This window comes from Planococcus chinensis, assembly GCF_042681545.1.
GTDB classification, from domain to species: domain Bacteria; phylum Bacillota; class Bacilli; order Bacillales_A; family Planococcaceae; genus Planococcus; species Planococcus chinensis.
This window is the reverse complement of record NZ_JBHUFW010000012.1, coordinates 1-57,384: the sequence shown is the minus strand read 5'-3', so window position 1 is coordinate 57,384 and position 57,384 is coordinate 1. Positions and strand designations below refer to the sequence as shown.

At 50.7% G+C, this 57,384-nt stretch carries 54 protein-coding genes, 7 tRNA genes, 1 rRNA gene and 1 riboswitch (1 of these 63 only partly in view); of the genes, 15 read left to right on the top strand and 47 right to left on the bottom strand.

Annotation, left to right across the window (positions count from 1 at the left end; genetic code table 11):
• On the bottom strand, nt 1-1,212 hold the 5' portion of the coding sequence (locus ACFSDB_RS15710; RefSeq protein ID WP_204892874.1) for a cytochrome P450. It extends 48 nt beyond the left edge of the window; the window shows 1,212 of its 1,260 coding nt (coding positions 1-1,212); its start codon is at nt 1,210-1,212; its stop codon lies beyond the left edge, outside the window.
• A gap of 176 nt (nt 1,213-1,388) precedes the next feature.
• Nucleotides 1,389-1,436, top strand: a riboswitch (PreQ1 riboswitch).
• 95 nt (nt 1,437-1,531) lie between these two features.
• On the opposite strand from ACFSDB_RS15710, the gene queF reads away from it, so the two are divergent.
• Entirely contained in the window at nt 1,532-2,026 is a 495-nt protein-coding gene (queF, locus tag ACFSDB_RS15705) for a preQ(1) synthase (RefSeq protein WP_204892875.1), read from the top strand.
• A gap of 72 nt (nt 2,027-2,098) precedes the next feature.
• Here the strand turns inward: queF and ACFSDB_RS15700 are convergent, their stop codons facing one another.
• The 8 genes from ACFSDB_RS15700 to ACFSDB_RS15665 form a co-directional block, all read right to left on the bottom strand.
• Complete coding sequence (locus ACFSDB_RS15700; protein ID WP_204892876.1) at nt 2,099-2,956, bottom strand: endonuclease/exonuclease/phosphatase family protein; 858 nt, start codon at nt 2,954-2,956, stop codon at nt 2,099-2,101.
• 154 nt (nt 2,957-3,110) lie between these two features.
• The gene (locus tag ACFSDB_RS15695; RefSeq protein WP_204892877.1) at nt 3,111-3,953 is read right to left on the bottom strand and encodes an endonuclease/exonuclease/phosphatase family protein; all 843 of its coding nucleotides are present in this window, start codon (nt 3,951-3,953) and stop codon (nt 3,111-3,113) included.
• Nucleotides 3,954-4,104: 151 nt separating this feature from the next.
• Nucleotides 4,105-4,869 carry a MerR family transcriptional regulator gene (locus tag ACFSDB_RS15690; protein ID WP_204892878.1) on the bottom strand — a complete coding sequence of 255 codons (765 nt, stop codon included), beginning with the start codon at nt 4,867-4,869 and terminating at the stop codon, nt 4,105-4,107.
• Between the two features lie 62 nt (nt 4,870-4,931).
• Complete coding sequence (locus ACFSDB_RS15685; protein WP_204892879.1) at nt 4,932-6,671, bottom strand: ABC transporter ATP-binding protein; 1,740 nt, start codon at nt 6,669-6,671, stop codon at nt 4,932-4,934.
• 18 nt (nt 6,672-6,689) lie between these two features.
• On the bottom strand, nt 6,690-7,259 hold the full coding sequence (locus ACFSDB_RS15680) for a GNAT family N-acetyltransferase (RefSeq protein WP_204892880.1): 570 nt from the start codon (nt 7,257-7,259) through the stop codon (nt 6,690-6,692).
• 24 nt (nt 7,260-7,283) lie between these two features.
• Complete coding sequence (locus tag ACFSDB_RS15675) at nt 7,284-8,444, bottom strand: MFS transporter (RefSeq protein ID WP_204892931.1); 1,161 nt, start codon at nt 8,442-8,444, stop codon at nt 7,284-7,286.
• Between the two features lie 160 nt (nt 8,445-8,604).
• Complete coding sequence (locus ACFSDB_RS15670) at nt 8,605-8,910, bottom strand: DUF3817 domain-containing protein (protein WP_204892881.1); 306 nt, start codon at nt 8,908-8,910, stop codon at nt 8,605-8,607.
• Nucleotides 8,911-9,290: 380 nt separating this feature from the next.
• Entirely contained in the window at nt 9,291-10,484 is a 1,194-nt protein-coding gene (locus ACFSDB_RS15665; protein WP_204892882.1) for a class I SAM-dependent rRNA methyltransferase, read from the bottom strand.
• A gap of 229 nt (nt 10,485-10,713) precedes the next feature.
• Between ACFSDB_RS15665 and ACFSDB_RS15660 the strand changes: the two genes are divergently transcribed.
• A complete protein-coding gene (locus tag ACFSDB_RS15660; protein ID WP_204892883.1) occupies nt 10,714-11,364 on the top strand; it encodes a GntR family transcriptional regulator in 651 nt (216 codons plus the stop codon).
• Nucleotides 11,365-11,463: 99 nt separating this feature from the next.
• Here ACFSDB_RS15660 and brnQ read toward each other — a convergent pair whose 3' ends face one another.
• The 3 genes from brnQ to ACFSDB_RS15645 form a co-directional block, all read right to left on the bottom strand.
• Nucleotides 11,464-12,834: a branched-chain amino acid transport system II carrier protein gene (gene brnQ, locus ACFSDB_RS15655; RefSeq protein WP_204892884.1), complete on the bottom strand. Its 1,371-nt coding sequence runs from the start codon at nt 12,832-12,834 to the stop codon at nt 11,464-11,466.
• Between the two features lie 468 nt (nt 12,835-13,302).
• Nucleotides 13,303-14,217, bottom strand: coding sequence for a DUF2971 domain-containing protein (locus ACFSDB_RS15650; protein ID WP_204892885.1), 915 nt, complete (start codon nt 14,215-14,217; stop codon nt 13,303-13,305).
• 74 nt (nt 14,218-14,291) lie between these two features.
• Nucleotides 14,292-14,990 carry an AIM24 family protein gene (locus ACFSDB_RS15645; RefSeq protein WP_204892886.1) on the bottom strand — a complete coding sequence of 233 codons (699 nt, stop codon included), beginning with the start codon at nt 14,988-14,990 and terminating at the stop codon, nt 14,292-14,294.
• Between the two features lie 258 nt (nt 14,991-15,248).
• Here ACFSDB_RS15645 and ACFSDB_RS15640 point away from each other — a divergent pair, with 258 nt between their 5' ends.
• Both ACFSDB_RS15640 and ACFSDB_RS15635 read left to right on the top strand, forming a co-directional pair.
• Nucleotides 15,249-15,620 carry a CidA/LrgA family protein gene (locus ACFSDB_RS15640; RefSeq protein WP_204892887.1) on the top strand — a complete coding sequence of 124 codons (372 nt, stop codon included), beginning with the start codon at nt 15,249-15,251 and terminating at the stop codon, nt 15,618-15,620.
• Between the two features lie 2 nt (nt 15,621-15,622).
• A complete protein-coding gene (locus tag ACFSDB_RS15635; protein WP_204892888.1) occupies nt 15,623-16,315 on the top strand; it encodes an LrgB family protein in 693 nt (230 codons plus the stop codon).
• 537 nt (nt 16,316-16,852) lie between these two features.
• Here ACFSDB_RS15635 and ACFSDB_RS15630 read toward each other — a convergent pair.
• From ACFSDB_RS15630 to ACFSDB_RS15615, 4 genes are read right to left on the bottom strand one after another with little or no spacing between them, the layout of a single operon-like run.
• A complete protein-coding gene (locus tag ACFSDB_RS15630; RefSeq protein ID WP_204892889.1) occupies nt 16,853-17,239 on the bottom strand; it encodes a VOC family protein in 387 nt (128 codons plus the stop codon).
• A gap of 13 nt (nt 17,240-17,252) precedes the next feature.
• Nucleotides 17,253-18,860: an ABC transporter permease gene (locus tag ACFSDB_RS15625; RefSeq protein ID WP_204892890.1), complete on the bottom strand. Its 1,608-nt coding sequence runs from the start codon at nt 18,858-18,860 to the stop codon at nt 17,253-17,255.
• On the bottom strand, nt 18,860-19,771 hold the full coding sequence (locus ACFSDB_RS15620; RefSeq protein WP_204892891.1) for an ABC transporter ATP-binding protein: 912 nt from the start codon (nt 19,769-19,771) through the stop codon (nt 18,860-18,862). The genes ACFSDB_RS15625 and ACFSDB_RS15620 overlap by 1 nt, the downstream gene beginning before the upstream one ends.
• On the bottom strand, nt 19,768-20,406 hold the full coding sequence (locus ACFSDB_RS15615; protein ID WP_204892892.1) for a TetR/AcrR family transcriptional regulator: 639 nt from the start codon (nt 20,404-20,406) through the stop codon (nt 19,768-19,770). Before ACFSDB_RS15615 ends, ACFSDB_RS15620 begins: the two co-directional genes overlap by 4 nt.
• Before the next feature lie 182 nt (nt 20,407-20,588).
• Here ACFSDB_RS15615 and ACFSDB_RS15610 point away from each other — a divergent pair, with 182 nt between their 5' ends.
• The 9 genes from ACFSDB_RS15610 to ACFSDB_RS15570 all read left to right on the top strand — a co-directional run bounded on the left by ACFSDB_RS15610 (nt 20,589) and on the right by ACFSDB_RS15570 (nt 31,913).
• Complete coding sequence (locus tag ACFSDB_RS15610) at nt 20,589-21,437, top strand: transporter substrate-binding domain-containing protein (RefSeq protein WP_204892893.1); 849 nt, start codon at nt 20,589-20,591, stop codon at nt 21,435-21,437.
• A 185-nt stretch (nt 21,438-21,622) separates the two neighbouring features.
• Nucleotides 21,623-22,321, top strand: a complete 699-nt coding sequence (pxpB, locus tag ACFSDB_RS15605) for a 5-oxoprolinase subunit PxpB (RefSeq protein WP_204892894.1) — start codon at nt 21,623-21,625, stop codon at nt 22,319-22,321.
• A complete protein-coding gene (locus ACFSDB_RS15600; RefSeq protein ID WP_204892895.1) occupies nt 22,305-23,285 on the top strand; it encodes a 5-oxoprolinase subunit C family protein in 981 nt (326 codons plus the stop codon). The genes pxpB and ACFSDB_RS15600 overlap by 17 nt, the downstream gene beginning before the upstream one ends.
• A complete protein-coding gene (locus tag ACFSDB_RS15595) occupies nt 23,282-24,052 on the top strand; it encodes a LamB/YcsF family protein (RefSeq protein WP_204892896.1) in 771 nt (256 codons plus the stop codon). Before ACFSDB_RS15600 ends, ACFSDB_RS15595 begins: the two co-directional genes overlap by 4 nt.
• 26 nt (nt 24,053-24,078) lie before the next feature.
• A complete protein-coding gene (locus ACFSDB_RS15590) occupies nt 24,079-25,266 on the top strand; it encodes an NRAMP family divalent metal transporter (protein ID WP_204892897.1) in 1,188 nt (395 codons plus the stop codon).
• Nucleotides 25,267-25,341: 75 nt separating this feature from the next.
• Nucleotides 25,342-27,168, top strand: a complete 1,827-nt coding sequence (locus tag ACFSDB_RS15585) for a GAF domain-containing sensor histidine kinase (RefSeq protein ID WP_377340555.1) — start codon at nt 25,342-25,344, stop codon at nt 27,166-27,168.
• A complete protein-coding gene (locus ACFSDB_RS15580) occupies nt 27,165-27,800 on the top strand; it encodes a response regulator (RefSeq protein WP_204892898.1) in 636 nt (211 codons plus the stop codon). Before ACFSDB_RS15585 ends, ACFSDB_RS15580 begins: the two co-directional genes overlap by 4 nt.
• Before the next feature lie 151 nt (nt 27,801-27,951).
• Nucleotides 27,952-29,400 (top strand): S8 family serine peptidase, encoded by a 1,449-nt coding sequence (locus ACFSDB_RS15575; protein WP_204892899.1) that lies wholly within the window; start codon nt 27,952-27,954, stop codon nt 29,398-29,400.
• 62 nt (nt 29,401-29,462) lie between these two features.
• Nucleotides 29,463-31,913, top strand: a complete 2,451-nt coding sequence (locus ACFSDB_RS15570) for a S8 family serine peptidase (RefSeq protein WP_204892900.1) — start codon at nt 29,463-29,465, stop codon at nt 31,911-31,913.
• Nucleotides 31,914-32,251: 338 nt separating this feature from the next.
• Here the strand turns inward: ACFSDB_RS15570 and ACFSDB_RS15565 are convergent, their stop codons facing one another.
• The 5 genes from ACFSDB_RS15565 to ACFSDB_RS15545 form a co-directional block, all read right to left on the bottom strand.
• The gene (locus ACFSDB_RS15565) at nt 32,252-32,878 is read right to left on the bottom strand and encodes an NUDIX hydrolase (RefSeq protein ID WP_204892901.1); all 627 of its coding nucleotides are present in this window, start codon (nt 32,876-32,878) and stop codon (nt 32,252-32,254) included.
• A gap of 75 nt (nt 32,879-32,953) precedes the next feature.
• Nucleotides 32,954-33,970: an ABC transporter ATP-binding protein gene (locus ACFSDB_RS15560; RefSeq protein ID WP_204892902.1), complete on the bottom strand. Its 1,017-nt coding sequence runs from the start codon at nt 33,968-33,970 to the stop codon at nt 32,954-32,956.
• 15 nt (nt 33,971-33,985) lie between these two features.
• Nucleotides 33,986-35,044, bottom strand: a complete 1,059-nt coding sequence (gene opp3C, locus ACFSDB_RS15555; protein WP_204892903.1) for an oligopeptide ABC transporter permease — start codon at nt 35,042-35,044, stop codon at nt 33,986-33,988.
• Nucleotides 35,041-35,970, bottom strand: coding sequence for an oligopeptide ABC transporter permease (opp3b, locus tag ACFSDB_RS15550; RefSeq protein WP_204892904.1), 930 nt, complete (start codon nt 35,968-35,970; stop codon nt 35,041-35,043). Before opp3b ends, opp3C begins: the two co-directional genes overlap by 4 nt.
• Before the next feature lie 137 nt (nt 35,971-36,107).
• Nucleotides 36,108-37,754, bottom strand: coding sequence for a peptide ABC transporter substrate-binding protein (locus tag ACFSDB_RS15545; protein WP_204892905.1), 1,647 nt, complete (start codon nt 37,752-37,754; stop codon nt 36,108-36,110).
• A gap of 137 nt (nt 37,755-37,891) precedes the next feature.
• Between ACFSDB_RS15545 and ACFSDB_RS15540 the strand changes: the two genes are divergently transcribed.
• Nucleotides 37,892-38,260 (top strand): DUF3899 domain-containing protein, encoded by a 369-nt coding sequence (locus ACFSDB_RS15540; RefSeq protein ID WP_377340550.1) that lies wholly within the window; start codon nt 37,892-37,894, stop codon nt 38,258-38,260.
• A gap of 32 nt (nt 38,261-38,292) precedes the next feature.
• Here the strand turns inward: ACFSDB_RS15540 and ACFSDB_RS15535 are convergent, their stop codons facing one another.
• From ACFSDB_RS15535 to ACFSDB_RS15450, 18 genes are all read right to left on the bottom strand, one after another.
• A complete protein-coding gene (locus ACFSDB_RS15535) occupies nt 38,293-38,739 on the bottom strand; it encodes a GNAT family N-acetyltransferase (RefSeq protein ID WP_204892906.1) in 447 nt (148 codons plus the stop codon).
• Nucleotides 38,740-38,805: 66 nt separating this feature from the next.
• Nucleotides 38,806-39,951 (bottom strand): GNAT family N-acetyltransferase, encoded by a 1,146-nt coding sequence (locus ACFSDB_RS15530; RefSeq protein ID WP_204892907.1) that lies wholly within the window; start codon nt 39,949-39,951, stop codon nt 38,806-38,808.
• Complete coding sequence (locus ACFSDB_RS15525) at nt 39,948-40,517, bottom strand: histidine phosphatase family protein (RefSeq protein WP_204892908.1); 570 nt, start codon at nt 40,515-40,517, stop codon at nt 39,948-39,950. Before ACFSDB_RS15525 ends, ACFSDB_RS15530 begins: the two co-directional genes overlap by 4 nt.
• 23 nt (nt 40,518-40,540) lie before the next feature.
• Nucleotides 40,541-41,326 carry a hypothetical protein gene (locus ACFSDB_RS15520; protein ID WP_204892909.1) on the bottom strand — a complete coding sequence of 262 codons (786 nt, stop codon included), beginning with the start codon at nt 41,324-41,326 and terminating at the stop codon, nt 40,541-40,543.
• A 78-nt stretch (nt 41,327-41,404) separates the two neighbouring features.
• Nucleotides 41,405-41,833, bottom strand: a complete 429-nt coding sequence (locus ACFSDB_RS15515; RefSeq protein ID WP_204892910.1) for an NUDIX hydrolase — start codon at nt 41,831-41,833, stop codon at nt 41,405-41,407.
• A 55-nt stretch (nt 41,834-41,888) separates the two neighbouring features.
• Nucleotides 41,889-42,026, bottom strand: coding sequence for a hypothetical protein (locus tag ACFSDB_RS15510; RefSeq protein ID WP_204892911.1), 138 nt, complete (start codon nt 42,024-42,026; stop codon nt 41,889-41,891).
• A 185-nt stretch (nt 42,027-42,211) separates the two neighbouring features.
• Complete coding sequence (locus ACFSDB_RS15505) at nt 42,212-43,630, bottom strand: purine-cytosine permease family protein (RefSeq protein ID WP_204892912.1); 1,419 nt, start codon at nt 43,628-43,630, stop codon at nt 42,212-42,214.
• Between the two features lie 401 nt (nt 43,631-44,031).
• On the bottom strand, nt 44,032-44,430 hold the full coding sequence (locus ACFSDB_RS15500) for a RidA family protein (protein WP_204892913.1): 399 nt from the start codon (nt 44,428-44,430) through the stop codon (nt 44,032-44,034).
• A gap of 42 nt (nt 44,431-44,472) precedes the next feature.
• Entirely contained in the window at nt 44,473-45,141 is a 669-nt protein-coding gene (locus ACFSDB_RS15495) for a Type 1 glutamine amidotransferase-like domain-containing protein (RefSeq protein WP_204892914.1), read from the bottom strand.
• Nucleotides 45,142-45,601: 460 nt separating this feature from the next.
• A complete protein-coding gene (gene glmS / locus ACFSDB_RS15490; RefSeq protein WP_204892915.1) occupies nt 45,602-47,404 on the bottom strand; it encodes a glutamine--fructose-6-phosphate transaminase (isomerizing) in 1,803 nt (600 codons plus the stop codon).
• Nucleotides 47,405-48,098: 694 nt separating this feature from the next.
• Nucleotides 48,099-49,448, bottom strand: a complete 1,350-nt coding sequence (gene glmM, locus ACFSDB_RS15485) for a phosphoglucosamine mutase (RefSeq protein WP_204892916.1) — start codon at nt 49,446-49,448, stop codon at nt 48,099-48,101.
• A gap of 85 nt (nt 49,449-49,533) precedes the next feature.
• Nucleotides 49,534-50,538, bottom strand: coding sequence for a CdaR family protein (locus tag ACFSDB_RS15480; RefSeq protein ID WP_204892917.1), 1,005 nt, complete (start codon nt 50,536-50,538; stop codon nt 49,534-49,536).
• Complete coding sequence (gene cdaA / locus ACFSDB_RS15475; RefSeq protein WP_204892934.1) at nt 50,531-51,370, bottom strand: diadenylate cyclase CdaA; 840 nt, start codon at nt 51,368-51,370, stop codon at nt 50,531-50,533. Before cdaA ends, ACFSDB_RS15480 begins: the two co-directional genes overlap by 8 nt.
• Nucleotides 51,371-51,540: 170 nt before the next feature.
• A complete protein-coding gene (locus tag ACFSDB_RS15470) occupies nt 51,541-52,167 on the bottom strand; it encodes an anti-sigma factor family protein (protein ID WP_204892918.1) in 627 nt (208 codons plus the stop codon).
• A gap of 12 nt (nt 52,168-52,179) precedes the next feature.
• Nucleotides 52,180-52,743 (bottom strand): RNA polymerase sigma factor SigW, encoded by a 564-nt coding sequence (sigW, locus tag ACFSDB_RS15465; protein WP_204892919.1) that lies wholly within the window; start codon nt 52,741-52,743, stop codon nt 52,180-52,182.
• Nucleotides 52,744-52,912: 169 nt separating this feature from the next.
• Nucleotides 52,913-53,821, bottom strand: a complete 909-nt coding sequence (rocF, locus tag ACFSDB_RS15460; RefSeq protein WP_204892920.1) for an arginase — start codon at nt 53,819-53,821, stop codon at nt 52,913-52,915.
• A gap of 70 nt (nt 53,822-53,891) precedes the next feature.
• On the bottom strand, nt 53,892-54,449 hold the full coding sequence (locus ACFSDB_RS15455; RefSeq protein ID WP_204892921.1) for a GNAT family N-acetyltransferase: 558 nt from the start codon (nt 54,447-54,449) through the stop codon (nt 53,892-53,894).
• A gap of 15 nt (nt 54,450-54,464) precedes the next feature.
• Entirely contained in the window at nt 54,465-55,346 is an 882-nt protein-coding gene (locus tag ACFSDB_RS15450) for a LysR family transcriptional regulator (protein ID WP_204892922.1), read from the bottom strand.
• Nucleotides 55,347-55,449: 103 nt separating this feature from the next.
• On the opposite strand from ACFSDB_RS15450, the gene ACFSDB_RS15445 reads away from it, so the two are divergent.
• The gene (locus tag ACFSDB_RS15445; protein WP_204892923.1) at nt 55,450-56,529 is read left to right on the top strand and encodes a citrate/2-methylcitrate synthase; all 1,080 of its coding nucleotides are present in this window, start codon (nt 55,450-55,452) and stop codon (nt 56,527-56,529) included.
• A gap of 71 nt (nt 56,530-56,600) precedes the next feature.
• On the opposite strand, the gene ACFSDB_RS15440 is transcribed toward ACFSDB_RS15445, so the two are convergent.
• The 8 genes from ACFSDB_RS15440 to rrf form a co-directional block, all read right to left on the bottom strand.
• Nucleotides 56,601-56,673: transfer RNA gene (locus tag ACFSDB_RS15440), tRNA-Ala, on the bottom strand.
• Between the two features lie 31 nt (nt 56,674-56,704).
• Nucleotides 56,705-56,777, bottom strand: a tRNA-Lys gene (locus ACFSDB_RS15435).
• A 10-nt stretch (nt 56,778-56,787) separates the two neighbouring features.
• Nucleotides 56,788-56,862: transfer RNA gene (locus ACFSDB_RS15430), tRNA-Gln, on the bottom strand.
• Between the two features lie 16 nt (nt 56,863-56,878).
• Nucleotides 56,879-56,962, bottom strand: a tRNA-Tyr gene (locus ACFSDB_RS15425).
• 26 nt (nt 56,963-56,988) lie between these two features.
• Nucleotides 56,989-57,064 (bottom strand) — tRNA-Val (locus tag ACFSDB_RS15420).
• A gap of 5 nt (nt 57,065-57,069) precedes the next feature.
• Nucleotides 57,070-57,144: transfer RNA gene (locus ACFSDB_RS15415), tRNA-Glu, on the bottom strand.
• Nucleotides 57,145-57,193: 49 nt separating this feature from the next.
• Nucleotides 57,194-57,266: transfer RNA gene (locus tag ACFSDB_RS15410), tRNA-Thr, on the bottom strand.
• Nucleotides 57,267-57,302: 36 nt separating this feature from the next.
• Nucleotides 57,303-57,384, bottom strand: a 5S ribosomal RNA gene (rrf, locus tag ACFSDB_RS15405); the annotation flags it as partial.

Here is a 57,384-nt window from a genome sequence, read left to right as displayed (position 1 = left end):
ACTGGGCATGCGCACAAGGCTATGCTGCAAATTTTGCGCAGGGACGTCATAATCCAACCTTCGCACGATGAAATCGAAGCTTGCTTTCATCACTTCGACCGTTACCCATTCGCCTGCACAGCGATGCCCCATTTCATATTCGCCCCCGCCTTGCGGAATGAAGCTGAACGGGCTGCCGCTCCAACCGTAGAACCGCTCCGGCTTGAATACTTCCGGCTCCTCCCAGAGATCTGGGTGGTGGTTCGTTCCGTATAAATCCAAAAGCACGAGCGTGCCTTTCTTGAATTCGTAATCCTTCCAGATGAAATCCTTCCGCACTCTTGCTCCGGTAAAAGGGCCGAACGGATAATAGCGCCGGACTTCCTGCGCGAACCAGGTACTGAAATCCGGAGGGCCGTCTGAAAGCGCCGAACGGGTTTCAGGATGTTCGTGCATGGCTACTGCGCCGAATGTGATGTAGCGCCCGATTGCCACAATCGGACGGATGATATTCAAGATTTCGACCGCCGCCAGCCGGCTCGGCAATTTTTTGCCATCCGGCTGCGTGTACCAGGACATTTCAAAAAGCGCTGTTCCTGGTATGGCCGGCAACAGCCCTCTCCGGACCCCTTTGACCATCTTTTCTATCCATTCCTCCGAATTATCACGGGCAGTACGGCCTTTCCAATAGCGCGGACCCATTCCGCCGAAGGCATCAATCATGGCCCCCATATCCCTTGCCCGCGATTCCACTTCCTCTTTTTTCAGCGGCACGCCTGCAAAGCGGCACGCCACCCGCATCATCAGATGCTCTGCTTCTTTAAAAAATTCCACGGTCTCCTGCTGTTCCCATTCCCGGACAGCTCCCCGCCACTCTTCCGTTACGTAAATGTTCAAGGACTGCAACTGGGCCGGAGACATCAAAGACATGAAAAGGGCTTTCCGGCGCTTATGCTCGCCATCATCCAAGGTCTGGATGGCCTTTTCCCCGAAAAGGCTCCTTTGGATGCGCTTCGGCACCGCTCCTTTTCGGCGGAATTTGCTTTCATCATAAAAAAGGGCAGCCGCTTCTTCACCGGCCATGCAAATCACCTTCTGTCCAAGCAGGCGCATCTGGAAGACAGCCGACCCAAACTTCCGCGACCGGTTGGATATGAACAAATATCCTTCCGTCAACAAAGCTAGTGTATGGTCCGCCCCTTTTTCCAGGGGAATCGGCTTAATTGGTGCCATCTCCGGAACGCCTCCTTTTGCCGGGCTTTTCTTCCTAACTTACCCTTAGGCGAATTCTCTCAAACAAGGAAGGGGATATGGTGCAGGCCGCTATAGCAGCGGAGGAAAGAAGGATTTGACAGCCAATCAAAAGTCTTTTACTATGAGTTAGGTTGAAAGAATTTAATAACCCGGCGACGGGAGAGGTTCATAGCATTTCACCCTCTATAAAAAACTATGGATTGACGAAACTCAGCCAAATCCACATGCGATTCGGCTTTTTCTTTTTCCGTTTTTTATAGGCCTCTCTCAAGTCGGATACTTGAAGGAGGCCTTTTTAATGGCAGGAAGAAACGAAGACACACTGGACCACTTGTCGCTTCTCGGCAATCAAAACACGAAGTATAAATTCGAATACGATCCGGATATTCTGGAAGCGATTGATAATCTTCATACACGCGATTATTTCGTGAAGTTTAATTGCCCGGAATTCACTTCCCTTTGCCCGCAGACGGGACAGCCGGATTTCGCTACAATTTACTTGAGCTTTATTCCCGACAAGAAATTGGTGGAAAGCAAGTCGCTGAAATTATACCTATTCAGCTTCCGCAACCACGGCGATTTCCACGAAGACGTAGTCAACATCATCATGAACGATTTGATCAAATTGCTTGAACCGCGCTACATCGAAGTTTGGGGCAAATTCACACCGCGCGGCGGCTTGTCGATCGACCCTTACACCAATTACGGGAAACCTGGCACGAAATTCGAAGAAATGGCGTCGTACCGGATGATGAACCACGATATGAATCCGGAAACAATCACGAACCGCTGAAACCCAAAAGCCGGCCGCATGAATTTGCGGCCGGCTTTTGGGTTTCAGGTACCGAATAGAATAAGTGCTTCTTCATGTTACAGCTGTAGGAACAACTCCGAACTCTGTCTTAAAGGACTGCCCTTTGTTGTCTGCCGTTTTTTTCAAAACCAGTTCCGCAACGATCGGCAGGTGGTCGGATGCGTCCGTCTTAATCACAGATGCTCTTTCTGCTTGGACTTCCTGGTTGGCAAACACGTAATCGATCCGTGTCATCGGCTTTACATCCTCTTTTTCTGAAGCCGTTTGGACCGGTGTCGGGTATGTGCAGACATCCCCTTTCCCCAAATCCGAAAAGACATCATGGAACCGGCTGCTTAATCGCTGGATGTGCCGGTTTTCAGGCACCGCATTGAAATCGCCCGCGAGAATCTGAGGAAATCTGCTTTTTTCCGAAATCTCCAAAATCTGCTGAACATTCACTTGAAGCTCTTCTTCTTCCAATGACAAATGCGTACAGAAGAAATGAACAATAGCCCCTTTTACCTGAATTACGGCTTCCAGCATCCCCCGCTGTTCACCCGCCGCTCCAGGTCCGTCGATATTCACCATCAGATGGTTTTCCGTGTGCTGAATCGGATACTTGCTTAAAATAGCATTGCCGTATTGGCGTCTTGGCATGGCCGGGTCCAACGGGTCCAAATCCAGATTCGGGCCGAATGCGGCATTCATGCCCAAGCGTTTTTCAAACCAGCTGACCTGATCACAGAATGAGCTGCGGGCCGTAAAGCATCGGTCGACTTCCTGTAAACCGACGATATCCGGCTGTGCTTGTTCGATGACACGCGCTGTTTTTTCAAGATCGACTTTATTGTCCATCCCGAGGCCGTGGGCTACATTGAATGACATGACTTTAAGGGGCACCGTGGGCGGTATGCTGCTGTCTTCCATTTGAACCTCTCCTTCATGACTGGCAATAATCCGAGGCTTGAGGGTCTTTGATGCATTGATTGTAGCAAAAAAGCATCAAAAACGCTTCTGTTTATCCTTTTTTTCGCAAAAAAATAAAAGCAGCCAAAATGGGCTTTGGGCTGCTGGGCAAAGGCTATATTTTTTGGAGTGCTGATGGAGCTTTCGGCAAAACCGGCGTTTTTGCCGTCTCGAGGATAAAGTCTGCGCTGATCGGCAAATGGTCGGACACGGCTGTTTCGATGGCTGCCGCCCCAACCGCCTGGAGTTGATCGTCGGAGAAAATATAATCGATCCGGGTTGCAGGCTTGTAGCTTTCGCCAGTTATCGGGTTGCTGTAGCGCGTCGGGTACGTATAAGCATCCCCTTTTTTCACTTTCAGAAAAGCATCGGTCAAAGAGCGGTTCAGCCGCCCTATCCCTTCATGATCCGGCGGTGCATTGAAATCCCCCAGCAGGACATGCGGCAATTGGCATTGCTTCGTCAAGCTGAGCAGTTCATCGATGCTCACTTTCAATTCTTCTTCTTTTAAGGCCAAATGCGTATTGAACACATGGATGAGGTTGCCTTTCATTTCCACTACGACTTCGAGAACACCGCGCTGTTCGTTATTGCCGAAATCGGAGGGAACCGGCGTCAGCGGGTGGTTTTCCACATATTTAATCGGATATTTACTTAAGATGGCATTGCCGTACTGCCGCCTCGGATGGCCGGTCCGTACCGGGTCCATATCAAGGTTCGCGCCGAACGCCGTGTACATGCCAAGGCGGCCTCCGAGCCACGCCACTTGGTCCACAAAAGAACTGCGTGACGAAAAATAGCGGTCCACTTCCTGAAGGGCGATGATATCAGCATCTGCTCCCTCGATCACCAGGGCCGTCTTTTCCAGATTCACGCGCCCGTCCATTCCTAAACCGTGAGCAATGTTAAATGACATGATTTTAACAGGAACATTCGCTTCAACCTGTTTCTCACTCATACAATTCTCTCCTTTTGGCTCTTTCTAAGCACCGGCAAACAACTTGTTGCCTTGAGTATAGCAAGCCAAGGTTTCGCCAGAGTTACCCCCGTGTAAAACATTGTTAAGAATATGTAAAAAGCAGCCCTGCTTTGAAGCAAGGCTGCTTTTTTTAATGGGAATGGCCGGTATAGACGTTGATGGCATCCCGCAGGAAGCGTGCTGCTCCCGGCTGCACTTTGTCGTAGTAAGCCGAAAAGCGCGGATCGTCGGTATACATTTGCGCAAGGCCGGCGTGCGCTTCTTTGCTGTAAGACGGCCAAGTAAACATCAGCCATTGTTTGTGCAGCTCTACCGCTTTTTGGGCCATCGGGCCGGCGGGGTCTCTGGTCTGGATGGCTGCCGCCAATGCTTCGAGCACTTCCGTTTCCAGACGGGTGAACCGTCCGTATGTTTCCTCGCTCATGCCCATCATTTTCGCATTCGATTCGTTGACGGTATCATCGCCGTATTTCTCGCGGATTTCCTTGCCATACTGCTGTTCATTTTCTTCGATCAGCGCTTTCTTGAAGCCTTCGAATTTTTCATGGTCCTTCATCTGGCTCATCCCTTCCGCTGCGGAAATGGTCTTTTCCACATTAGTGATCAGGAGGTCCAGCTGGCGGCGCTTTTCAAGAAGCTCCTGCCGGTGGCTTTTCAAAGCGGCTGGACCATCAAAAGCAGGATTATTGACGATTTTCTTGATTTCTTCCAATCCCAGACCCAGCTCGCGGTAAAAGAGGATTTGCTGCAGCTTGTCCACTTCCTGCCGCCCATAAAACCGGTAGCCTGCCGAGCTCTTCCTGGCCGGTTCCAAAAGTCCGATTTCGTCGTAGTACCGCAGCGTCCGGGTACTGACGCTCGCCGTCTGCGCTAATTGCTGAACCGTGTATTCCATCGCTTCACCTCCCGATAAGTCCACTTTATACCTTTACGCTGCGTCAAGGTCAAGCCCAAATATCAGGTTAATTGCTGTTGGGCAAATTCCCGGTAAAGCCCGTGGGAACGGCTGAGCTCTGCATGCGTCCCCATACCGGTGATCTGGCCATTTTCAATGAATACAATCTTATCGGCATCGACGATGGTCGATAGCCGGTGGGCAATGACAAACGTGGTGCGCCCTTCCATCAGGCGGCTTAACGCCCTTTGGACAATCCCTTCCGATTGGCTGTCGAGGCTTGCTGTGGCCTCATCCATCATCAGGATTTTCGGATCCCGCAAAAAGGCACGTGCAATGGCAATCCGCTGGCGTTGGCCGCCGGACAGTTTGACGCCGCGCTCCCCTACTTGCGTATCCAGCCCTTCCGGGAAATTCCGGATGAATTCCTCGGCATATGCCATGCCGGCTACCCGCCACAGCTCGCCGTCAGGCACTGTTTCCGCATTCGGCAGACCGTAGGTCAGATTTGCCCGAATGGTGCCGCCCATCATGGCACTTTCCTGTGACACATAGCCGATTTGGCCGCGCCAGGAATTCAGCGTCAGCTGGCTGATCGGGATATCCCCGATTGTAATGTTCCCGGAATCCGGTTCGTAAAACCGTTCGATCAAGCCGAAAACAGTCGTCTTGCCGCCTCCGCTCGGGCCTGCAAAGGCAATCATCTCGCCCGGATGCGCTTCAAACGAAATGCCGTCTATTACCGGAGCTTCTTTTTCATATGCGAAGCTCACGTTAGAGACGCGGAGCGGCAGCCCCCTTATATCCATCTCGATGCCGTGCTGGCCTTCCTCAAGCGGCAGTGCCAGGATTTCGATGATCCGCTCAGTCGCCCCTTTCGCTTTCTGAAGCTCTGTAAAGAACAGCGCAAACGTCGTCATCGGCATGATGATCTGGAACAAATACAAAAGAAACGCCACCAGGGAGCCGGTCGTCATCGTCCCTTCTGCTACACGGATGCCTCCATAGCCGATGATCATCACAATGACGGCCATGACGACGGTGTACATAAGCGGGGCGATCCACGCGTAAATTTTGGCTTCTTTCAGGCCGATGCGGAAGAGTTTTTGAATGCCGGCCAAACCGCTTGCTTCCTCCTCTTCTTCAGCCGTCGAAGCTTTCATCAACCGGATTTCGCTCAGGGTCTGCTGGACCTGTCCGGTGAAAACGGCGGTTTCATCCTGCAGGCTGCGTGAAATTTTTGCCATCTTCCGGCCAAGCGGAATCATGACCGCAATGGTGACCGGCACGGCCAGCAGCATGATCCCTGTCATTTTCCAATCGAGTACCAGGAGAATGATGACTGCGCCAATGATGGAAATGATGCCTGTGACAAATTGCGGGAAACGGTCGGTGATCAAGTTCCGGACGATTCCGGTATCGTTGACCACCCGGCTGACGGTCTCGCCGCTTGCCTGCCTTTCAAAGTAAGAAACGCGCAGCCGGATCAGGTGGATCCACATCCGCTCCCGTAACCCCGCAACAATCTTTTGTCCCACCATGCTCAACAGATAAATCGATACCCCATTGATCACGGCTTGAAGGATAAAAGCTAACACCAAACCGGCAACAAGCGCAGGAGACACGGCTTCAATCGAGAACCCGTCGACTAAGCTTTTGGTCAATAGGGGTACCGCAAGGCCGACCAATGTTGTAACGATACTTGATGCCAATCCGATGGCCAGTGCCCATTTCGGGATCTCCAGCGAAAGGATCAAGGAAAGGAACGGTTTCAAAGCCTTTATTTCTCGTTGGTTTTTCATCAATAAAAACTCCTGTTCTTAGCCGTTTTCAGGCAACTTGGCATAAATGCATGTATCTGTCAGGCGCTTGCCATCAACCGACCATTCATCGTTGCGCAGGACCCCTTCCAGCTGGAAGCCCAAATTTTCCGGTATCGCCCGGCTTTTCGTATTTGCCGCATCGCAGCGGATTTCCAGGCGGCAGCATCCAAAGCCATCCATTGCCAAATCAGCCAATGCGCTCACCGCTTCTGCCATATATCCTAAGCCGCTCTGCCGGGTATCGATCCAATAGCCGATTTCCATTTTCGGCATATCCCATTCAATGCCATGGAAGCCGGTCGAACCGATGAAGCCACCTGTTTCTTTATTGAAAATAAGGTAGCGCAGCACTTCTTTCTTTAAGAAATGAACATGCGCTTCCAGTGTATTGATTTCCGTTTCTTCAAGGGAAGGCAAGTGCCGGGCGAATGGAAGCCATGGCTGCAAGTCGTCGAAGGACGCCCGGATTGCAGCATTCACCTTTTTGCCATCCCCTGGCCGCGGCATGCGCAGCAGAAGACGCTCTGTTTCAATTTCTTCCGGTACTTCCGGTAACATTAACGCCATATGCCATCTTCCTTTTCCATTAGTTTAAGCAGCGGTGATTTTCCGGTCTTTCGGCAAGCCGAGCCCGACCAGCCCGATCAACGGCAGGAACGACACCACCACCATTGTTTCAAATACGCCGATGCGGTCCATCAAGATTCCGATGACCACACCGCCGATTGCACCCATGCCAAATGCCAGTCCGACGGTCAGCCCGGACATCGTGCCAATTTTGCTCGGCACCAGTTCCTGCGCGTAGACGACGGTCACGGAGAAGCTCAGCATGATGAAAAAGCCGATCAGCACCAGCAGGATGATGACCGCAAGCAACGGTACGTAGGGGAGGATCACCGCAAGCGGAATCGGCACCAAAAGCGACAGCACGATAACATTTTTCCGCCCGATCTTATCCGCCAGAGGGCCGCCAAAAAAGGTTCCCGCCGCTCCGACCGCGAGGAACAGGAAAATATAAAGCTGCCCTTTCTGGATGGACAAACCATATGCGTCCATCAAATGAAAAATATAAAAGCTCGTCATGTTCGTCACGTAGAACGAACGCGCGAAAATGATGATCAGCAGCAGCGCGAGCGCCACCCCGACTTGCTTCCGGGTAAGTTCTGGAAGCGAGGACAGAAATGCTTTCTTGCCTTTGTTCGCCCGTTCGCGCACCAGCTGCGCCTGATACCAGATTGAAATGCGCGACAGAATGAATATGCCAAGCGCTGCCACAAACAAGAACAGTGCCGCGCCCCGCTGGCCGAGAGGCACCAAGATAAATGCGCTGATCAATGGCGCGAGCGCCTGGCCGGAATTGCCGCCGACCTGGTAGATGGACTGGGAAAGCCCTCGGCGATGCCCTGCCGCCATATAAGAGACGCGGGACCCTTCCGGATGGAAGACCGCTGAGCCGAGCCCAAGGAACATCACCGACACGAGGATCATCCAATACTCCGGCGCAAAAGCGAGCCCGGCCATGCCGAGAAACGAACTGGTCATGCCGAGCGGCAAAGCAAACGGCATCGGTTTTTTATCACTGATAAAACCGACCACTGGCTGCAGCACCGACGCCACGATGTTCAGTGCAAAAGCGATCAGGCCGAGCTGCGTGAACGTTAAGCCGAGGTCGGCTTCAAGAATCGGGAACATCGCCGGAATGACCGCCTGCAGCGAATCATTCAGCAAGTGGCATGCCCCCATGGCGAACATGACCGGATAAACCGGATTGCCGATCCCTTGGGAAGTTATCGTTTTTGTCACCTGAAGGCCTCCTCTGTAAAATCAGTTGTCTCCATTATAGGATATTTTGCCAGTTCAAAGCATTTTTCAGCCATGAAAAAACACTTGCGGAAAAGATTCCGCAAGTGCTTCAAGCTGTCTTGAGTTGTTGCCAGTTTTCGAGCCGCTTGTCGAGGACAAAATTCCCGAACGGAATGAATGCCACCGCCACTGCCGCCACCGAGAACCGGAACGGCCACTTTGCCACAAACGTCATGTAGGCGATCATCAAACAGTAAAGCGTAAACAGGCCGCCGTGGATGGCGCCGACTACGCTGACCGCTTCCGGAAAGCCGAAAAAGTATTTTAACGGCATCGCCAAAAACAGCAACACCAACAGCGATCCGCCTTCAACAAATCCCATGAACCGAAACTTCTGCAATGCGTTCTTAATCATCATTTCCCCTCGCAATCTGTTTCTATTATAAAAGCGGATCGCGTCCCAAACAAACATCAAGCGGTGCAGCCCCTGAATAAATGCTGCACCGCTTCAAAATTCCGCCATAAATATATTATCCATCTTAAAGATAAGGATTCTATATGTCGCTTCGGCGCTTAAGGCATGCTACTGCCATGCATTGAAAGCTAATATCATCACTTTTTCCGTGACGCTAACTAAGATATGGAGTAAAACAGCGCAGACGCCTGCGGGACAAGCGCAGTGCTGAGATCCACTCGAGCGTTTAGCTCGAGTTAGCTCAGCGCAAGCCCGCGGCAAGCAAGCTGTTTTGCGGAATATCAATAGTAAAGGATTATTAAATCAATTTATTCAAATCCTCAGTCCAAACTCACAAACAGGACTTTCAAATAATCGCCTTCTTTGAACTCCTTGCGCACCCGGAAATCCGCCGGCAGTGTGAATTCTTCAACAATGCGATATTTCCGTCCTTCTTCCTTGAACGCCTTTTCAATAAACCCTTTGAATTTCTTCATGCCGAAAGACGCGCTATTGGTCGAAGCGACGATCAGGCCCTTCTGTTCCGTAATGGCAATCGCTTCTTTCATTAAATTGGTATAATCCTTCGATGTGCTGAACGTGTACTTTTTCGAGCGGGCAAAGCTTGGCGGGTCGAGGACGACCACATCGAACTTCAGCTCTTTGCGCTTGGCGTACTTGAAATAATTGAAGACATCCATGACCAGGATGTCCTGGCTTTCATAATCGATGCCGTTGACGCTGAATTGTTCGATCGTCTTGCTGTTGCTGCGCTTTGCGAGGTCGACGCTTGTGGTCTTGGCCGCTCCGCCGATCGCCGCTGCCACTGAAAATGCCCCGGTATACGAAAAGGTGTTCAGCACCGTTTTGCCGCGCGCATACTTTTCTTTCAAAGCGTTCCGGACGTCCCGCTGGTCGAGGAAGATTCCGGTCATGGCCCCGTCGTTCAAGTAAACAGCAAAATTAATGCCATTTTCTTTGACGATCAACGGAAACTCCCCGCGCTCGCCTGCCACAAAATCATCTTCTTCGATGTACTGCCCTTTTGTATCAAAACGCTTTTTCTGGTAGATCCCTCTGCAGTCTGCCACATTCTGCAATGCGGAGATAACTTCGTCTTTGAATGTATAGACGCCCTCACTATACCAGCTCAATAAATAAAAGCCGTCATAATAATCGATCGTCAAGCCGCCGAAGCCATCCCCTTCCCCATTGAAAAGGCGGAACGCCGTAGTGGACGGGTCATCAAAAAAACCTTGGCGGTGTCCGAATGCTTCTTTCAGCGTTCGTTCGATAAAAGCCTGGTTGATCGCTTCGTCTTTATTGCGCGTCAGCACCCAGCCATACCCTTTGTTCTGCTTGCCATAATAGCCTTTTGCCAAGAAACGGCCTTGGCGGTCATTCAATTCGAGGATTGCCCCTTCAGTTGCCAGCCCTTCAACATCTTCGAGCGCTTCTTTTGTAATCAGCGGAAAGCCCCGCTGGAATTCCGCCTTCGCTTTATCTGTCACAGTTATTGAAATTTCCTGTCTCATAGCCACTCATCCTATCTGTAAAAACCGATTTTCTTCTTCTCAGTGTAATACAAAGCACCCGCCAATCATACTGGAAATTGGTCCGATGGTATGCCCTTATGCAGAGCCTGGGGGCAGCAATGGCAAGGAGCAGAAGCACTTCAGCAATATATCGTATAAAGTATTTTTCAATTTCCACAAAATGGTGTATAATTTTAACTATTGAAGCAATAGAAAGGGTGCTCTTGTTATGCCGATTCCCGTAGATCACGCAAAACCAGTCCGTCTTACAGCTAAGGAAAGTGCATATAACCAGTTACAGCAATGGATCATTGATGGCACCTTGCAGCCTGAAGAAAAATTGATCGATACCGACTTGGCACAGGCTTTGAACTTGAGCAGAACCCCCATCCGGGAAGCGCTCCAATTGCTTGAAGTCCAAGGTTTTGTTGAAATGTTCCCTGGAAAAGCGACACGGGTCACCCCGGTCGACAAGGAAGACCTGAAAACCTTATTGCCGCCCTTATCCGCCTTGCAGGCCCTTGCGGCTGAACTGGCGATTCCCCATCTTGATAAAGAAGGTATTGAACGCCTGCAAGAAATCAATGCCCGTTTCCTGGAAGCTATCGAGTCCCAAGACAATTTCACCGCCTTGAAAATTGATGAAGAATTTCATAAGTGCATTGTGGACGCTGCGCAAAACCCTTACGTAGAAACGATCCTCAACAGCCTGCAAGCTCATGTCAGAAGGCAGTTCTACCATCATTCTCTTATCCTGACTGCGCACTCCGCGGACGAACATGCACGCATTATCGCAGCACTGAAAAAGAAGGACACGGAAAAAGTGGCCAAACTCATGAAAGAAAACTGGATCCGCACTGTTGACGATCTCTCCCTATAGCAATAGAAAAAAGCTGTCCCGCAAGAAAAACTTGCAGGACAGCTTTTTGTATTTCAAGCCGGCCCGATTTTCGGACCAGCCCCCAAACTCCGTTCACGATTATGCTTCGTGGCGTGCCGTTTGCACATTCAGACTTTTCCGGCTCCGGGCAATCACCGAGGCAATCGCAATGGTGATGACAGCCGGCACCAGCCAGCCCAGCCCGTCGCTGTAAAGCGGGAGCGTGGAAGCATAGAAGTCGATGACGGACTGCAGCCACGCCGGATTTGAAACCCCAAGCGAAGCAGTCAATGTTTTCAGCCCATCGACGATGGCGATGAAGAACGTCACGGCCATGGCCGAAACGTAGACCAGTCGGTCGTGCTTGAAAAGAGGCGACAGGAATGCCAGCATGATCAGCACGATTGCGAGCGGGTACAAGAACATCAATACCGGTACCGAATAGGTGATGATGTTTGAAAGGCCGGCATTTGTAACAACAAGTGAAAACACAGAAAAAATGACGACAAACATCTTGTAGCTGACTTTTGGCAAGAGCTTATGGAAATATTCAGCGTTGGCTACTGTCAAACCGATCGCAGTCGTCAAACACGCGAGCGTGATGATGACCGCCAACAGCAAAGCTCCGAATGTGCCGAAGTAATGGGAAGAAGCACCGCTCAGGACAGGTCCGCCTGTATCGAACATGCCAAGTGTCCCGACACTTGTCGCTCCAAGATAAGCGATCCCTGTATACACCACTGCCAAAAGGCCGGCTGCGACAATACCGCTTTTCATGGTTGCCGAAAGAATGCCTTTCGGTGAAGTGACACCCAATTTACGGACCGTCGCAATTACGATAATGCCGAACACCAACGAAGCGAGAGCATCCATGGTGTTATAGCCTTCCGTGAAGCCTTTAAGGAACGAACCGCTTGCGTACGCTTCCTGAGGCCCTTGGATCGCGCTCATCGGATTGACGATTGCCATGATCAACAATGCCGCCAGCGTCAGTAAAATAGCCGGCGATAAGAATTTGCCGATATTGTCCACTAATTTCGACGGGTTCAGCGACACCCATAACGAGACTCCGAAGAAAATCAACGAAAAGAGCGGCAGCCCGATAGCTGCAAACTCTTGACCGATGAACGGCGCGATGCCGATTTCATATGAAACGGCGCCCGTTCTCGGCAATGCGAAGAATGGCCCGATCGTCAAATACAAAAGAGACGTGAACACCACACCGAAGATCGGATGAACGCGGCTTGATAAATCCTGCAGATCGCTGCTTTTCGAATACCCGATTGCCAGTATTCCAAGAAGCGGCAGTCCGACTCCGGTAATCAGAAATCCGAAGATCGCCATTCCCACTTCAGTTCCAGCAGCTTGTCCCAATTGAGCAGGGAAAATCAAGTTCCCGGCACCAAAAAACAAAGCAAACAGCATCATGCCGATGACAGCATATGCATTAAACGATAATTTCTTATCCATCTTTCTTTCCTCCTTGAGATATAAATCTAAGCTTAATTAAAATATAAAATACAATCCCAACATAACGTTTCGAGCCCCTAAATTCTGCATGCAATATATCGCACTAACTCATAATACAATATTAATTAGAAAAATCAACATATACTGCTCTAAATTTTCAGAAAAACTGTCTATTTTGTGAATAAGGAATTTCTTCCTTTTTTTATTGAAATAATTTTTATGCAACAAGCCGAATTTACTTGCGCGCAACAAAAAGCTGAATTACACAGCGATGCCGCTTTCCTATGCTTCTTTTCCCTTTGTCCCCTGCAATAGGAACCCTTTCTCTTTTCCGGGCACTTGGACTGCAGAATCCGGCAGCCGGAACTTTATGCGCATAGAAAAAACGGCCTGCCGTATCGGCGCAGCCGTTGTTTTAAAAATATTTTTTTGAAAAAAAGCAAGATGGATTGCCAGCTGCCTCGAATTTTAATACCTCAAAGCCGCTACCGACTTTTTAATTATGAGGTCCTTCAACTCATAACCTTTTGTTTTCAAGTATTGCTCCATGCCTCTTTTGGCGATGTCGATATTGTTTTTGGGACCGATGGTAACATGGCTGATGGGCAGCCTTTCTTTAAAATCCACCGCAATATAAGGGATGATGACGCCATTTTGCGCCCGAAAACTGACGTTTGCCGGTGCTTCATCAAGATGATGGATCATTGCAATCCGGTATTCCTCCTCACTTGCAAAAGTGGGATCCTTGAAAAAGATAGCGCATGTCGCCACGACCGTAAAAAAATGTTTCTCTAGCATGCCTTCTGCTTCCTGCCAGGCGAATTCGTCCAATAATTGAAAGGTCCCGAGCAGAAGTCCCATTAAAATCAGCTCCTGTTTCTGGCGGCTGTACTCGACAAGGCCATGCAAGAGCGCACCGCCTGCCGGTGAACGCTGTATGCCGGACAACAGTTCTTCCCTTGTAAATCCAAGGTTATAGCCTTCCCCTTTGGCATAGTTGTACCAGAGCGCCAGTGAATCCGGTGAATAGGATAAAGAAAAAACATACACTTCAAAACCGCCGTCTTCGATCTCTGATAAAAAACGGGCCATCGCTTTTTCCAATTCGCCGATGAAGCGATGCCAGCGTTCCTTGTCGTGAGGGATATCCATTTTGCCCAGAACCGCCTTTAGAACGTCCCTGAAATAAAACAGTTCACTCGAATCATTCAGGAACGTGCCTTTGCTCATCCACAAATTATTGGTTTCAACCATTCCCATCAAACTGTGGATGCCGGTGTAATGATATAGTGTTTGCTTGTATTCATCCGTTTTCTGGATCTGCTTTTCGATTTCGTTCCGGAACTGCGCTTCCAACGCTTTTGCCAACTCTGTTTTTTTCACCAATGGCAGCCCCTTTCTCCGGAAAAGTCTGTTCATTGGTCTCCCTATTCCCGAATGGCGCCGGTTCAAACGGCTCAGCCGCTTGGAGTTCCGGCTGTGTACACTTCTTCGTATGGCTGGACGATAACGAACCCTTCGCCGCTGAATTCCATTTGGATCGACTCGCCGCTTCCGCGCCCCAGGAATGTCCGAAGCGTCACATCCGTCCGGAATTCCGGCTTCAGATTTCCAGACCAGGCCACTGTCGCATTGGGGTCTGTCACTACTGTCTCACCCGGCCGCACCAAAAGCGTCAACGGTTCATAATGGGACGTGATGGCTACCCGCCCTTTGCCTTGCAGCGTCACATTGAACAGCCCGCCGGCCATGACACCGGCCATTTTCCGCATCATCTTGATTTCCCACTGGATTCCCGGCTCAAAAGCGAGCAAGTCATTGCCGTTGACTGTAATGGCTTCGCCGTTCAGTTCAAAAATCGTGATTTTCTTGCCTTTGTCCGCCAAATACAGCCGGCCTTGCCCCGTCGCCTTCATCAAAGACGTGCCTTCGCCGGTTAAAGCTTTTTTGAACATCGTGCCCACACCGTGTTCAAGCATCCGCTCCCGCTCGAATTTGATCTGCCCCGTGTAGGAAATCATCGATCCCGCTTTTGCCCAGACCATATCCTGCAGATTCACTTCCAGTATACGCGGCGTTTCGAGCTCAAAATAATCGTTCTCCTGTTCATCCTGCTTTGTCTGGCGAATAAACTCCTCAATCGTGTAGTTGCCCATTTCCAACTCCCCTTTCTTCCCTTTCCATACGTATGCCGCTGCTCAAAGTTTCAATTGCAGAGCCGGAAACCGGCTTTTTAAGCACCGGCCGGCAATTTCATTTCACCGGGGCTGCTGAAATGCGGTAAAATAATCTACTATGGAAAGAACTTTCCGGCGGCTTTGGCCGCAGCCTTTTAAAGGAGCAAAACCTGACCTCATCAATTGGCGCCGGTCCAAGGCGCTTAAACAACTATTTCCCTGAAAGGTGCGTGGCCGATGAAATTCCTTATCATTTTTATCCAACTCATCGTTTTATACGGTTTCTACCTGACTGGCGAGTGGCTGCGCGGCTCGTTCAACTTGCCGCTCCCCGGCAGCATCATCGGCTTCCTGCTTCTTTTTGCGGCCCTGCTGCTGAAAATCTATCCCCTCCGCTGGATCGAATCGGGCGCACAGTTCCTGCTGGCCTTTTTATCCTTATATTTCATTCCGGCAACAGTAGGCGTCATGCAATACGGAGACGTCTTTACCGGAAAGGGACTATGGCTGATTGTGATTGTCATGGCCAGTACCTTGCTGACCATGGCCGTTTCAGCTCTCCTTAGCCAATGGGCTTCACGCCGCAGTGCAGAAAAGGAGGCGAATTGAGAATGGAGCTCTTTCTTCTCGCCGGATTGTTTGCCGGCCTTACCACCATTGCCTACCTCTTTTTCAACAGCCTATACGTGAAATACCGATGGACCTTGTTGACGCCGGTACTGACCACGACGGTCGCTTTGATCGCCATCCTGTTGGCTTTCGATATCCCTTACAGCCGCTATATGCTGGGCGGCCAATGGATCGGCGCGCTGCTCGGCCCTGCCGTCGTCGCCCTCGCCGTTCCGCTGTACAAACAGCGCAGCCTGCTCGCACGGAATTTGTGGCCAGTGGCGGCCGGCGTTACAGCGGGCGCCCTTGCCGGCATGCTCAGCGGCGCGTTGTTGGCCAAGCTATTGCGGTTTTCAAATGAAATGGTCATGACCATTCTGCCGAAATCGATTACTACACCTGTAGCAATGCAGCTGGCTGAAGGGCTTGGCGGCATTCCTTCATTGGCCGCCATATTTGTCATGATTGCGGGTTTCACGGGCCTCATCATCGGTCCGCGGCTTTTGAAAGGGCTCGGCGTCGAATCCCCGATCGGGCGCGGGATCGGCCTCGGCTCTTCCGCCCACGGCCTTGGGACGGCGAAAGCATTCGAGTACGGCATCGAAGACGCTTCCATGAGTTCCGTTGCCATGACATTGAGCGCGGTCGTCGGATCCTTTCTCGGCCCTGTCATCGTTTGGCTCTTTTTCTCGTAACGTAAACGAAAACTGCATTTTATCGACAAGAATCCCCCATGCCTGTTGCATAGGGGATTCTTAAATTATAAATAAAGTCTAATTTGAATGAATAAAGATGCATAAGCCCGACCGGGCTGGCCACTTCGCTTTCCGTGGGCTCGTGGTCAGCACGGTCGGGAGCGTCACCTGTATCTAAAAAAAGGTTAAGACGCTTATCCAGTTTTGTATGGCTGGGTCCAAGCCGCTGACTTCTGGATCCGCAACGGAAGGCGGCGAGCAAGTTGGCCGAAGGCAGTTCGGCCGACTTGTTTGCGACGAAGCAGCGAAGCGATGCAGGAGCACCGGTTTTACCTGCGGGATAGCGAAGTGCCGAAATCCACTCGGACGCCAGTCCGAGTTAGTTCGGCGCGAGCCCGCGGAAAGCGTCCGCCTGAAGTGGAGGACCCTACATTTCTTTATTTCATACATGTTTCATGTATATTTATAAAATTTGAAAATCGTATCTTCTTTTATCTACAAGTTTGACCTCCATGAACCAAACGCATGGGGGATTCTTCATTCCAGATTCAATTGCCACGACACGCCGAAACGGTCGACGAGCCAGCCGAATTTCCTGCTGAATGGATACTCGCCAAGCGGCATTAATTCTTCGCCGCCTTCGGAGAGCTGGCTGAAACTCTGGTCGATTTCCGTGGCACTCGTGCAGTTGACGAACATGGAGATTGCCGGCGTAAAGGTAAATTTATGTTCAATCGTGCTGTCGATGCACATAAACGCCTGGCCGTTCAGCCTGAACTGCGCTTTCATGACGGATCCATCCAAGTTATAAGTGATTTCATCAATATCCGAATCTGCAAAAACGGAGGTGTAGAATTTCATCGCTTCTTCCGCCTGCCCTGTGAACATCAAAAAGGGAACGATTTTCGGGAGTGATTGAGCCATTTTTATTCCTCCTTTATAATTTGCCGATATCTCTTCTGTTGTATCCCATAAAACCAATCGCTGCCAACACCACTGCAGCTGCCGTCAATCCGATTGCCTGGACCGCATCAAACTCTTCAATCGGCATGCCTGATACGTATCCGAAAGGAGTCAGTCTCCCGATCCATTCCTCAAACTGGAACAGGTTGCCAAGATAGATGACGAAAAACGAGACGGCTAGGTAGAACCAAATGGCCCCTGTGAACCGCGGCGCCCAGCCAAGAAGCAGCACTGCCAGCCCGACCATGGCCCAAAGCGCCGGCAGATACGCAAGCGCCGCCCGGTAGGCCATGCCAATATCGAACCCTTCTGCCACCATGGCATTGGCAGTGGTGCCAAAACCTAGGCCTGCCAATGTCAGCATGATAAAGCTGGCAGCTAAAGAAACCACTAAGTAACTGCCCAGCAGGCGGCTTCTCGATACCGCCCTTCCCAGAATGTGTTCAATCCGCCCGTTCTTCTCTTCTCCCTTCAATTTCAAGATGGCCATCAGTACCGGAATAGCGCAGAAAATTCCCATGACTGACATCAATATCGGCACAAATTGTTCAATCAGGGAAAAGCCTTCTTTCGGCACCAGCAAATCCTGCATGATTTCCACATCGGCAAAAAAGGAATCCGTGTCGCCCATTACCGATCCGTAGGAAACACCCAGTACATACATCCCGACTGCCCAGGCGATCAGCCCCGTACGCTGAAGCCGAAAGGCCAGGCCCAGCGGACCTTGCAAAAGGGCGGAAGCACGGAGCCGCCCGGGTCTTGCCGGCAGGAAGCCGGCTCCCAAATCACGGATGGAATTCAGGTACATGGCCGCCGCAATCAGCACCAGAGCGGCGCCCGCCGTCAGCAGGACCGGCCACCATATATTGTTGACGTATACTTCGGAGCGCAAAATCCATCCGAGCGGCGAAAACCAGGAGATGGTTTCATTGCTGACGTCCCCGATTGCCCGTACGATATACGCCAGCAGCAAAGCGGCAATCGAAAACCCCAATGCGCTTCTGGAATTCTGCGCCAGCTGAGCGAAAACAGCTGTCAAAGCGGCAAAAAACATTCCCGTCGCCCCTAATGCGGCGCCGTATAAAAGCGACCCTTGCAAATCCATACTTTCGATATTCAAGGCATACAAGCTGAAGCCGATGAGTAAAGCCAACAAGATATTGGCCAAAAACAGCACTTGCAGCGTCGCAGCCACATTCGACAAGCGGCCCACTGGCAAGGAACGGATCATCTCGACGCGCCCGTCTTCTTCGTCCGCACGGGTATGGCGAACCGTCAGCAGCACATTCATCAAACCTACAACAACCGCTGTCATGAGCAGCATCTGATGCGCGAGCATCGCGCCCATCGTATAATCCGCCAAACCGAAGCCTGGCCCGGTCATGGCCGTCATGGCCGGATTTTCCATTGTCGCCGCCATGGCCTGCCGCTCCTCATCACTCCCGTAAAGCCCTGTAAATGCTACGGCAATCAGCAGCGTCACGAACACAAAACCGAAAATCCAGGCCGGGAGGCGGATCCGGTCGCGCCGCAGGATAAAGCGGCTCAAGCTTCCTGTACCGTTAAATTGGCCGTTGCCCATTACCTCCCGCCTCCTGTTTCGGCTCTTGTTCCGCTTGCTTCGTAGTGGCGGATGAACAACTCCTCCAGTGTCGGCGGCGAACTTTCCAACCGCAGGATGCCGAAACCACTGACGTAGCGGATGACATTATCCAATTCTTCCTGGTCCACTTGAAACGACAGCGCCTCGCCTTTCTGCTCGATGCCCCGCACCCCTTTGACGCCCGCCAATTCCGGCATCGGTTCCTTGGTTTCGACCAATACGATGGTGCCGGTCAGGTGCTGAAGTTCCTTTAACGTGCCTTTTTCAATAATCTTCCCTTGCCGGATAATCGCCACTTTATCGCATAATTTCTCAACTTCCGACAAGATATGGCTCGACAGCAAGATGCTTTTTCCTGCCGCTTTCGCTTCCATGACCCATTCCTGAAAAATCCGTTCCATCAACGGATCGAGCCCGGAAGTGGGTTCATCCAAAATATACAGATCCGCATCTGTGGACAAGGCGGCGATCAATGCCACTTTCTGGCGGTTCCCTTTGGAATAGGTCCTGCATTTCTTGGCAGGGTCCAAATCGAACCTTTGAATCAATTCATCCCGCCGGTTTTTGCTGTTGCCGCCGCGCAATTTGATGAACAAATCGATTACTTCCCCGCCTGTCAAATTCGGCCAAAGGTCCACATCCCCGGGTACATAGGCGACCCGTTTATGGATGTCGACCGCTTCTTTCCAAGCGTCTTTGCCAAAGACCGTCGCCTCGCCTTCGGTTGCTTTTAAGATGCCCAGCAGCACGCGGATCGTCGTCGATTTCCCGGAGCCGTTCGGACCGATAAAGCCGTAGACTTCCCCTTGCTCCACTTCAATGTCGACCCCGTCCAAAGCAGCAAAATCCCCGAATTTCTTTGTCAGCCCCACTGTTTTTAGGATCGTCACTTTTCCCACTCCCCTTCTCTATAGAAACTCTTTTTTAGAATATCGAGGTACTCATAAAACTCGCTCCAATAAGGTCCGAAATCGACAGCAGCCAATTTCGCACCTGTGAGCCTGCGTGCCAAGTCATTCTGGTAGCCTTCAATCGCCCACTGGATCAACCGAAAGGCCTTCTCTACATCGACACCTTCCCGAAACCGGCTTTTGTCGATGCCTTCGTAAAGCATGGCATAGCCTTTTTTCTGCATTTCTTCATATTTCTTCTGGAGGCGCGGCGGCAATCCGGCATCCTCGGCCAGCATGGCGGTACCGATAAAGTTGAAAACATGGGCATTCTCGGCCTGTGCTTTCAATTTAATGGCGGCAATTTTTTTCAGGCGCTCAATAAAATCCGGCTCCGCTAAATCCGCCATCCCGAAGTATTGCTCCATCATGACCGTTAAACTGTATTCCACTAAGTATTCGTATAGCTCTTTCTTGTTGTTGAAATAATAGAACAGCATCCCTTTGCCAATGCCTGCTTCTTTGACAATTTGATTGGTCGAAGCTCTTTCATAGCCATTTACCGCAAATTCCCTTAAGGCCGCTTCTAGGATTTTCTGTTGTTTTGCTATGTCGAGCTTCTTGAATTTATCCATGCTCCGCCATCCTCGCATTTCTTTTTCGACCAATGTGGTCGACTACAGTGTAATCCTCTCCAAACCCCTTCGTCAACCATTTTATTTGAATATTTAGACTTTAGTGCAATCGGTTATAAACCTTTACTATCCCCGGCTATTCAGGTATGTTTTTAGTGAAATGACATCAGGAGGTGCGGTACATGAAGAATTTATTGACGAAACAGGGCTTGACGCTGCTGACAGCTGCTTTGTCCCTTTCCTTATTAGCCGGCTGCGGTTCATCCCAAAGCGACAGCGGCACGGAAGAAAAAACAGCATGGGATGAAATAAAAGAAGAAGGCACATTGACGGTTGCCACTTCCGGCACATTGTTCCCGACTTCATTCCGTGAAGAAGGCACAGATGAGCTTACAGGTTTTGAAGTGGAAGTTGTGCGTGAAATCGCCAACCGGCTTGAGCTCGAAGTTGAATTCACAGAGCTTGGCTTTGATGAAATGCTGACTTCGGTCCAAACCGGAAAAGTGGATATGGCGGCCAACGACATCGAATCAACAGAAGACCGCAAAGAGAAGTTCGCCTTCTCGACTCCGTTCAAATATTCTTACGGGACGGCCATCGTCCGCAAAGACGATTTGTCCGGAATCAAAACGATGGAAGACTTGAAAGGAAAAAAGGCGGCAGGTGCTTCTACCTCCGTTTACATGGAAACGGCCCGTTCATATGGCGCTGAAGAAGTCGTCTACGACAATGCAACGAATGAAGTGTATTTGCGCGACGTGGCAATCGGCCGCACAGATGTAATCTTGAACGACTATTACCTCCAGACGCTGGCGCTTGCCGCATTCCCGGAGCTGAACATCACCATCCATCCCGACTTGAAATACAGCCCGTCTGAAGTGAGTGTCGTCATGAACAAAGACAACGAGGAACTCGTCGAGAACGTGAACCGCGTGATCGGGGAAATGCTTGAAGATGGCACGATTGCTGAAATTTCAGGCCAATTCTTCAATGGCGCTGACGTAACGCAGAAAGTCGAAATCGAAGAATAAGAAGGAAAAAGCTGCCCCTTTGTGGGCAGCTTTTTTATTGGAGCAGATTTTTAGGTATAGCTGTTTCACCAGGAGGCGATTGTTAAAAAAGATATAACTTTCCTTGAATACTTTTACTCATTCATGCGAAAACAGTATACTAGTTTCTAAGTAGTTCGAATAATCAGAGGATGGGAGATGGCAGCATGAGCTTTACGTTTTCTCCGCTCAGCGAAGGGGCGATTGTCATTGAAGCCGGCACCGAAATCAATGCGGCGGTGCAAAAGAAAATCCGGGCTATTGCAGCGCTGCTCGAAGAACGGCCGCCGGTTTGGATGGTGGAATTTATCCCGGCATTTACGACAGTGGCGGTTTTTTACAATCCGCTGGCCGCTTCCTACGAGACCGCCAAAACCGTGCTTGGCGAGCTGCTGGAACAACTGGGAGAGGCAGCCGAGGCCCCTTCCCGCACCGTAGAAATCCCGGTCTGCTACGGCGGCGAGTTCGGCCCGGACCTTGACTTCGTGGCTGAGCACAACGGCTTAACGCCAGAACAAGTCATCGAAATCCATACTTCTGGCACGTACTCCGTATCCATGATCGGCTTTGCGCCTGGATTCCCTTTCATCAGCGGCATGTCCGAGAAAATTGCGGCACCGAGGCGCGATACGCCGCGTCTGCGGATTCCGGAACGCACTGTAGGCATCGCAGGAAAACAGACCGGAGTTTATCCGATCGAAACGCCCGGCGGCTGGCAATTGATCGGACGGACGCCAATCCGTTTGTTCCGGCCGGAGCAGGCCATTCCAAGTCTCCTGCGGGCTGGCGACACCGTCGTCTTCCGCCGCATCACAGAAGCCGACTACAACGCATGGGAGGAGGAGCCGAATGCTGAAGATCATTAAAAGCGGCATGCTCACGACAGTACAGGACCTCGGACGCTACGGCTTCCAGAAATACGGCGTCATTGCCAGCGGCGTCATGGACCCTTTCGCCCATCGTATTGCCAATTTGCTTGTCGGCAATGGGGAAAATGCCGCCACCATGGAAATCTCCTTGATCGGCCCGGAAATCGAATTCGAAGCGGACACGTGCATCGCGATCTGCGGCGGCGATTTGTCCCCGGCTATCGACGGGAAAAGCTGCAAAATGTGGCGCACCCTGGCGGTGTCCAAAGGAAGCATTTTGAGATTCGGGGCGCCGAAGAAAGGGTGCCGCGCCTATTTGGCAGTTGCCGGTGGCATTTCAGTGGAAGAGGTTATGCACAGCAAATCCACCTATTTGCGGGCAGAAATCGGCGGTTTCCAAGGGAGAGCCTTGAAAGCCGGCGACCGCCTGCAGGTGGGGACGGCAGCGCCGGAACGGATGGCGGCACTCCGCAAAGCCGCCACTGCCGAAATCGAATGGCAAATCCAGGCGCCAAACTATTACCATGAACCGGTCGTCCGCATGATGAAGGGCCGCCAATACGACCTCTTCAATGCCGAAAGCCAGCAACGTATCTTCACTGATCCGTTTACGGTGTCGTCTCATTCCGACCGGATGGGCTACCGGCTTGAAGGCTCCCCACTTGCGCTGGAAACACCGGGCGAACTGATCTCGGAGCCGGTGGCGTTCGGCTCGGTTCAAGTGCCTTCAGACGGCAATCCGATCGTTTTGATGGCAGACCGGCAGACAACCGGCGGCTATCCGAAGATCGGCCAAGTGGCAGCTGTCGATTTGCCGCTTATCAGCCAGTTGAATCCCGGCGACCGGATCCGCTTTAAAGAAATATCGCTCGAAGAAGCACAGAAACGCTTGCTCGATCAGGAACAGCACATCCGCCAACTAAAAATCGGAATCGACTTGAAAATGGAGGAATGGAAATGACTTTCAAAGTAGACTTGAACTGCGACATGGGCGAGAGTTTCGGCGCCTACACAATGGGCCATGATGAAGACATCCTGGATTTCGTGACATCTGCCAACATCGCGTGCGGCTTCCACGCCGGCGACCCGGCGACGATGCGCAAAACGGTGAAAATGGCGCTCGAGAAAAATGTCGGCATCGGGGCTCATCCTGGGCTGCAGGACCTGGTCGGCTTCGGCCGGCGCAATATCAGCCTGTCCCCCCAGGAAGCATATGACCTGACCGTCTATCAGATCGGGGCGCTGTCGGGGTTTGTCCAATCGCAAGGCGGAAAGCTCCAGCACGTCAAAGCACATGGCGCCTTGTACAATATGGCAGCCAAAAATGCCGCCTTGTCCGAAGCGATTGCAGAAGCCGTCTATGACATCAATCCGGAACTCATCCTCTTCGGTTTGTCCGGCAGCGAATTGGTGAAAGCCGGCGAAAAGCTCGGTCTGCGCACCGCCAATGAAGTTTTCTCGGACCGGACCTATCAGCCGGACGGCACATTGACGCCGCGTACACAGCCGAATGCGCTGATTACGGATACCGGTACGGCCATCAACCAAGTCATACGTATGGTCAAGGAACAAAAAGTGGCAACCGTCGAAGAACAGGACATTGCCATACAGGCCGAAACGATCTGCATCCATGGCGACGGCGTGACGGCACTCGACTTTGCCGAAGCCATCTCAAAATCCCTGAAAGATGCAGGAATCGGCGTCATGAAAGTGGAAGATTTCTTGTAAATTAGTAGGAGAAGGAGGAGAAGAACATGAAGAACACGAACCGCAGTGTGTTGCTCGGCGCCGCGTTCCTAATGGCGACTTCCGCCATCGGGCCCGGTTTCCTGACTCAAACCACCGTATTCACCGAACAATTGCTGGCCTCATTCGGATTTGTCATTTTAATATCCATCATCATCGATATCGGGGCCCAGACAAACATCTGGCGCATCATTGCGGTATCGGGAAAGCGCGCACAAGACATTGCCAATGATGTCCTGCCGGGCCTCGGCTACTTGCTGGCACTCCTGGTGGTCATGGGCGGCCTTGCCTTTAACATCGGGAACGTCGGCGGCGCGGGTCTCGGGTTGAATGTGCTTTTTGGAATTGACCCAAAAATCGGCGCTTTGATCAGCGGACTGCTCGCTGTCGGCATCTTTGTGGTCCGAGAAGCCGGGAAAGCGATGGACCGCTTCGCCCAGATCCTCGGCTTTGTTATGATCGGCTTGACGCTCTACGTCATGTTCACAGCACAGCCTCCGATCGGTGAAGCTGTGGCCAAGACATTCGTTCCGGACACGATCGACATCTTCGCCATCGTGACACTTGTCGGCGGAACAGTCGGCGGCTACATCACCTTTGCAGGCGGCCACCGGCTGATCGATGCCGGGCTTACCGGAAGAGCGGCAGTGCCGGAAGTGACGCGCAGTTCCATCTATGCCATCCTGATCGCTTCCTTCATGCGCATCATTCTGTTCTTGGCTGTTTTGGGCGTCGTCTCCCAAGGGCTTGCCCTCGACCCTTCCAATCCGCCGGCTTCCGTATTCCAATTGGCAGCCGGAAATATCGGCTACAAGATTTTCGGCGTCGTCATGTGGGCTGCGGCTGTCACTTCGGTCGTCGGTGCGGCTTATACATCCGTTTCCTTTATCCGCACATTCAGTCCGGCTCTTGAAAAGTACAACCGCTTTTTGATCATCAGTTTCATTGTAATCTCGACGACAGTTCTTGTCATTGTCGGGCAGCCGGTCCTCATCCTGATACTTGTCGGTTCGCTGAATGGCTTGATCTTGCCGCTCGCACTTGGCGTGATGCTGATTGCTGCACATAAATCGAAAATCGTCGGGGATTACAAACATCCGCTCTGGATGACCATTTTCGGTATCGTCATTGTGATTGCCATGTCCTGGATGGGCATTTACACCTTATCGAACGGCATTCCGCAGCTTTTTGAGTGATCATGGAAAAATACAGAAAACCGGTTGGGTTACTTTCTGCCCAGCCGGTTTTCAAAACGTTAGGATGGATACCATTTGAAGCAAACGTCTTCCAGGCATTTTACTGCCCAGCTATTCATGACGCTTATCTCTGCAATTGGCTGGTCGGTAGCGGTCTATGCCGCTTTCGGCGTCCAGCCTGTCAGAGATCCGTATGAATTGCTTTTTTTAATCGCCTTTATTTTTATCGCTGAATATTTTCCCATGCCTTTTCAAAAAGGAAATTCCTCTTTAACTTTTCCGATCGTCTACCTGGCGTATTTGCTCTATGGAATTGAAATAACGTGCGTCTTATATTTTTCTGCGGTCTTGTTCACGACTTTGATCAATCAACGGCCGCTCCGAATCATCTTTTTCAATCCTGCCCAGCTGGTCCTCAGCTTGTTTTTGGCGGACAAAATCACAAATTGGGCAGTCCCTCAGCTGGGGTTTGCAGATTCCGCACTGAGCATTTTCTTTTTACTGCTGTTTATCGGTTCTTTTTACCTCATCAACAATGGAATTGTCGATATCGTCCTGTTGCTGAGGCCGGAAAAGTACACATTTTCTACTTGGCTCCAGAAAAGCCGGGCGGAGCTTTTCAGTTTTTCCATTTCCATGGTTTATGGCATGCTGCTTCATTATCTCGGCAATCAGAACCGTGGCGACGGAGACATTTTAAGCTACTTCTTCTTTTTGTCTCCTTTGATCTTCCTGGCCATCATCAGTTCCGTCATCATCCGGCTGAGTGCTGACAAGCAAAGACTGAAAGCTTTGTTCCACTTTTCATCAGAATTGAACAAAGCCATTCCGATCTCTGGCTGGGAAAATGAAATTAAAGGACTGATCAAAGAAGTGGTGTCTTACGAAGAAAGCTATTTGTTGACCCGCGACGAAAAAGGCAATTGGAATCTGGCGATAGCCGACGGCGACTTGGTGCTTTCTAAGGAAGTTGCTGTTGCCGAAGCTTTAGATCAAGTGAAGTCCACTACGGTCTATAACAAAAGTGACATCCATCTGTCGCCGCTCGCCCAGCATTTCAATCCGGCTATCCAATCAGCCGTATTTGCTCCGCTCATTTTTGAAAACGAATTAGTGGGCTGCTTGATTATGGCGAAAACCCGCACAAACAGCTTTATCGTAGAAGATGTCCATTCAATTTCGACCATTGCCAATCAATTGGCGATTTTTTTGAAAACGCAGATGCTCTTTTCCGAAAAAGAGCAGCGGATTTTATTGGAAGAGCGCAACCGCATCGCCCATGACATTCATGATGGCATCGCCCAGATTCTTGCGGGAGCCGTGATGAAATTCGATGCCGCCGCCAAAAAGATCCACTCCCATCCGCAAGATGCACAATGGCTGGTCAATGACAGCAATAACATCCTGCGCGGCGCACTTCAGGAAATACGGGATTCCATTTATGCATTGCGCCCGTATCCGACTGAACAGCATGGCCTTTATATGGCTATCAAAAATAAGATTGAAGAATTGAACCGGGATAAAGCCCTCGATCTCGATATCACTTTTGAAAGCCGGGGCATACAGCCGAAGCTGAATTTGGTAGCGGAAAAAGCGATTTTTTCGATTATCCAGGAAAGCCTGCATAATTGCATCAAACATGCATGTGCCCGGAAAGTCGGCATTTTGCTCAACTATCAACGCGATCAGATATTGCTGACGGTCAAGGACGACGGAATCGGCTTTTCGCTATATGAAGCCATGACAGCGGCTATGAAAGAACCGCATTACGGAATTTTACAGATGAACGAAGACGCAGAAAAAGTAGGAGCCGCGTTCCAGATAGAAAGCAGTAAGAACAACGGCACCGAAATCTTTGTCAGAATACCGAAAGTGGGATTTGAAGGGGGACAATCAAAGTGATCGAAGTAATATTAGTGGATGATCATGCCATTCTGAGAGATGGGCTGAAAACGATGATCGGGCAGGAAGAGGATATGAAAGTCATCGGCGAAGCAACCGGGGCTGCGCAATTAAAAACAATGCTGCCGAATCTCCAACCAGCAGTAGTCATAATGGATATCAATATGCCAGAAACAAACGGCATCGAACTGACCAAATGGATAAAGGCCAAGTATCCGGAAATTAAAGTTATTGTATTGACGATGTATAAAGATGATGAATACTTCATGGCTGCTATTCGGGAAGGGGCCAGTGGCTATTTGCTGAAAGACTCCCCTTCTGAAGAAGTTATTTCGGCTATCCGCTTGGTAAGCCAGGGGGAATCCGTCATTCCTCCTACAATGACCAAAAAGCTGTTATCCCTTCACCATGCTAATAACAAAGAAGAAGACAATTCGTTGACCCCAAGAGAAATGGAAGTGCTTCTCGGACTTGTTGAAGGCCTGTCGAACAAAGAAATCGCAGACCGGCTTTTTATCAGTGATAAAACGGTTAAAATCCATATGAGCAATATTTTCAAGAAACTCAATGTCAAAAGCCGCTCGCAAGCATTGATCTACGCGGTCCAACATAAACTTGTACCCTTGCTGTAAAAACTGAAGGCGACCCCGTTTACTACTAAAGTAGTAAACGGGGTCGCCTTTTTGACTAATGAAAATACACCTCTTGGTGAATAGCGGAAATATCCGGATCATGACATGATTGACAAAACAAAATATTCCGACTCTTAAAGGAGAGAAATCCATGAAAAAAACCTTCTACGCCGCTACAGCCCTTCTTCTTTCTCTGCTATTGATCTTCCTGCCTTCCGGAACAAGCCAACCAGCTGCTTCCGCTTCTGCGGGAACAATCATTGATCCGCTGTTGGCGCCGCTGCTCCAGGAAAAAAATCTTTCCAGCCCCATCCAAGTCATCGTTACGTTCCGGGATACCGAAAAAGTAAACCCTGAACACCTTCAGCTGTTAACCGACTTAGGCATCAAGACAGGCATCTCCTTCAATAGCCTGCCCATGGCAGGAGCTCTTTTGACTCCCCAGCAAATCAAGTCCCTTTCTTCAGAAGAAAGCGTTCAATCCATCTACTATAACGCACCGTTAAAGTATGACAACGAAACTTCCACTTCACTCACAGGCGTCGACCGGCTTAGAGAAGACCCAGCAATCCAGCAAGCAAACAACGGTTTTCCGCTGACCGGCAAAAACATTGGTGTTGTGGTCAACGACAGTGGAGTCGACGGCACCCACAAAGACCACCAGCTTGGCCGCAACCTAGTGCAGAATGTCTTGGCAAGCACGAACTTGAACAGCACAATTGGCCTCGCTCCTATCACGTACGTTGAAAATGTCCCTAACACCGATTCCACTTCAGGCCACGGGACGCATGTGGCAGGCATTGTCGGTGGAACGGGTGCAATGTCCGGCGGAAAATATGAAGGGGCGGCGCCTGGCGCGAATCTGATCGGCTATGGTTCAGGTGCTGCAATTGCCATTCTCGATACCATCGGCGGATTCGATTACGCTCTGACGCATCAAAGGGAATACAATATCCGCGTCATCACCAATTCATGGGGAGACACAAGCGATTCGAATACCGATTTTGACCCGTACCACCCCATCAACATCGCGACGAAGAAATTGTATGACCGCGGAATTACTACCGTCTTTTCTGCAGGAAATTCCGGCTCTGCAGAATCAACAATTTCCGGAAACTATAAAAAAGCCCCATGGGTGATCACGGTAGCAGCAGGCGATCAAAACAGGCAATTGGCCGACTTTTCTTCTCGAGGGGTAAAAGGCAAAGGCGGAACTGTTACGGTTGATGGTGAAACGTTCCAATGGCTGGATCAGCCGACGATCACCGCGCCAGGAGTCGATATCATTTCAACCCGTGTGCTGTCTCCATTGGCGCCACTCAGCTTGCAGAAGGATTCAGAAACCATTTCAACTGCCCATTTACCCTATTACACGACGTTCAGCGGTACTTCGATGGCCGCTCCACATGTCGCCGGCATCATCGCTTTATTGCTTGAAGCAGATCCAACCCTTTCTCCATCCGAAATCAAAACTGCATTGCAGCAAAGCGCAACGCCGATGGATGGCTATGAATCCTGGGAAACCGGTTCAGGCTATGTCAATGCCTATGACGCTGTCCAACTAGTGATCAATACACCGGAAAGTGTTCCGGCCAATTAAATTCAGGGACAACAGAAGAAAAATCAAAGACATCACCATATCATTTGAAAAGAGGTTGGAGAATGAAAAAAATATTGATCTTGATAACTTTATTATTTTTAATTTTCCCGGCATTTTCACCTGCCGGCGCAACAGGCATTACCACTACCGCTAAGAGAGTAGTCGATGAAAAGCTGTGGTCTGCATTCGAAGCGAGCGACACCGCCCAGGTCATCATTGCATTCAAGGGCGACGGCAAACCGACGGATGCACAGGAAACACTTATACAGGACCTTGGCATCAATTCAGCCATCACGATGCAAAGCCTTCCGATCGTGGGCGCACTTGCCACTAAGCAGCAAGTGGAACAGCTTGCCCAGAATGAAGAAGTACAATCGGTTTATTTGAATGAAAAAATGACTTATTTCAATGCAGACGCCTCTGCGATCACCGGCGTGGATAAGGTCCAGTCCGATTCTGGGTTCCAGCAGCAAAACGGTGGATTCCCGCTGTCGGGCGAAGGCATAGGGGTAGTCGTCAATGATAGCGGAGTCGACGGCACGCACAAAGACCATGAATTAGGCAGAAACCTGGTTCAGAATGTATTAGGCACGACCAATCTTCAAGGAACCGGAATTCTCCCGATTTCCTATACAGAGAATGTACCGAATACGGATGCGAATTCCGGCCACGGAACACATGTAGCGGGCACTGTTGGCGGAACTGGAGCCTTGTCCGGCGGAAAATACGAAGGGGCAGCTCCAGGAGCTGACTTGATCGGCTACGGATCAGGCGGTGCATTGTTCGTACTCGATGGCATCGGCGGATTCGACTACGCCATTACTCACCAGCGGGAATACAATATCCGCGTCATCACCAATTCATGGGGTTCTTCAGGCGCATTCGATCCGAACCACCCAATCAATATTGCCAGCAAAAAAGCGTATGACCGCGGAATCGTTGTTTTATTTGCTGCGGGCAACGAGGGCCCTGCCGAGAATACACATAACCCTTATGCAAAAGCTCCATGGGTCATCTCTGTCGGCGCTGGCGAGAAAGACGGAACACTCGCAGATTTTTCTTCACGCGGAACCAAAGGAGTCGGCGGAACATTTGAAATGGACGGAAAAACTTGGACTTGGACAGATGCTCCGACATTCGTAGCGCCTGGCGTCGATATCGTTTCTACACGGACCATTTCACCTGTCACTTCTTTAGCGGCTCAGCAGGATATTGAAACACTGGACCCTGCACACTTGCCTTACTACACCATCATGAGCGGAACGTCTATGGCGACACCTCATGCAGCAGGTATTACAGCATTACTTTTAGAAGCAGATCCTACGTTATCACCGGATGAAGTGAAAACCATCTTGCAGCAGACTGCTACGAATATGCCCGGCTATGAAACATGGGAAGTCGGAGCCGGCTACGTGAATGCTTACGCCGCTGTTGAAAGTGTTATGAACGCCACTCCATACGGGGCGACACTGAACAGCACAAAAGATTTCAATGCCAGTATCAACTCGGAACGTACAACTGAAGATTTTGCAGTAGAGTATACTTTATCAGCTAGTACCCAGCACACTTTCACCGTTGAAGAAGGGGTATCCACGCTTTTAGCGAAAGCTAATGCGGCCGGGATTCTCGAACAAACAGGAAACCCGGTAAATCTGGTTCTCATCTCCCCTGAAGGCACCGAATACAGTTCAGGGGTCAGCCTGCTGTTCCCGACCACTTACGACCGCACAGTAACTGTCAACAATCCGGCAGCAGGTGATTGGAAATTGGAAGTGCGCGGACTTCGCGGAGACGCTTTGAATCCTGTAGGTTTGGCGGTTCCGGAAACAGTGAAAGGCTCGATTGCCTTTACAAAAGTAAAAGGCATTACCGGTGCTTCGGATATTGCAGGGCACCCCGCTGAAGCGGCCATTGCCATGGGCATCGAGAACCGGCTGATTGATTCCTATTCAACAGGCCTGTTTAAACCTGATACCAAATTAAATCGTATGGACTTGGCTACCTACTTGGTCATGGGCGCAGAAATCCGCCAGAATATGGTTTCAGCAGAAACCTTCGCTGGATTAGGGGAATTTGCTCCCTATGCAGCGGCCGTCACTTCTAAAGGCGCCGCTTTCCGGGACTATCGCCAAACTTCAAAAGGCGTAATTGAACTTCGCGGCGGTGGAGCGTTTGATCCAAAAGGCAGTGTTACAAAAGCGGACCTTGCCTACTCGCTCGTCCAGAGCTTAGGGCTGCAAGAAGAGGCCGAAAATTTCACAGGCGACATAACAGTACAGTATAAAGACGAACGGATTTCAATCAGTGATCAAGCCGACATCCCTGCCCATTTAAAGGGCTATGTCCAAGTGGCATTGGATTTGAATATCTTGAACGCCCAGTTCACCGTCAACCAAGGAAAATATGACTTGAAACCGACTATCAACGCCTCATTCGCACCAGCGCAGCAAGTCACACGCGGCGACTTCGCGGTAGCATTCAGCCGCTATTACGGCGCGTTCTTCACGAATTAACAACCAAAACCGCCACCCTATAAAAGGAGTGGCGGTTTTCATTTTGTTGAGAAAGATACAAAATGCTTGTCTCTTACTGATATTCCACAAAGCGGATAAAGTTTCAGCTTTTAAAGAGCTAAACCAGCGCCGGCGCGTCCAAGGGCTAGGCAATAAAATGGACCAAAAGTAGTTTGGGCCATTTTATTTGCGACGAAGCTAGCGCAGCGATGCAGGAGCAGAAGGTTTTTCGCTATGAGACGGGTGCTTTTCCCGGCTCATGGCGGAAGCCATGCCCAAAGCGGCCGAAGCGGGATAAGAAGTATATCTCTTTTATTAACTCATCTAAAGAAGGTTTTTTATGCATCGAGCTGTTCTTGAATCAAAGCAGCCACTTTTTCCAAATAGCCCTTTCCGTGCGGAACCAAATCGTGCAAATTTACCTTTGTGGATGTATCCTTCTGAAATCTATCCGCGTAATCCCCATACGCCACAGCTTCCGCTTCTTCTTTCCGCCCTGTGCACAGGCCGAAGAAATCCTCGAATTCCATTACCAACATATCCGCCACTTCTTCTTCCTGAAACTTATACTTAACGTCATGGTTCGGCATACGATAGAGAAATACTTGGCACAGCTCATTGTCAATAAAATCTCCCATGTGAATCTGATCTTTGATCACACCAAGCGGCACCAGATCTTCAAACTTTACCGGAATCCCCAGTTCTTCCTCCACTTCCCGCACGCCATCCTCCGCTTTCTCATCCGCCAACAAGTGACCTGCAGCTGTAATGTCGAGCAGATTCGGAAAATCCTTCTTGGCGCCGCTCCGCAGCTGCAAGTGGACCCAATGCTTTCCGTCCTTCCGGCTGGCGAACCAGCAGTGGAACGTTTGATGCCAATAGCCGTTTTTATGTATCTCTGCACGTGTTGCCGTTCCGAGCGGGTGACCGTTTTCATCGCATCGCGTGATTCTTTCGCTTTCCATCTACATCACTCCTTTCATTTATTTTACCAAAATAAAAAAGCCTGCCCTAAGGCAAGCTTTTCATCAACCTCTCTTTCAATTGCCGACCAGTTCTTTTGCCGGTTCCGCTTTTGGAGTCCGTGCATCCTGCAGCCAGCAGGCGGCTGTGTGGCCCGCACTCACTTCCGTTTCCTGCGGCGTATACGTATGGCAAACTTTCATCGTATGCGGGCAACGGGCAGCGAAAGCGCAGCCAGAGCCGAGCGTAGCGAGTGTCGGCGGCGAACCGGGGATCGGCATCAACGGCTGCCCTTTTTCTTCATTCAGCTTCGGCATCGATTTCAACAAGCCCAGGGTATACGGGTGCTGCGGATTATAGAAAATTTCATCCAGCGGGCCTTGCTCGACGATCTTGCCGCCGTACATGACCGCTACCCGGTCGGCCATATTCGCCACCACCCCTAAATCGTGGGTGATCAAAATGATGGCCGTATCTGTCTTCTGCTGCAAATCCTTCATCAGGTCGAGGATCTGCGCCTGGATGGTGACGTCAAGCGCGGTCGTCGGCTCATCGGCAATCAGCACTTTCGGGTTGCACGCGAGCGCCAAAGCGATTACGACGCGCTGGCGCATCCCTCCTGAAAACTGATGCGGGAAACTGTCGAGCCTGTTTTCCGCATTCGGGATCCCGACCAGCTTCAGCATTTCCAGGGCACGCGCACGCGCTTGTGCTTTGTTCATGCTTTGATGGCGCTGAAGGCCCTCCATGATTTGCTTGCCGACTTTCATCGTCGGATTCAGCGACGTCATCGGATCCTGGAACACCATTGAAATCTCGGACCCTCGGATATCGGTGATCTGTTTCATCGACAGGCCCAAGAGGCTCTTCCCGCCGTATAAAATATCGCCTTTGGAAATTTCGGTATTGTGTTTCGGCAATAACCGCATAATCGATTTTGCGGTGACCGATTTCCCGGAACCCGATTCACCGACAATGGCGAGCGTTTCGCCTTTTTTCAGATCAAAACTGACTCCCCGCACTGCTGTGACTTTTCCGGTTTGGGTCTGGAATGAAACATGCAGATCATCAACTTTCAGGATACTTTCTTTCATGTGTGGACCCTCCCCTTATCGTTTCATTTTCGGATCTAATGCATCCCGAAGGCCGTCAGCCAGCAAATTGAACGAAATCATGATCAAGCTGATGACAAGTGCCGGGAAGATCAGTTTGTACGGGAAATAACGCATCGATTTATAGCCATCCTCGATCAAAACGCCAAGCGATGCCAGCGGAGCCTGCAGCCCCAGCCCGATAAAGCTCAAAAACGCTTCGAAGAAAATCGCAGTCGGAATCGTGAACATGACGGTAACAATGATCGGCCCCATGACGTTCGGCAATAGATGTTTGCCGATCAATCGGCTGTTGGATGCCCCGAGCGTACGTGAAGCCAGAATGAATTCCTGGTTTTTCAGCTGCAGGATCTGTCCGCGCACCACCCGCGCCATGCCGACCCAGCCGGTGATGACCATGGCCAGGATAATCGACCGGACGCCTGGTTCGAGGACCAGGATGAAGAGGATGATGACGATCAAGTTCGGAATCCCCATCAGCACTTCGATGATCCGCTGCATGACGTTGTCGACGCGGCCGCCGTAGAATGAGGAAATGCCGCCGTACAGGACGCCGATTACCAAGTCCAGCGCTGCTGCCACCAGAGCGATGAAGAGGGAAATTTGAGTCCCTTTCCAGACGCGCGTCCAAAGATCGCGTCCGAATTCATCGGTGCCGAACCAATAATTGGTTGCCACTTGGCGCTCGGCGTATTCGTCAGTCCCTTGGGCATTCAAGCCGTCAAAGCCCAGCCATTCCAATCCTGCCACTTTCGGCGGCAAATTGGAATGCGCCAAGTTCTGTTCGCGGTAGGAAAAGTCGTTCATGCTTGGCCCAATCAGCGCAAGCGCAATCAGGATGATCAGCAGCACCAGGGAAATCATCGCTCCCCGGTTGCGGGTGAGCCGCTGAAATGCTTCTTGCCAGAATGATTGTGAAGGTGTACCGATTTCCTCGCTTTTGGATTGGTCGAGCGGCGCTTTTTCGAACAGATCTGCCGGAATCGCTTCCGGGATGTATTCGTTCTGTGTCTGGATATCTTTTTGGAATGGAGGTTTTGCGTTTATTTCTTTCATGCGGATTCCCCCTTGTAATTGATGCGGGGATCCAGGAAGCCGTAAATGATATCCACTACAAAGACGACAAAGATGAACAGCGCACTATAGAAAATCGTAATCCCCATGATGACACTGTAATCGAGCACCAGGATCGACAGCGTGAACTGCTCCCCTAGCCCTGGCACCGAAAAGATTTTTTCAATGACGAGTGTACCGGTCATGATCGAAACCGCCAATGGCCCGAGCATCGTCACAACCGGAATAAGTGCATTGCGGATGACGTGTTTGACCACGACCTGCTGTTCTGTCATGCCTTTGGCGCGCGCAGTCGTGATATAGTCCTGTCCGATGACTTCAAGCATTTCGCTGCGGATAAAACGCGCCACAGTCGCCGTTACGGTCACCGATAAAGCGATTGACGGCAACAGCGTGCTCGAATAGCCTTCCCATAGGGCAACCGGAAGCCATTCCAGCTTAACGCCGACGTAGTACTGGAGCAATGCGGCAAAAACGAAAGAAGGAATCGACATGCCGAGTACCGCAAGCGTCACCGAGCCGTAATCCAGAATGGAATTATGCTTGAGCGCCGAAACGATGCCGAGCACTAGCCCAACCACTGCCCCAAACACCATGGCTTGCAGGCCGATAAACGCAGATGGCCCGATCCGCTCGCTGATCATGCTGGTTACTGTCCGGCCCTCATGTTGGAACGAATACCCCAGATCGCCTTGGACCAGGTTTCCAAGATACTGAATATACTGGATGCCGACCGGCTGATCGAGCCCGTATTTCGCATTCAGCACAGCTAATTGGGCCGCACTGAGCTTCTCCGGATTGGTGAACGGAGTTCCCGGAAGCAATTGCATCAGGAAGAACGTTGCCGTGACGATGACAAAAAGAGTGATAATCATATAGCCGATCCGTTGAGCTATATACCGTTTCATGGGAACACCTCTGTTCTGTAAAATAAGTAAGTTCTTGATGAAATGCTTGTTCCTTTGTCCCGCTGATAACAGACAAAAATACGAGGGCGCCGATCACTCGGCTACACCCTCGTACCTATAGCTGCATAACCTGCAAATTATTCTTCGATGGATGCCCATTTATAAGAGAATGAAGCCCCAGTCGGGTGGACAATCAAATCTTTAATTTTGTTTCTCATGAGAATAGCTGAACCATCCTGGTAAAGCGGTGCGATTGCAGCATCTTCTTCCAAGAGAATTTTTTCAATGTTCAGCATCATGTCGTAGCGTTTCGCAAGATCGGTTTCGACGCGCGCTTGTGATACCAATTCATCAAGTTTCGGATTGTGGTAATCCATGCGGTTGGCAGAACCGCCTTTCAGCCACATATCCAAGTACGTCATCGGGTCGCTGTAGTCAGGGCCCCATGAAGACAAGGAGATATCGTATTCAATCGCTTTTTCGATTTCAAGGCGCTGTGCAAATGGCACGGCTTTGATTTCCAGTTTGAATCCTGGAAGGTTTTCTTCAAGCTGGGCTTGCAGGTATTCCGCCACTTTCTTGTGGTCGTCTGAATCTGAAATGTTAATCGAAGCTGTCACTTCAGTTGCGCCCGCTTCTTTCAAGCCTTCAGCAAATAGTTTTTGTGCTTCTTCCACTGTGCCTGTGTTGAAATCGCCGTTCAAATCGCGGAAATCTTCACCGTCCGGAGACTGGAAGAACCCTTTCGGCACGACGCCGTTCAATGCAGTTGAGCCGTCTTTCAAAATAACATCCGTCAAGCTTTCCTTGTCGATCGCCATATTGACTGCCTGGCGGACTTTTTTGTTTCCAAGTACCGGGTGGTTATGATTGAAACGAAGGAAAATCAAGCTCGGCTCAAGAATCGTATCAAAGTTTTCGTCTTCCTTGTATTGGTCGACGGATTCAGAGCTCAAGTTGATGCGGTCCACTTTGTTCGTTTCGTACAAGTTCACGCCCGTTGTCGAATCTTTTACAACGTATGCGTTGATTGCATCCAATTTAACTGCTTCTGCATCCCAGTAATCTGCATTCTTTTCGTATTTCCATCCTTGTTCGTGTGTCCAGTCAACCAATTTGAATGGGCCGTTGAACAAGATGTTTTCCGCTTCCAATGCATACTGATCGCCTTGCTCTTCAACAAATGCCTGGTTCTGCGGCAGGAATGTCGGGAATGTCAGCAATGATTCAAGCAATGGGTTTGCATTTTCAAGCGTAACTTCCAATGTTTTTTCATCAACAGCTTTAACACCCAGTTCTTCCGCGTCTTTTTCTTCGTTCATGATCGCTTCAGCATTTTTGATGCTGGCTGTCACGAACATGAAGTTGTATGGGCTTGCATCTTTCATGACGCGTTTCCATGCATATTCAAAATCTTGCGCTGTAACCGGTTCGCCATTGCTCCATTTTGAATCTCGCAATGTGAACGTATGGACAGTTTCATCTTCGTTCGTTGTATGTTCAGTCGCCAATGCTTCGATCGGCTGGTGGTTTTCGTCCTGGCGGTATAACCCTTCATTGACGTTGTTCAATACCGTAAATGCGACGCCGTCATGGGCTTTTGTAGAATCCAGCGTCGGGATATCAGCGGTTTCTGAAACGTTCAGTACTTGGCTCGCCTTTCCTTCTTCGCCTTCTGTCCCTTCACTTGACGTGCCTTCAGACGAATTAAAGTTACATCCGGATAATATTAATACGAATGCCATCAAAACAAGCAACATCTGGGTTTTCATCTTTTTCCCCATTTTCCCTACCCCCTGTATTTTCTAATAATTCTTTTTAATCATAATAGTATTTCACTTATTAGGCAACAAGATATTTAAATTTTCTAAAACTAGACATGCGTGTTAATCTATAAATATACAAAGAAAGGAACGTTTCTATGACTTCAAGAGCAGGCATTCTAATAATTTCTCTTTTCTTCTCGATTTTATTGTCTTTTCTCATGGATTCGCCTTGGACGGTACTGAAATGGCTGGATGCCGTTTTTCTGGTCGGGCTTTTCCTGCTGATGGCTTCAGCAGTGATGGCATTGATCGAAGGGCGCTTTTTTGACGCGTTCGTTCATAGCACAAAAAACTTTTTCGCAAAAGTAAATAAAAAAGAACAGCTCATCCGCGAAAGTGAGCGGCGCCAGGAAAACCTGCACGGCTATGCGCGCTCGTTCCCGATACGGAAAAGCTTGTTCTTTGCCGGGCTCTTGATGAGCCTCTTTAGCCTGATCCTGTCTGCCGCCCTTTATTATTCGTAGAAAAAACCTTCAGCCTTTTCAGGCTGAAGGTTTTATTTTGTGCATTCCCAATAGACCATTCCTTGGTCCCTTCCGGTTTCGCGCATGCCAAGTTTCTGAAGGACTTTAATCGAAGCTGTGTTGTCTGCCAGGCATTCGGCAATCACTTTGGTTGCCCCGCCCGTGGTGAATGCCCACTCGATAAGCGCTTCCACCGCCTCCGTTGCCAGTCCTTGATTCTGTTCGGCGGGTACGATGCCATATCCCACTTCGACCACGCCCTCCGGATCCGGTCTGCCTTTAAATCCGAGGTCGCCGACCGGCTTGCCATTGTCTTGGCGAATGGCGAGCCAGACGCCCCATCCCTTGAGCTCCGGATTTTCTTTCAGTTCTTTTAAATGTCCTTCGATATGCGGTCCTGTTTCATACCGGCCAGAATATGCTTCGTGGATTTCTTCTGTAAAAGGAAGCAAAGCAAGCCGCTGTGTTTTGATTTCCATGGTGTTCTCCTTTAAAGGTAATGTTTTAATCCTCTTTTTTGTAGAAAAGCCACCCATGACCTTACGTCATAGTCTGTCACCTTGCAAGCGCTTCGCCATCAAGTAATTTCTGAGCCTGATGCCTTGCCGCTCCACGGATTGCTCCCTGATGATGCGATAGCCGCGGTGCAAGAAGAACGGCTTTGCTGTGATGCTTGCTTCGGTATGGATTTCGCTTTCCCCTTGGCTCCCGGCTTCCCACTCGGCATGGTCCATGAGCCGGCTTGCGATGCCTTGCCGCTGATAGTCCCGGTGGACATAGAGCCGGTCCAAATAGCCGCCTTTCGCCAAATCGCAGAAGCCGACAATTTTTCCGCCTACTCTGGCGACGAATGTGGCGTTCCGTGATAGAGAAACACGCCATTGCTCCGCTTTTTCCGCCTGCTGCCCTTCCGGTGCCCACACGGCCAACTGGTCCGAAGAATAATCAGACGCATTTACCGAGTGGACGGTTCCGTAAAACAGCTCGACCAGTTCTTCTGCATCTTCTTGTTTGAACGGTTCGATGCGAAGCTGGAGTCTTTCCAGAACCTTCGGCAATTCGCCCAGATCGTCAATCACATAATCCGCATTTGCCGCTTCATACTGCGGATCCCTTTTCCATACACTGGCCATGCCCACGGCTTTTGCCGCTTCGACGTCGTTTGCCGGGTGGTCGCCGACATAAACCGCTTCATGCGGCTCGACCTCGAGCGCTTCGAGTGCTTTGATAAAAATGCGCGGGTCGGGTTTGGAGACCCCTTCAATTCCCGACACCAGCACAACATCAAAATACGGTTCGATGCCAAGAGCGCGGATGCTGCTGAGCTGCAGTCCACCCGGCCCGTTCGTGATGATGCCGAGCCGGAACGAGCGGTGCTTCAACTCTGCCAGCATGTCTCGGAGCCCCGCAAAAGGCACGCAATGATCTTGAAAACAGCTGACATAGTCTTCGAGCAGTATTTCCCAGGAAATACTTTCGATGGCGAATTCGCTCGCCAGCTGTTGGTAAACTTCGTCTTTCCAGCGGTATCCCCGTGCGTCCAATTCGATGAACCGCTTCCTGTATTGCTCTTTCGGAACATGCCCGAGATGCGCTTGCAGCCGCTCGTACTGGTTCTCGACAAATAATACGAGAGAGGCGTCGCGGTCCAGGAGCGTACCGTCCAGATCAAAAAGCACCGCTTTGATCATGGACCGGCCACCGTTATTCCGATACGTTCCACGCCTGCAAGCTCCACGCCATCAAAACGCAGGCAGTAGATGTCCGGCATCGCAAGCTCCCGCCAGAATTCCACGCCGTAGCGGCTGTCGAAATGATTCATCACGAGTACCATAAGATTGCCATGTGTGCCAATCGCAATTCGCTCTCCGGGATAGCGTTCCAGTACTTCAAGTGCAGCCGCAACGCCTCTTGCTTTTGCTTCGCGGTTGGATTCACCGCCCTGGAAGGCATAGTCCTCGTCGCTCCACACTTTCGCGATCGCCGCTGCAAAATCATCGACCGGCCCTTCACTGAGCTGCCGCTCCCGGAACCCTTCCATCAGCTCAATTCCGCTGCCAACGGAACGGGCTAGCGGTTCTACAGTTTGGACGGCCCGCTTGTACGGGCTTGAAAGCACCCGGCTGATCCTTTCATTTTCCAGCACTTCTTTCACGTGCTGTGCATCAGCATACCCGCTTTCTGACAAGGGGCGCTCCCGTTCATCCGGCGTGTAAACCGAATGCGCATGGCGAATAAAATACAATCGTGTTTCCACTGTTTTTCCCACTTTCTGCTCTTTCATTCAGTTTCCATTATATTATCTTGCTTGATTCCTTTTTTGTAGATTTCCAGCGCTTCTTTCAGAAATTGCCGGTCAAAGCCGGCCTTCTCATGGATCCGTTCGACCCATTCATCCAACGTCGACACCGGGGCATCCCGGAACAAGCCTTCGCTCGTGCTCAGGAAGCTTTCCCAATGCTCGAATTCCCAATGGGCAGTTTCCGCTTTGTAGGGGATGCGGACTTCGAGCAATGCTTTCGGGTAGATATGGCGCTGGGAAAATTCTGCAGCTCGCCAAAACGCATCATCATCCACCGGTTCCAGCTCATAGGTCTGCTCCGACGCTTTCCCGCCGGGCCGGTGATAGACGATGTTCACACTTCTTCCTGCCGGGAAAATCTCTACTTCCGCTGCCGGGAAAAAACCAGCCAGCTTTCCGCTCCGAAAAGCCGGGGCGCTGCCGTCCACCAGGATCGGCTGCAGCCACTGGTCGCCGATGTCGCATAAATAGCGCCAGCCCTGTGCATCTTCTGCAACCACTGCAGCGTGGGCTTCCATGGTCCCTAAATCACTGCCTACCCCGTATGCACGGACGCCTTCTTTCCGGAATTCATTCAGCAGCCAGAGCGCCAAATCAAAACAATTCCCCGTATTGCCGTAGCGCTGCCGGTGCTCTTTCATCATTTCGACGCTGCGCTGCTTGCTTTCCCCTGCCCGCGGATAAAACCAGGCTTTCGTCAGTGTCTCCATCGGAAACCCGTCAAAACGCCGCCACACAGCTAGTATATTTTCGGGTGCTTGCATGCTGCCACCTTCTTTTTCGGATGATATGTATGATTTCGTTTCCCGGCTTTTGCATTCCTTCAATCAACCTATTGGTTTTCAAACAGAGTTCAGCTTAAAGCCCTTTTCCAATCGGCTTGCAAGATATTTCCGGTCCTCGGGATAGACAAGCGGCAACGACTTCACTTCCTGGAGCGGCTTCCAGCCGATCTCACGGACCAGGTTGTCCGGGTCCTGCAGCTCTGCTTGGCCGCCGATCGCTTCCATCAGAAAATAATGCACCTCGTAAGCGATGCCAAGATGTTCGTATTCCCCGCTTTTCACCCGAAGCTTCTCCAGGACCCGAGCGAGGTATCCCGTTTCTTCCGCCATCTCCCGAACCGCACATTGCTCCACCGTTTCCGGAGGCTCTACCCCGCCTGCCGGAACCGTCCAGGCACTTCCGCCGCCTGCTATCTCTTCACGAACCATCAACATTTCATTGCGGTCATTCACACAAATCCCCGCCGCTCCTGTCCACTTCTCCACCCGACCACCCGCCCTTCTAATTTTCCTTTTAAAAACACAGCTTTGCTGCTGCCTTTCAGCCCGCCACCAAACGGACGACCCATACAAAAAGGAACATCACTGCGCTGACAATCAGGACGCCGGCTAGAAAATAGGAGAACCCGCCTAATATGTCATGAATGGCTCCTGCCAAATCATCAATAAACGCTCTCATCGGTTTTGCCTCACCTTCTAAATACCTTTCTGTATTTATTTCGGGATGCAACGAAGAAAGTCCTTCCATATTAAGGGTACCACCCCACAAAAAGGCCGCTGCTTTTATTCCCATAAAAAAATCCGGCCGCTGCACAAGCAGGGCCGGATCTATAGTTTATTCTTTTATCCGTCTTTCGTTTCCGTTCAGGCAATGTAATCTTCCTTGGGAATATCGGTCGCTTCCTTCACCATATAGAAGCGGCCTTTCGTCAGCACAGCCAATGCCGCCGTCATGAGGGCTGCCAGAATGGCTGCGAAAAAAGCTGCCGTGCTTTGCAGGAATGTCCCCATGAAGCCGAGTGCCGCCATGGTGCCCAGTACGCTTGGCACGATGAGCGAAACGACGCCGACCGGATTCCATTTATGGAGATTCTCCTGCCGGGATTCGTAATAGCCCGGACCGATTTTCAGCCATTTCTTCACAACCAGCGCATCGGTTACCAGAATCGATGCCCACGTCATCAGCGCGACCCCCTGGAATGTCATCGCCGTCGCCAGATGGTCCACAATGCCGCCAAGCATGAAAATCATGGCGACCAGGCCGGCAACCACCACCCAGAAGCGGCGCCCCGGCGTGAAATTGAACATGTTTTCAAAAAAGCTCGAGAGCGAAAGCGAGCTGCTGTAAATATTCGTGATGTTGATGCGGATTTGCGTCAGCATTGTAAACAACACGCCGCCGAGGCCCAATAGCACGACGATGTACACGCCCGGGTTGGACTCGCCTAACGTCACTCCGAACCAGATGCCGAGGCCGCCCATGACGCCGAAGCAGAAAATCTGGGGAATAAAACCGATCGCGAACGAGCCGATCTTCAGGTCTTTCGGTTTTAAAAAGCGCGCGTAATCGGAAGCGATTAGCGCTGTGAGGCCCATGATGCCATGCTGCATGCCGATGCACAGCAGCAATGCCGTCCCTCCGACTTGGACGCCTTCGGGCATATAGGTCCAGAAGCTGCCTTCATAAAGGGAAGGCCGGTTGAACGCGACAACAATCGCGGCCACCAGGAAAATTCCGAACAGCGGCAGCGACCATTTCTGCAATTTGTCCAATTGCTTGATGCCGAACCAGTTCAACGGAATGACGACCGAGCCGAACACGACGATCAGAATCCACATAGGGATTGCGGGGAAATAAGCATGTACAGCTGCCACAAGGATCATGCCTTCGAATGCACAGTACATGATGAAATTGGATGCGTAGATTAAGGAGGTGAGTGAGGCCCCGATGTAACCGAATCCTCCGCGGGAAAGCAGATTGACGTTCATTCCGGATTTTGCTGATAGGTAGACGATGATCGTTCCGAGCACACCTGCCACCCCAATGGCATAAACGGCTGAAATGATGGCGTTTACCGCTCCGAATTGCAATGCCATGACACTGCCCATCTGAAAATAGAAAATGGCGGTGGCGATGCCGAAGGTGATATTGGTGATGCTCAACCAGCCCATCTTCCGCTCTTCTCTCGGTACGCGGTCGAACGTATAGTCGCCGCTGGTTTCTTCTTGGTGTCTAAAGCCGGTTTCGTTCAATTCCTGATCTGCAGTAATGTCAGATCTCATGTGATCCTCTTCCTTTCATTTACGGGTATTTCCGTTCACCTCGCCTTTTTTATTTTGAGCGTTAACGAAAAAGCTGCTTGCCTGATGGTTTAGCTTGGTAAGTGTTTTTAGGCTGTGGAGGGTGCCTATTCGTAGTGGAGTCAGGAGCTGAAAAAGCGGATAGAGCGAGCTCAACCTTAGCGCTGAAAATAAAAAAAAGCGAATTTCTCCCTTGCTGGCCATATCAGGCTGCAAAGAATAAATCACGGACTTTTTTATTTTAACATAATTTTCTCCTTTTTAGTGATTTTCTTCGCCAATTCTTACTAATGGACTAGGGATGAGACTTAGGTCAATCTCTTTTGACTTTACCCAAAAAAGTACCGGGCAGCTCTTTTGCTGTCCGGTGCCGAGTTTCACTTTTAAGGCTTTGCTGCCCAGATTTCGATTTCCACTTTTATTTCCGGCAGCCCGAGCTGCACCAGATAGCCGATCGTCATCGCCGGGAAGTCATCACCGAACAAATCGCGCCATTCCGCGTTCATCCATTCCCAATCGATTTTCTCGGTTGCCCAGATGTTCACTTTGACAATATGGCCGGCTTCCAGCGCTTCTGCTGCCAACAACGCTTTGATGTTCTTGAACGTGTTGCTGATTTGCCGGTTCATGCTGTCCGGAAAGCTGCCGGCTTCGTCCATCCCTACCTGCCCGGAAGCTACATACCATTCCGCATTTCTTGGAATTTTGGTGATGTGTGTGTAGTTGCCGACAGGCCCCGGCATGTTTTCAGGGTTTCTTCTCGTTATTTTTTCATTTTCCATTGCGGCTGCCTCGCTTTCTGATTAAAAAAGAGCCCAGTAATATCAAGGCGAAAACATCTTCCATTGTCCTTCGGAAATAACTTCAATCGAACCATCGGCCACTTTGATGGCGGTTTGATCATCCATCGCATACGCCGGCCCCTGTATCCCGGCAGCCCATCTCTCTGCGTTAGCCAGGGTGTTTTCGGGCAGCATCTCATTTTCAAGATGCGGAAAGATGGAAAAATCGACCATCTTCATTGCGCTATCACTCCCGCCCGGTGGAGCCCAGCCAATGAAATCTTCCCCGATACGGGGCGCCATCACCATACTGCCTGCACTCATTCCCACATAAACTGCATTCAGCGACGGCAAGAGTTCTGCCAGGCCGGATTGGCGCATCCAATGGGCTAGATAGAGGGCATCGCCGCCCGCCACCAGCAGGACGTCCGTCTCCTGTACCAGCGGCACCCACCGCTCTTGATCGATGCTTGGCAGAGCCGTGAGCTCAAGTATGCCAACCGACTTCCAACCCAGGTTAACCATCGGGTTCTCGGAATTCCCGCTGATGAACTCCCAGGTTTTGATGCCAGGACCGACCCAAGGATGTCCATACATCGCGGTAGGAATGCAAAGAGCGGTGGAGTCGGCAATTGGTTTTCCCAGCATTTCAACCAGCGCGTTGTGTATGCTTTTGTTCGTGACACCTGCAGATGTAAGCAGCAATTTCATAGATCCAACTCCTTGTTATAAGGTAACATCATTAAAAGGTTTCATGCTTTAAAAATCAATCTTGAATTTGGGAATAAATTAAAAATACTCTTCATACACCTTTCTTGGTTCCTCGGCCAATAATTATAAAGTGTACAACTTAGCAGCTTCTTCTACCGGCTTTTAAAAATCGGAATTTCCCTTCCCAATTTAATAGGGCACGCAGCTATTACGATTTCTTTATCATTAGTTCGCTAATCAATTGAAAAATCCTGTTTATGAAATTAATTAGAAATTGAACCAGAAGCCATCGATAAAATTCCGCACTTATAAATCTCCCAAAATAACAAAAAAGACGTTCGCAACAGTGGCAACCCACTTTACGAACGTCCTCTTATTTCCACCCATATTTACGAACGGAAAGATCCGTTCAACGTTACGGGCTTCACTTTACCCAATTAATAGGAAAGCACTTGTTTCTTTACTCAACCGTAACCGATTTAGCCAGGTTACGCGGCTTGTCTACGTCGCAATCGCGGTGAAGCGCTGCGTAGTAGGAGATCAATTGCAATGGGATGACCGATACAAGCGGTGTCAGCAATTCATGGACTTTCGGAAGCACCAGGCGGTCGCCGTCTTCCTGCAAGCCTTCCATAGAAATGATGCACGGGTTTGCTCCGCGTGCTGCCACTTCTTTAACGTTTCCGCGGATGTTCAAGTTTACCGCTTCTTGCGTTGCAAGGGCGATGACCGGTGTGCCTTCTTCGATCAAAGCGATGGTGCCGTGCTTCAATTCGCCGCCGGCAAACCCTTCCGCTTGGATATACGAAATCTCTTTCAGCTTCAATGCGCCTTCAAGGCCGACAAAGTAATCCATGACGCGGCCGATGAAGAAGCAATTGCGTGTTGTTGACAGGAATTCACGCGCAATCTCTTCCATTTCATCTTTCATGTCGACTTGCGCCTGGATCGCATTCGCGACAATTCCAAGTTCCTGGATTAGGTCAAAGCCGATATCGATGCCTTTGGACTCTGCTGTGACAGCCCCAAGAATCGACAGGACAGCAATTTGCGCCGTATACGCTTTTGTCGAAGCAACCGCGATTTCCGGTCCTGCATACAGAAGAAGCGTATAGTCCGCTTCACGCGAAAGCGTTGAGCCAGCTACGTTTGTAATAGTCAAAGAAGGATGGCCCAGTTCTTTGATTTTCACAAGCACCTGGCGGCTGTCAGCTGTCTCGCCTGATTGCGAGATGAAGATGAACAACGGTTTTTCGGAAAGCAACGGCATGTTGTAGCCGAATTCGCTTGAAACGTGGACTTCGACTGGAATGCCCGCCATTTTCTCGATATATTCCTTGCCGATCAACCCAGCATGGTAGCTTGTCCCTGCAGCGATAATGTGGATGCGGTCCGCCTCTTTCATCGCTTCCAGGATTTCCGGCTGGATCGTCAATTTGTCGTCGCCGTTTTGGTAAGCTTGGACGATTTTGCGCATCACTGCCGGCTGCTCGTCGATTTCTTTCAGCATGTAATGCGGGTACGTGCCTTTTTCGATGTCGCTCATGTCGATTTCAGCTTTAAATGGCGCACGTTCGATGACTTCGCCTTCCAATGTGGAGATTTCCACGCTTTCTTTGCGCACGATGACGATTTCCTTGTCCATCAATTCGACGAACTGGTCTGTCACTTGAAGCATCGCCATGGCGTCGCTTGCTACGACGTTAAAGCCGTCGCCCAGGCCGACTAGCAGCGGGCTCTTGTTTTTCGCTACAAAAATCGTCTGTGCTTCTTCAGCGTCCAACAACGCGATTGCGTATGAACCCTTCAGAAGCGTCAATGTTTTGCTGAATGCTTCTTTCGTCGTCATGCCTTCGTCGACAAATTTGCCGATCAACTGAACGATGACTTCTGTATCCGTATCCGACTCCATTTCCACGCCAGCCAGGTAGTCGCGCTGCAAGTGGTGGTAGTTCTCGATGACGCCGTTATGGACGATGGTGAACCGGTCCGACGTGTTCTGATGCGGGTGGGCATTCACTTTGTTCGGCTTGCCGTGAGTAGCCCAGCGCGTATGCCCGATTCCTGTCGTGCCGACTACGTCATCTGAAACGATGGCGCGCAAGTCTGCAATACGCCCTTTTTCTTTGAATACGGTAATGCCTTCCCCGTTGCGGACTGCAATACCCGCTGAATCATACCCGCGGTATTCCAAACGCTCCAATCCTTTTAATAGGATCTCTTTTGAATCATTTTCACCGATATATCCGACAATTCCACACATGATTAAATTCCTCCAATTTTTTCTGCAAGTTAAAATAAGCATTTGCATGCGTTCGCAAACACTTTGCTGAGCCTATCCGCACCGTTGTACAGCAGATTGCTCCACTGCTTTAAATGCTGGATATAACGACCGGGCTTCGCGGCCGGGAGGTATCCGCCGAAATCTCGATACTCCTCCTCCTCGTCTACTGGAAAATGACTTGTCCGTCCGATTTCCCCAGTACAGGCGCTTTAACTATTTTCCTCGTACGCATTACTATCCCCCTTTTTCTGCGGCCTTAAACAGGCAATTTCATCATACCTTCTCCCCTATATGAAGTCAATGAACGCCCTTTAAAATGAGCCTTAAGGCAAATCAGAAATACCGTTTTGCCTCTGTAAGCGCTGACAATGGCTTTTCAGAGCTTTTTTCACAGGTTTTTCTCCTTTGAACCATCTTCCGCGCAACCAATTGAAAGCCATTTTCTGCATAAGAAAAACAGGCTGAAAGTCATGCTTTCAGCCTGTTTTTTATTCTATATTAGATGACCAAACGAATTTAAGATTATATGCCGCTTCGGCCGCTTTGGGCATGGCCTTCGCCCAGCCCATGGACGCGCCGGCGCTGGTTTCGCTCTTTAAAACTTGTCCCTTTATCCGTTTTAGTAGTGCTATCTGAGATATGGAGCAAAACAGCGAAGACGTTTGCGCTTTTCTTACTTCATACCCATTTCTGCACGGACGACTTCTGCGATGCGCTCAACGTACTCTTCGCATGCTTCTGCAGAAGCGGCTTCCACCATCACGCGCACCAGCGGCTCAGTGCCGGACGGGCGGACAAGGACACGGCCATTGCCGTTCATTTCCGCTTCCACTTCAGCGATCTTTGCTGCCACTTTGGCGTTGTCCGTAACAGCATGCTTGTCTGTTACGCGGATGTTGACGAGTTTCTGCGGGAAGATCGTCATTTCCCCTGCAAGTTCCGATAGCTTCTTGCCGGTAACCTTCATGATGTTCACGAGCTGGAGGCCGGTGAGCAAGCCGTCGCCTGTCGTATTGTAATCAAGGAAGATGATGTGGCCGGACTGTTCGCCGCCCAGGTTGTACTCATTCTTCTTCATTTCTTCTACGACGTAGCGGTCGCCGACAGCGGTCTGCTTGCTTTCCATGCCATGCTCTTCGAGCGCTTTATAAAAGCCCATATTGCTCATGACGGTCGATACAACGGTGTTTTTCTTCAAGCGTCCTTCAGAATGCAGGTGTTTGCCGATTATGTACATAATCTGGTCGCCGTCTACTATATTCCCTTTTTCGTCCACTGCGATCAACCGGTCGCCATCGCCGTCAAACGCGAGGCCGATGTCTGCCTGTTTCTCTTTCACCAGTTCTGCCAATTTCTCCGGATGCGTCGAGCCGACTTTGTCATTGATGTTCAAGCCGTTCGGCGATGCGCCCATTGAAGAAATATCGGCATCAAGGTCAGCGAAAACGTGTGTTGCCAGCGTCGACGTCGCACCGTGAGCACAGTCAAGCGCCACGTGGATGCCGGTGAATTCTTCGTCCACGGTCTGCTTCAAGTACTGGATGTATTTCTGGCCGCCTTCGAAATAATCGGTGATGCTGCCAAGGTCTCCGCCAGTCGGGCGCGGCAGTGTATCTTCTTCGCTGTCGAGCAGCGCTTCAATCTCCGCTTCCTGATCATCGGATAATTTAAAGCCGTCCGAGCCGAAGAACTTAATGCCGTTGTCTTCCACCGGATTGTGCGAAGCTGAAATCATGACACCCGCTTCTGCGCTCATTACGCGCGTCAGGTAGGAGACTCCCGGCGTGCTGATGATGCCGAGTCGCATCACTTCCGCTCCGACCGACAATAAGCCGGCTGCCAAAGCGCCTTCCAGCATTTCACCGGAAATCCGCGTATCGCGGCCGATTAGCACTTTCGGTTTTTCTTTCGAACTTTTTGTTAAGATATATCCGCCAAAGCGGCCAAGTTTAAATGCCAATTCCGGTGTCAATTCGCTGTTTGCGACTCCTCGGACACCATCCGTACCAAAATATTTACCCATTTTTTTCGCTCCTTCAATCTATCATCATAATCTATCTGATTTTATTTTATTTCCATGTGGCTGCTTTTCAGAAGAACTGCAGGACTCAGGACGGCTCTTCGTCCGATTCCGTACTTTCTTCAGCTTCCGGCAGCAATGCGGTGTCATCGACTGTGATGTCCGCTTCCACCGTCAGCTTCTCAGGTGTGATCCCTGTAGCGCCTTGGGGAACCTCAAGTTCCACTTCGAGCGTCGTATCCGCTTCTGTAATATCGCTGACATCGACTTCGGCCGGTATTTCTTTGATGGCATCGACGATGTTCTTCGGCCCCGAAATCTGGACCGTTTCGGTCAGCGGCGTGAGTGTATTGATGGTGATGCCCGCTCGCGGATCGCCGACCGGTTTGATAGCCAGCGGCACTTCCCTGCTGTATTCCTTGATCGTCACCGCAACTTCTACCGCTTCCGGCTCGATCGTCACATTTTCCAGTTTGGTCAAATCATTGGCCAGGACGCGCACGCGCGCTTCTGTCTGGAACGACTCCTTGATGCCTGGCTCCCCGGTAACCGTCGCTTTGACAAAACTGATCGAATCGATCACGCTTTTCGGTCCGGTGACCGTCACCGTTTTCGGCTCTGCTGAAATTTCCTCCAGCACAAAGCCGTCTGCGAGCAAGCGTTCATTCACTTCCGGGTCGATGCGGAATTCCTCCGTCACCCGTTCCTCTATCGTAATATCCACAAATGCGGGATCCATCTGCACCCTTAGCTGTTCCGAAAGGTTTTCGGTCTGGATGGGCACACGGTGCTCCCCAATCGTCAAATCGCGCAGATCCACGAACAGTGTAAAGTCTTTCAGCTGCCGCGTGGTCTGGACCGTACTCGTCGGGCCGGAAATCGTCAGGTCCACCGTTTCCGGCAAGCCGCTGACCATCAGGCTCGTATTGTCATAAAACACTTCAAGCGGAATGGCTTCCATCTCTTCTGTGATGGTGCCGCTGTCCGCCGCATCCGGGGTATCGTCTGCCGCTTTGACTGTAAAGAATAGAAGACATGCCAATAGCAGCGCCATAATCCGCAAAAACCAAGGGCTATCCATCAATTTATCCATTCTTTTTCCCCCTCCAGTTCCACCAGGAAGAATTCGCTTGCTGCTGCTGTCCATTGCCGAACCAGATCCGGCGGAGCTTCAATTCGAAATCCTCAAGGGACAGGTTGCGGTGTAAATCGCCATTGGCGGTCAAGCTGATGGCACCGGTCTCCTCTGAAACGATGATCGTGATTGCATCGGTCACTTCACTGATGCCGAGAGCCGCCCGGTGGCGGGTTCCCAGCTCCTTGGAGATGAACGGGCTTTCCGATAGAGGCAAATAGCAAGCGGCCGCGGCGATCCGGTTGCGCTGGACGATGACTGCGCCGTCGTGCAGCGGTGTGTTCGGGATGAACAGATTGATCAACAGCTCCGACGTAATATCCGAATTCATCGGGATGCCCGTTTCGATGTATTCGCTCAATCCGGTTTCCCTTTCTATGGAGATCAATGCCCCGATGCGCCGCTTGGCCATATAGCTGACGGATTTCGTCATCGCTTCGATTAGGCGGTTGCGCTCCGATTCTTCATTCAACGTGCTGCTGGCAAACAGCTTCCCGCGCCCAAGCTGCTCAAGCGCACGCCGCATTTCCGGCTGGAAGATGATGATGATGGCCAGGAAGCCCCAATTGAGCACTTGCTGCATAATCCAGCCAAGCGTCTCCAGGTTGAGCGCCTGGGTGATCAAATACGCGATAACAATAAAAAATATGCCTTTCAATAATTGAACGGCTTTCGTCCCTTTAATGATGGTGATCAATTTATAAATGACAAACCATACCAATAAAATATCAATAATGTTCACTAAAAGTTCGAGTGGTGTTTGGTCTGTAAAACTTTCCAAGAACGGCATCTGCAACCCTCGCTTTTCAACATCTGCATATAAAATAGTATAGCATAAGAACATTTCGGTTGCCCCCATAGAAAAGGAGCTGCTCCCAATTGAAAATCGGGGCAACTCCTCTGCGGCAAAGCTATTTAGGAGCAAAGGCCCTGGCCTCTGCTTTGTCTGTACACGGGCACTTATTCTTTTGCATTTCCGTCAAAGATGGAAGCCGCATCTTTCGCGCCTTCTTTGATGCGGTACCACAGCCATTCGAATGCTTGATCGATTTCTTCGACTTCACCGGTGATGACGCCGCTCGAGGCCATATACTGGCCATTGACGATGGTGACATCCCCTTGAAGCTCGCCTTCCACCCGCAGGTCGCCGTTGCGGATTGTCAGATCGCCTTTTACAAGCGTCCCTTCCGGTACAACGACCGTTTCGCCTTCCACCTGTAGATTCGGCTGCTTGGTGAACGCGAACTGCTGGTCGTCATTAAACGTGCCGAACAAGGCTCCGCTCATCAGCAGGCAGAACAAAGCGGCAGCCGTCACAAATGGATGCTGCCTGAACCAGCGCTGTGCGCTTCCCCGCTTTTTCTCTTTTGGCAGCCGCTGCATCGTCTTTTCGACAAAACCGGCAGGTGCCTGTATATGTGATGCACTTTGGACAAATGCAATCGTCTTAGTCAGTTCGTGGTAAATTTTTCGGCAGTCGCTGCAGCTTTCCAAATAGCTTTTCAGCTCTGCCTCTTCCGTACGGTTTAAATCCCCATCTAAATAATCGTCCATGAAACGGACGATTCTATCCGGACACGTAGTCATTGTGCTCGCCTCCTACAAATTGCTCAATTGCTTCCGAAGAGCTTCCCGCCCACGGTGTATACGCGTTTTAACAGTACCCAGCGGCAAATCCAAAATCTCGCTGATTTCCGCCAACGGCAATTCTTCAATATACTTTAATACGATAGCGGCACGGTACTTATCTGGCAAGCGGCTGATTTCGTATTGCACCCGCTCCTGCACTTCCATCCGCTCGAGTTCCTCTTCCGGCAGCGCGTCATCGTTCGCGATCGAGGAGTACATATTCAAGCCTTCTGTCCCCCGCACCTCTGCATCCAAATAATAATCCGGCTTTTTCTTGCGGATCCGGTCGATGCACAAATTCGTCGCGATTCGGTAAAGCCACGTGGAAAACTTCCGCTGCTGGTCAAAGGTATGCAAATTGACAAAAGCACGCGTAAACGCCTCCTGTGCGATATCTTCCGCTTCGTGCTTGTTGCCAAGCATGCGGTAACAGATTTGGTAAAGCTGGTGCTGGTACAGCTCGACAATCTCAGCGAAAGCCTGATGGTCACCCTTTAGCACTTGTTTTATTCGTTTATTGACTAAAGCATCCATGATCTCATTTCCCTCCGCCTATGCGGCTGTCTTTTATATACGGATTACTTTTCATAAAGTTTCATTTTTTTCTCTTTCTCCATCGTAACAAATCCCGCCTATAAAATCCCAGTTTCTTTGTAAATAAATGATTAAAAAAGACCACAAAAAAAACAGGCTTTCGCCTGTTTTATAGTAGTTTTTCACCTAATAGCGAGCCGATCAAGGCTACCGCTACATCTGCCGTCCGATTTTTCTCATCGAGAATCGGATTGACTTCCACGAATTCCGCAGAAGTGATGATACCTGCATCGAACAATAATTCCATCGCCAAATGGCTTTCACGGTACGTGATGCCGCCTGGCACCGGCGTGCCCACGCCTGGCGTGTACATCGGATCGATGCCGTCAAGATCAAGTGACAAATGCACTGCGTCCGTGCGACGCTTTTCTTTCAAGTACTGGATCGCGTCGTCGATGACTGCCTGCATTCCCATGCTGTCGATTTCGTGCATGCTGTAAACGCGGATGCCGCGCTCTTTGATCAATTCGCGTTCGCCCGGATCCACTGAACGGGCGCCGATGATGACGATGTTCTCCGGCTTCACTTTCGGTGAATAGCCGCGGATATGCGTCAATTGCTCGTGGCCAAGGCCGAAGCTTGCTGCCAGCGGCATGCCGTGGATGTTTCCTGATGGCGATGTATCGCTTGTGTTCATGTCCGCGTGTGCATCGTACCAGATGACGCCCAGGTTTTCATGGCGTTCCGAGATGCCGGCAAGCGTGCCGATCGCAATACTGTGATCGCCGCCGAGAACCAGCGGGAAATTGCCCGCTTCTGCCACTTCAAACACTTTTGCGCCTAATGCTTCAGTCGCATCAGTCACGACTTTCAGGTTGCGTAGATTCGTATTTTCATCGATGGATCCATCGGCATGTCCGATTTGGATGTCCCCTTCATCCGTTACCGAGTAGCCCAGGCTTTCAATGCGATCCACAACGCCCGCATAGCGGATTGCGCTTGGCCCCATGTCTACGCCGCGGCGGTTTTGCCCGTGGTCCATTGGTACACCAATTATCGAGATGTTCTTTTTATTCATTATTTTATACCCCCTTCGAAGTCTACGTTCATTGTACCTTCTAAGGTCGACTCGGCTCAACTCTACAAATTTACGTATATTTATTCATTATTCCCAACAATTTTTCTTTTACTTCCGGCCATTCCCGGTCCACAATCGAATAAAGCACTGCATCCCTCGGTTTTCCGGTCGAACGGATGCGTTCATTGCGCAGAACTCCTTCTTTAATCGCGCCGATGCGTTCGAGCGCCCTTTGGGACCGTCCGTTCTCGGCATCCGTCTTGAACTGGACGCGGATCATGCCAAGCTCTTCAAAGCAGTGCCGGAGCAGCATGAATTTCACTCCGGTATTGACGTGGCTTCGCTGCACCCGCTCCGCATAGAACGTCGACCCGATTTCGCAGCTTTTATTCGCCAAGTCAATAGATGCGATGCGGGTGGTGCCGATCACCGCGCCGGCTCCCTCTTCCACAACAAAAGCCAGCACGTCCTTCCGCCCAATCCCCGCCTCGAGCCAAGCCTCCATTTCCTCAAAACTTCCCACTTTCGTCAGCATATGTTCCAAAACCGCCGGCGTATGGAGCTCCCAAAGAGCCGGTATATCGCTTTTCTCCAATGGCCTTAAACGCACGTCTCCCAGTTCCATCATTGCTATCGCTCCTTTTTAATTGAAATGAACCCCTTGGATCCGCCTTAAGAATTCACGCTCCAACCCGCCCATTTCTTTCACAAGATAGTACGTGGAAACCTCCGGCAACCCGAACAAACCGAAATGCGCATCCATCAGCCGGCCTTCGATCAGCTCCCGGCGCACCATGGACTTCGGCAAGAACGAAACTCCTAACCCTTCCTGGATAAAACGCTTCGCGATATGCGCCTGCGTTACTTTCATCGTGCGGATGCCCGGCACTTCCCGCCGCAGCTTCAACAATAGCTCGTCCCAATACACCGGATGATGGTGTGTGAACAAAAACGCCGACTTCAGGACGGCCTCAACCGAAACCGGCGGTCCGGCTTCATCGTCGTACGCATCTCTTGGCAGGACAAACAGGAGCGGGTCGGTAAAAGCCGTTTCCTGCACTATGCTTCGGCGGAGCGACGGCAGCGCTGATAACCCGGCCGAAACTTCCCCGCCTTCAACGAGATTCTCGATGCCTTCCGACTCCTCGACACGAATGACAAGTTCGATATCCGGATGGTCTTTCGTGAAGGATTTTAGGATGTACGGCAAAACCGTTTCGGCCATGAGTGGAGAAATCGCCAATGTCCATTTTTGCCGGTAGCCCTGGGCAAATGCATGAAGCCCGTCGATGCTGTCACTCAGCTGCATGAGCACTTTTTCTGCTTCCGGCTTGAAAAGCCGTCCGGCCTCGGTCAGCGCCACCCTGTTTTTCTCCCGCTTGAAAAGCGGGATGCCAAGATGCTCTTCCAACAGCTTCACGTGGACCGTGACATTGGGTTGCGACATCAGTAAATGTTCCGCTGTCTTACGGAAATTCAAGGTCTCCGCAGCCACTACAAACGTTTTCAGCCAGGCAAGTTCCATAGAATCCTCCTCTTTAATTAATTATTTGAATTGATTCAATTATACATCTTTAATTTTTATTATCAATATGAGGATGTATGATGAAAGAAAAGGAGGAATTCATATGTTTCAGAAAGGGTTAAAGGGAGTAATTGCCGTCCAAACCAAAATTGCATCAGTCGACGGAGACCGGGGAGTGTTAAAGTACCGCGGACAGCTGGTGGATGAAGCCATCAAAGGAAAGACGTTCGAAGAAGCGGCTTATTTCCTCTGGTATGGAACCCATCCGACAAACGAGCAGAAGAAAGCGCTTGAGCGCCAACTGACAGCCTATCGCGTCTTGCCGCCTCAGGTGTCGGCGGTAGCTAAGCTGCTGCCGAAAGAGAATCCGATCATGGATAATCTGCGGACGCTCGTTTCCGCTTACAGTGAGCCAAAGTTCAACGAACTCAGCCCGGAAACCCAGGCATTGGCCTTAACTGCCGCCCTCCCCTCAATGACTGCGCTTCTATATCGCTTTAAACACGGCTGGGAGCCGGTAGAGCCGCGAAACGACTTAGGCCATACCGCGAACTTCCTTTGGATGTTAAACGGCCAGCAGCCTTCTGAAGCGCAAACTGAGGCCTTGGAAACGTATTTGAAGCTGACCATGGAACATGGCATGAACGCTTCGACGTTTGCAGCGCGTGTGACCGTCTCTACGGAGTCGGACATGGTTTCAGCCATCACGTCTGCAATCGGCACCATGAAAGGCCCGTTGCATGGGGGAGCTCCATCCGGCGTCATCGATTTGCTGGAAGAAATCAAAACGCCGGAACGCATTGAAGCGGTCATTACAGAAAAACTGGATCGCGGTGAAAAAATCATGGGCTTTGGCCACCGGATCTACCGGACGGAAGATCCAAGATCGGTTATTCTCAGGGAGAAGTGCCTAGCGCTTGAAGGCGAAGATGCGTGGCTGGACTTAGCAGTGGCTGCTGAAAAAGAGATTGTCAGGTTATTGAATTTGCACAAGCCTGGCCGGGCGCTCCATACGAACGTCGAATTTTATGCCGCTGCCATTATGCGCTCGGTCGAGATGCCGCCGGAACTGTTCACCCCGACGTTCAGCATCGCACGCATTGTCGGTTGGACCGCCCACGTACGCGAGCAGCAGGAAGATAACGTCATCTTCCGCCCGCAGTCGGAATACGTTGGAACCTAAAAAAAGCCCGCATCCAATAAAATTGGATACGGGCTTTTTACACATGGATAGTACAAATACACATGGAACAATGGAGCCTAGGGGGCTCGAACCCCTGACCTCGACGCTGCCAGCGTCGCGCTCTCCCAGCTGAGCTAAGGCCCCGCGCTGAACAGGCGCAAGGAAAAAAATGAAATGAGCCATGAAGGATTCGAACCTTCGACCCTCTGATTAAAAGTCAGATGCTCTACCAACTGAGCTAATGGCTCATAATAAAAATGGCTGGGGTACCTGGATTCGAACCAGGGCATGACGGGATCAAAACCCGTTGCCTTACCGCTTGGCTATACCCCAATGCCAAATAGAAAACTGGTGGTGGGGGGCAGATTCGAACTGCCGAACCCGAAGGAGCGGATTTACAGTCCGCCGCGTTTAGCCACTTCGCTACCCCACCGCTATTTAATTAATAGAAGAAACACATGGTGGAGGATGACGGGATCGAACCGCCGACCCTCTGCTTGTAAGGCAGATGCTCTCCCAGCTGAGCTAATCCTCCGAAAATGGTGACCCCTACGGGATTCGAACCCGTGTTACCGCCGTGAAAGGGCGGTGTCTTAACCGCTTGACCAAGGGGCCGAAATAAATTTTGCGTAACCCGTTTGCTAAAACCTTATCGGAAAACAAAAGCTTCCAACCGGGTTCGAACCGGTGACCTCTTCCTTACCATGGAAGCACTCTACCTGCTGAGCTATGGAAGCATGGCAATAGATCGTTACGGCAAAAAAATTGAAATAGACCAGCGACGTCCTACTCTCACAGGGGGAAACCCCCAACTACCATCGGCGCAAAAGAGCTTAACTTCCGTGTTCGGGATGG

Bases quoted from the DNA above. Each gene is read 5' to 3' on its own strand.
- glmS (WP_204892915.1), bottom strand. From the start codon at position 47,404: ATGTGTGGAATTGTCGGATATATCGGTGAAAATGATTCAAAAGAGATC.
- ACFSDB_RS15635 (WP_204892888.1), top strand. From the start codon at position 15,623: ATGGAGCTCTTTCTTCTCGCCGGATTGTTTGCCGGCCTTACCACCATT.
- rocF (WP_204892920.1), bottom strand. From the start codon at position 53,821: ATGAATAAAAAGAACATCTCGATAATTGGTGTACCAATGGACCACGGG.
- opp3C (WP_204892903.1), bottom strand. From the start codon at position 35,044: ATGAAAGAAATAAACGCAAAACCTCCATTCCAAAAAGATATCCAGACA.
- ACFSDB_RS15470 (WP_204892918.1), bottom strand. From the start codon at position 52,167: ATGACTACGTGTCCGGATAGAATCGTCCGTTTCATGGACGATTATTTA.
- ACFSDB_RS15665 (WP_204892882.1), bottom strand. From the start codon at position 10,484: ATGAGACAGGAAATTTCAATAACTGTGACAGATAAAGCGAAGGCGGAA.
- ACFSDB_RS15535 (WP_204892906.1), bottom strand. From the start codon at position 38,739: ATGGAAATCAAAACACAGCGGCTTGCTTTGCTTCCTTTTACAGAAGAA.
- ACFSDB_RS15455 (WP_204892921.1), bottom strand. From the start codon at position 54,449: ATGATGGAACTGGGAGACGTGCGTTTAAGGCCATTGGAGAAAAGCGAT.
- ACFSDB_RS15575 (WP_204892899.1), top strand. From the start codon at position 27,952: ATGAAAAAAACCTTCTACGCCGCTACAGCCCTTCTTCTTTCTCTGCTA.
- glmM (WP_204892916.1), bottom strand. From the start codon at position 49,448: ATGGGTAAATATTTTGGTACGGATGGTGTCCGAGGAGTCGCAAACAGC.
- ACFSDB_RS15595 (WP_204892896.1), top strand. From the start codon at position 23,282: ATGACTTTCAAAGTAGACTTGAACTGCGACATGGGCGAGAGTTTCGGC.
- ACFSDB_RS15700 (WP_204892876.1), bottom strand. From the start codon at position 2,956: ATGGAAGACAGCAGCATACCGCCCACGGTGCCCCTTAAAGTCATGTCA.
- ACFSDB_RS15570 (WP_204892900.1), top strand. From the start codon at position 29,463: ATGAAAAAAATATTGATCTTGATAACTTTATTATTTTTAATTTTCCCG.
- ACFSDB_RS15640 (WP_204892887.1), top strand. From the start codon at position 15,249: ATGAAATTCCTTATCATTTTTATCCAACTCATCGTTTTATACGGTTTC.
- ACFSDB_RS15545 (WP_204892905.1), bottom strand. From the start codon at position 37,754: ATGGGGAAAAAGATGAAAACCCAGATGTTGCTTGTTTTGATGGCATTC.
- ACFSDB_RS15690 (WP_204892878.1), bottom strand. From the start codon at position 4,869: ATGGAATACACGGTTCAGCAATTAGCGCAGACGGCGAGCGTCAGTACC.
- ACFSDB_RS15560 (WP_204892902.1), bottom strand. From the start codon at position 33,970: ATGAAAGAAAGTATCCTGAAAGTTGATGATCTGCATGTTTCATTCCAG.
- ACFSDB_RS15630 (WP_204892889.1), bottom strand. From the start codon at position 17,239: ATGGCTCAATCACTCCCGAAAATCGTTCCCTTTTTGATGTTCACAGGG.
- ACFSDB_RS15660 (WP_204892883.1), top strand. From the start codon at position 10,714: ATGCCGATTCCCGTAGATCACGCAAAACCAGTCCGTCTTACAGCTAAG.
- ACFSDB_RS15510 (WP_204892911.1), bottom strand. From the start codon at position 42,026: ATGAGAGCGTTTATTGATGATTTGGCAGGAGCCATTCATGACATATTA.
- ACFSDB_RS15450 (WP_204892922.1), bottom strand. From the start codon at position 55,346: ATGGAACTTGCCTGGCTGAAAACGTTTGTAGTGGCTGCGGAGACCTTG.
- ACFSDB_RS15695 (WP_204892877.1), bottom strand. From the start codon at position 3,953: ATGAGTGAGAAACAGGTTGAAGCGAATGTTCCTGTTAAAATCATGTCA.
- ACFSDB_RS15445 (WP_204892923.1), top strand. From the start codon at position 55,450: ATGTTTCAGAAAGGGTTAAAGGGAGTAATTGCCGTCCAAACCAAAATT.
- ACFSDB_RS15520 (WP_204892909.1), bottom strand. From the start codon at position 41,326: ATGCAAGCACCCGAAAATATACTAGCTGTGTGGCGGCGTTTTGACGGG.
- ACFSDB_RS15505 (WP_204892912.1), bottom strand. From the start codon at position 43,630: ATGAGATCTGACATTACTGCAGATCAGGAATTGAACGAAACCGGCTTT.
- brnQ (WP_204892884.1), bottom strand. From the start codon at position 12,834: ATGGATAAGAAATTATCGTTTAATGCATATGCTGTCATCGGCATGATG.
- ACFSDB_RS15675 (WP_204892931.1), bottom strand. From the start codon at position 8,444: ATGTTCGCCATGGGGGCATGCCACTTGCTGAATGATTCGCTGCAGGCG.
- ACFSDB_RS15530 (WP_204892907.1), bottom strand. From the start codon at position 39,951: ATGATCAAAGCGGTGCTTTTTGATCTGGACGGTACGCTCCTGGACCGC.
- ACFSDB_RS15495 (WP_204892914.1), bottom strand. From the start codon at position 45,141: ATGAAATTGCTGCTTACATCTGCAGGTGTCACGAACAAAAGCATACAC.
- ACFSDB_RS15615 (WP_204892892.1), bottom strand. From the start codon at position 20,406: ATGGATAAATTCAAGAAGCTCGACATAGCAAAACAACAGAAAATCCTA.
- ACFSDB_RS15600 (WP_204892895.1), top strand. From the start codon at position 22,305: ATGCTGAAGATCATTAAAAGCGGCATGCTCACGACAGTACAGGACCTC.
- ACFSDB_RS15625 (WP_204892890.1), bottom strand. From the start codon at position 18,860: ATGGGCAACGGCCAATTTAACGGTACAGGAAGCTTGAGCCGCTTTATC.
- ACFSDB_RS15610 (WP_204892893.1), top strand. From the start codon at position 20,589: ATGAAGAATTTATTGACGAAACAGGGCTTGACGCTGCTGACAGCTGCT.
- opp3b (WP_204892904.1), bottom strand. From the start codon at position 35,970: ATGAAACGGTATATAGCTCAACGGATCGGCTATATGATTATCACTCTT.
- ACFSDB_RS15685 (WP_204892879.1), bottom strand. From the start codon at position 6,671: ATGAAAAACCAACGAGAAATAAAGGCTTTGAAACCGTTCCTTTCCTTG.
- queF (WP_204892875.1), top strand. From the start codon at position 1,532: ATGGCAGGAAGAAACGAAGACACACTGGACCACTTGTCGCTTCTCGGC.
- ACFSDB_RS15565 (WP_204892901.1), bottom strand. From the start codon at position 32,878: ATGGAAAGCGAAAGAATCACGCGATGCGATGAAAACGGTCACCCGCTC.
- ACFSDB_RS15680 (WP_204892880.1), bottom strand. From the start codon at position 7,259: ATGGCGTTAATGTTACCGGAAGTACCGGAAGAAATTGAAACAGAGCGT.
- cdaA (WP_204892934.1), bottom strand. From the start codon at position 51,370: ATGCCGTTCTTGGAAAGTTTTACAGACCAAACACCACTCGAACTTTTA.
- ACFSDB_RS15645 (WP_204892886.1), bottom strand. From the start codon at position 14,990: ATGGGCAACTACACGATTGAGGAGTTTATTCGCCAGACAAAGCAGGAT.
- ACFSDB_RS15670 (WP_204892881.1), bottom strand. From the start codon at position 8,910: ATGATTAAGAACGCATTGCAGAAGTTTCGGTTCATGGGATTTGTTGAA.
- sigW (WP_204892919.1), bottom strand. From the start codon at position 52,743: ATGGATGCTTTAGTCAATAAACGAATAAAACAAGTGCTAAAGGGTGAC.
- ACFSDB_RS15540 (WP_377340550.1), top strand. From the start codon at position 37,892: ATGACTTCAAGAGCAGGCATTCTAATAATTTCTCTTTTCTTCTCGATT.
- pxpB (WP_204892894.1), top strand. From the start codon at position 21,623: ATGAGCTTTACGTTTTCTCCGCTCAGCGAAGGGGCGATTGTCATTGAA.
- ACFSDB_RS15590 (WP_204892897.1), top strand. From the start codon at position 24,079: ATGAAGAACACGAACCGCAGTGTGTTGCTCGGCGCCGCGTTCCTAATG.
- ACFSDB_RS15500 (WP_204892913.1), bottom strand. From the start codon at position 44,430: ATGGAAAATGAAAAAATAACGAGAAGAAACCCTGAAAACATGCCGGGG.
- ACFSDB_RS15480 (WP_204892917.1), bottom strand. From the start codon at position 50,538: ATGGATAAATTGATGGATAGCCCTTGGTTTTTGCGGATTATGGCGCTG.